Source organism: Ralstonia mojiangensis (assembly GCF_023955645.1).
Lineage (GTDB): Bacteria > Pseudomonadota > Gammaproteobacteria > Burkholderiales > Burkholderiaceae > Ralstonia > Ralstonia mojiangensis.
Window position 1 is genome coordinate 1 of sequence record NZ_JAMXHU010000004.1, and the last position, 55,308, is coordinate 55,308.

The 55,308-nt window shown below is 64.0% G+C and carries 54 protein-coding genes (1 of these 54 only partly in view); 22 read left to right on the plus strand and 32 right to left on the minus strand.

Features of this window, described 5'->3' with window-relative positions:
• The coding region (locus tag NG898_RS16620; RefSeq protein WP_252693476.1) for a hypothetical protein at positions 1-310 on the plus strand (310 nt) is incomplete at its 5' end.
• Positions 311-431: 121 nt separating this feature from the next.
• Here NG898_RS16620 and NG898_RS16625 read toward each other — a convergent pair.
• Positions 432-1,133: a hypothetical protein gene (locus NG898_RS16625; protein WP_252694153.1), complete on the minus strand. Its 702-nt coding sequence runs from the start codon at positions 1,131-1,133 to the stop codon at positions 432-434.
• A 125-nt stretch (positions 1,134-1,258) separates the two neighbouring features.
• Positions 1,259-1,831: a DUF4337 domain-containing protein gene (locus NG898_RS16630; protein ID WP_252693477.1), complete on the minus strand. Its 573-nt coding sequence runs from the start codon at positions 1,829-1,831 to the stop codon at positions 1,259-1,261.
• Between the two features lie 302 nt (positions 1,832-2,133).
• Between NG898_RS16630 and NG898_RS16635 the strand changes: the two genes are divergently transcribed.
• Together NG898_RS16635 and NG898_RS16640 are read left to right on the plus strand one after the other, a co-directional pair.
• Positions 2,134-3,339 (plus strand): sterol desaturase family protein, encoded by a 1,206-nt coding sequence (locus tag NG898_RS16635; protein ID WP_252693478.1) that lies wholly within the window; start codon positions 2,134-2,136, stop codon positions 3,337-3,339.
• A 17-nt stretch (positions 3,340-3,356) separates the two neighbouring features.
• Positions 3,357-3,875 carry a cupin domain-containing protein gene (locus NG898_RS16640; RefSeq protein WP_252693479.1) on the plus strand — a complete coding sequence of 173 codons (519 nt, stop codon included), beginning with the start codon at positions 3,357-3,359 and terminating at the stop codon, positions 3,873-3,875.
• Here NG898_RS16640 and NG898_RS26115 read toward each other — a convergent pair whose 3' ends face one another.
• On the minus strand, positions 3,876-4,007 hold the full coding sequence (locus tag NG898_RS26115) for a hypothetical protein (RefSeq protein ID WP_260773935.1): 132 nt from the start codon (positions 4,005-4,007) through the stop codon (positions 3,876-3,878). It lies immediately after the preceding gene.
• A gap of 295 nt (positions 4,008-4,302) precedes the next feature.
• On the opposite strand from NG898_RS26115, the gene NG898_RS16645 reads away from it, so the two are divergent.
• Positions 4,303-5,181 carry a 2-hydroxy-3-oxopropionate reductase gene (locus NG898_RS16645; protein WP_252693480.1) on the plus strand — a complete coding sequence of 293 codons (879 nt, stop codon included), beginning with the start codon at positions 4,303-4,305 and terminating at the stop codon, positions 5,179-5,181.
• 67 nt (positions 5,182-5,248) lie between these two features.
• Here NG898_RS16645 and NG898_RS16650 read toward each other — a convergent pair whose 3' ends face one another.
• From NG898_RS16650 to NG898_RS16715, 14 genes are all read right to left on the minus strand, one after another.
• Positions 5,249-6,652: an MFS transporter gene (locus NG898_RS16650; RefSeq protein ID WP_252693481.1), complete on the minus strand. Its 1,404-nt coding sequence runs from the start codon at positions 6,650-6,652 to the stop codon at positions 5,249-5,251.
• 71 nt (positions 6,653-6,723) lie between these two features.
• Positions 6,724-7,824 (minus strand): porin, encoded by a 1,101-nt coding sequence (locus NG898_RS16655; protein ID WP_252693482.1) that lies wholly within the window; start codon positions 7,822-7,824, stop codon positions 6,724-6,726.
• Positions 7,825-7,999: 175 nt separating this feature from the next.
• Positions 8,000-8,950 carry a PDR/VanB family oxidoreductase gene (locus NG898_RS16660; RefSeq protein ID WP_252693483.1) on the minus strand — a complete coding sequence of 317 codons (951 nt, stop codon included), beginning with the start codon at positions 8,948-8,950 and terminating at the stop codon, positions 8,000-8,002.
• A 21-nt stretch (positions 8,951-8,971) separates the two neighbouring features.
• Positions 8,972-9,934: a VOC family protein gene (locus NG898_RS16665; RefSeq protein WP_252693484.1), complete on the minus strand. Its 963-nt coding sequence runs from the start codon at positions 9,932-9,934 to the stop codon at positions 8,972-8,974.
• Between the two features lie 149 nt (positions 9,935-10,083).
• A complete protein-coding gene (locus tag NG898_RS16670; RefSeq protein WP_252693485.1) occupies positions 10,084-11,586 on the minus strand; it encodes an aldehyde dehydrogenase in 1,503 nt (500 codons plus the stop codon).
• Positions 11,587-11,602: 16 nt separating this feature from the next.
• Positions 11,603-12,406 carry an aspartate dehydrogenase gene (locus NG898_RS16675; protein ID WP_252693486.1) on the minus strand — a complete coding sequence of 268 codons (804 nt, stop codon included), beginning with the start codon at positions 12,404-12,406 and terminating at the stop codon, positions 11,603-11,605.
• A gap of 32 nt (positions 12,407-12,438) precedes the next feature.
• A complete protein-coding gene (locus NG898_RS16680) occupies positions 12,439-14,166 on the minus strand; it encodes a thiamine pyrophosphate-binding protein (protein WP_252693487.1) in 1,728 nt (575 codons plus the stop codon).
• Positions 14,159-14,962, minus strand: a complete 804-nt coding sequence (locus NG898_RS16685) for an SDR family oxidoreductase (protein ID WP_252693488.1) — start codon at positions 14,960-14,962, stop codon at positions 14,159-14,161. The genes NG898_RS16680 and NG898_RS16685 overlap by 8 nt, the downstream gene beginning before the upstream one ends.
• Before the next feature lie 2 nt (positions 14,963-14,964).
• Positions 14,965-15,792: an IclR family transcriptional regulator gene (locus NG898_RS16690; RefSeq protein ID WP_092971309.1), complete on the minus strand. Its 828-nt coding sequence runs from the start codon at positions 15,790-15,792 to the stop codon at positions 14,965-14,967.
• Positions 15,793-15,804: 12 nt separating this feature from the next.
• Complete coding sequence (locus NG898_RS16695) at positions 15,805-16,707, minus strand: alpha/beta fold hydrolase (protein WP_252693489.1); 903 nt, start codon at positions 16,705-16,707, stop codon at positions 15,805-15,807.
• A gap of 4 nt (positions 16,708-16,711) precedes the next feature.
• Positions 16,712-17,248, minus strand: a complete 537-nt coding sequence (locus NG898_RS16700) for a cupin domain-containing protein (RefSeq protein WP_252693490.1) — start codon at positions 17,246-17,248, stop codon at positions 16,712-16,714.
• Between the two features lie 32 nt (positions 17,249-17,280).
• Complete coding sequence (locus NG898_RS16705; RefSeq protein ID WP_252693491.1) at positions 17,281-18,054, minus strand: SDR family oxidoreductase; 774 nt, start codon at positions 18,052-18,054, stop codon at positions 17,281-17,283.
• Positions 18,047-19,114 carry an aromatic ring-hydroxylating dioxygenase subunit alpha gene (locus NG898_RS16710; RefSeq protein WP_252693492.1) on the minus strand — a complete coding sequence of 356 codons (1,068 nt, stop codon included), beginning with the start codon at positions 19,112-19,114 and terminating at the stop codon, positions 18,047-18,049. The genes NG898_RS16705 and NG898_RS16710 overlap by 8 nt, the downstream gene beginning before the upstream one ends.
• A gap of 79 nt (positions 19,115-19,193) precedes the next feature.
• Entirely contained in the window at positions 19,194-19,499 is a 306-nt protein-coding gene (locus NG898_RS16715) for a recombinase-like helix-turn-helix domain-containing protein (protein ID WP_252693493.1), read from the minus strand.
• Between the two features lie 247 nt (positions 19,500-19,746).
• On the opposite strand from NG898_RS16715, the gene NG898_RS16720 reads away from it, so the two are divergent.
• Positions 19,747-20,331: a hypothetical protein gene (locus tag NG898_RS16720; RefSeq protein ID WP_252693494.1), complete on the plus strand. Its 585-nt coding sequence runs from the start codon at positions 19,747-19,749 to the stop codon at positions 20,329-20,331.
• Between the two features lie 32 nt (positions 20,332-20,363).
• Here NG898_RS16720 and NG898_RS16725 read toward each other — a convergent pair whose 3' ends face one another.
• From NG898_RS16725 to NG898_RS16740, 4 genes are all read right to left on the minus strand, one after another.
• A complete protein-coding gene (locus NG898_RS16725) occupies positions 20,364-25,775 on the minus strand; it encodes a PIG-L family deacetylase (RefSeq protein WP_252693495.1) in 5,412 nt (1,803 codons plus the stop codon).
• 150 nt (positions 25,776-25,925) lie between these two features.
• The gene (locus tag NG898_RS16730; RefSeq protein ID WP_252693496.1) at positions 25,926-26,393 is read right to left on the minus strand and encodes a GNAT family N-acetyltransferase; all 468 of its coding nucleotides are present in this window, start codon (positions 26,391-26,393) and stop codon (positions 25,926-25,928) included.
• A 79-nt stretch (positions 26,394-26,472) separates the two neighbouring features.
• A complete protein-coding gene (locus tag NG898_RS16735; RefSeq protein ID WP_252693497.1) occupies positions 26,473-27,456 on the minus strand; it encodes a hypothetical protein in 984 nt (327 codons plus the stop codon).
• A 401-nt stretch (positions 27,457-27,857) separates the two neighbouring features.
• Positions 27,858-28,109, minus strand: a complete 252-nt coding sequence (locus NG898_RS16740) for a DUF2798 domain-containing protein (protein ID WP_252693498.1) — start codon at positions 28,107-28,109, stop codon at positions 27,858-27,860.
• Between the two features lie 106 nt (positions 28,110-28,215).
• Here NG898_RS16740 and NG898_RS16745 point away from each other — a divergent pair, with 106 nt between their 5' ends.
• The 3 genes from NG898_RS16745 to NG898_RS16755 all read left to right on the plus strand — a co-directional run bounded on the left by NG898_RS16745 (position 28,216) and on the right by NG898_RS16755 (position 30,569).
• Positions 28,216-29,136, plus strand: a complete 921-nt coding sequence (locus tag NG898_RS16745; protein ID WP_252693499.1) for a LysR family transcriptional regulator — start codon at positions 28,216-28,218, stop codon at positions 29,134-29,136.
• Positions 29,137-29,222: 86 nt separating this feature from the next.
• On the plus strand, positions 29,223-30,173 hold the full coding sequence (locus NG898_RS16750; protein ID WP_252693500.1) for an alpha/beta fold hydrolase: 951 nt from the start codon (positions 29,223-29,225) through the stop codon (positions 30,171-30,173).
• A 171-nt stretch (positions 30,174-30,344) separates the two neighbouring features.
• The gene (locus tag NG898_RS16755; protein WP_092971371.1) at positions 30,345-30,569 is read left to right on the plus strand and encodes a hypothetical protein; all 225 of its coding nucleotides are present in this window, start codon (positions 30,345-30,347) and stop codon (positions 30,567-30,569) included.
• 48 nt (positions 30,570-30,617) lie between these two features.
• Here NG898_RS16755 and NG898_RS16760 read toward each other — a convergent pair whose 3' ends face one another.
• Complete coding sequence (locus NG898_RS16760) at positions 30,618-31,172, minus strand: surface-adhesin E family protein (RefSeq protein ID WP_252693501.1); 555 nt, start codon at positions 31,170-31,172, stop codon at positions 30,618-30,620.
• Positions 31,173-31,237: 65 nt separating this feature from the next.
• Positions 31,238-32,110 (minus strand): D-amino-acid transaminase, encoded by an 873-nt coding sequence (locus NG898_RS16765; protein WP_252693502.1) that lies wholly within the window; start codon positions 32,108-32,110, stop codon positions 31,238-31,240.
• Between the two features lie 165 nt (positions 32,111-32,275).
• Between NG898_RS16765 and NG898_RS16770 the strand changes: the two genes are divergently transcribed.
• Positions 32,276-32,785: a GNAT family N-acetyltransferase gene (locus NG898_RS16770; RefSeq protein ID WP_252693503.1), complete on the plus strand. Its 510-nt coding sequence runs from the start codon at positions 32,276-32,278 to the stop codon at positions 32,783-32,785.
• A 104-nt stretch (positions 32,786-32,889) separates the two neighbouring features.
• Positions 32,890-33,231: a hypothetical protein gene (locus tag NG898_RS16775; RefSeq protein ID WP_252693504.1), complete on the plus strand. Its 342-nt coding sequence runs from the start codon at positions 32,890-32,892 to the stop codon at positions 33,229-33,231.
• Positions 33,232-33,249: 18 nt separating this feature from the next.
• Here NG898_RS16775 and NG898_RS16780 read toward each other — a convergent pair whose 3' ends face one another.
• From NG898_RS16780 to NG898_RS16795, 4 genes are all read right to left on the minus strand, one after another.
• Positions 33,250-33,993, minus strand: a complete 744-nt coding sequence (locus tag NG898_RS16780) for an ABC transporter ATP-binding protein (RefSeq protein WP_252693505.1) — start codon at positions 33,991-33,993, stop codon at positions 33,250-33,252.
• Between the two features lie 11 nt (positions 33,994-34,004).
• The gene (locus NG898_RS16785; protein ID WP_252693506.1) at positions 34,005-35,831 is read right to left on the minus strand and encodes a branched-chain amino acid ABC transporter ATP-binding protein/permease; all 1,827 of its coding nucleotides are present in this window, start codon (positions 35,829-35,831) and stop codon (positions 34,005-34,007) included.
• Positions 35,832-35,835: 4 nt separating this feature from the next.
• Positions 35,836-36,888: a branched-chain amino acid ABC transporter permease gene (locus NG898_RS16790; protein ID WP_045206519.1), complete on the minus strand. Its 1,053-nt coding sequence runs from the start codon at positions 36,886-36,888 to the stop codon at positions 35,836-35,838.
• 114 nt (positions 36,889-37,002) lie between these two features.
• Positions 37,003-37,887, minus strand: a complete 885-nt coding sequence (locus NG898_RS16795; RefSeq protein ID WP_252693507.1) for an IclR family transcriptional regulator — start codon at positions 37,885-37,887, stop codon at positions 37,003-37,005.
• Between the two features lie 277 nt (positions 37,888-38,164).
• Here NG898_RS16795 and NG898_RS16800 point away from each other — a divergent pair, with 277 nt between their 5' ends.
• From NG898_RS16800 to prfH, 5 genes are all read left to right on the plus strand, one after another.
• A complete protein-coding gene (locus tag NG898_RS16800) occupies positions 38,165-39,124 on the plus strand; it encodes an MBL fold metallo-hydrolase (RefSeq protein ID WP_252693508.1) in 960 nt (319 codons plus the stop codon).
• Positions 39,125-39,126: 2 nt separating this feature from the next.
• Positions 39,127-40,806: an FAD-dependent oxidoreductase gene (locus NG898_RS16805; RefSeq protein WP_252693509.1), complete on the plus strand. Its 1,680-nt coding sequence runs from the start codon at positions 39,127-39,129 to the stop codon at positions 40,804-40,806.
• Between the two features lie 17 nt (positions 40,807-40,823).
• Positions 40,824-41,033: a DUF2783 domain-containing protein gene (locus NG898_RS16810; RefSeq protein ID WP_045206515.1), complete on the plus strand. Its 210-nt coding sequence runs from the start codon at positions 40,824-40,826 to the stop codon at positions 41,031-41,033.
• 261 nt (positions 41,034-41,294) lie between these two features.
• Positions 41,295-42,422, plus strand: a complete 1,128-nt coding sequence (locus tag NG898_RS16815; RefSeq protein ID WP_252693510.1) for an RNA ligase RtcB family protein — start codon at positions 41,295-41,297, stop codon at positions 42,420-42,422.
• Positions 42,422-43,039: a peptide chain release factor H gene (prfH, locus tag NG898_RS16820; RefSeq protein WP_252693511.1), complete on the plus strand. Its 618-nt coding sequence runs from the start codon at positions 42,422-42,424 to the stop codon at positions 43,037-43,039. Before NG898_RS16815 ends, prfH begins: the two co-directional genes overlap by 1 nt.
• Here prfH and NG898_RS16825 read toward each other — a convergent pair.
• The 4 genes from NG898_RS16825 to kduI all read right to left on the minus strand — a co-directional run bounded on the left by NG898_RS16825 (position 43,036) and on the right by kduI (position 46,740).
• Positions 43,036-44,088 (minus strand): aldo/keto reductase, encoded by a 1,053-nt coding sequence (locus tag NG898_RS16825; RefSeq protein WP_252693512.1) that lies wholly within the window; start codon positions 44,086-44,088, stop codon positions 43,036-43,038. The two genes, prfH and NG898_RS16825, sit on opposite strands and share 4 nt — an antisense overlap.
• Before the next feature lie 102 nt (positions 44,089-44,190).
• Complete coding sequence (kdgR, locus tag NG898_RS16830; protein ID WP_252693513.1) at positions 44,191-45,030, minus strand: DNA-binding transcriptional regulator KdgR; 840 nt, start codon at positions 45,028-45,030, stop codon at positions 44,191-44,193.
• A gap of 83 nt (positions 45,031-45,113) precedes the next feature.
• Positions 45,114-45,899, minus strand: coding sequence for a 2-dehydro-3-deoxy-D-gluconate 5-dehydrogenase KduD (kduD, locus tag NG898_RS16835; protein ID WP_252693514.1), 786 nt, complete (start codon positions 45,897-45,899; stop codon positions 45,114-45,116).
• Between the two features lie 4 nt (positions 45,900-45,903).
• On the minus strand, positions 45,904-46,740 hold the full coding sequence (gene kduI / locus NG898_RS16840; RefSeq protein WP_252693515.1) for a 5-dehydro-4-deoxy-D-glucuronate isomerase: 837 nt from the start codon (positions 46,738-46,740) through the stop codon (positions 45,904-45,906).
• 279 nt (positions 46,741-47,019) lie between these two features.
• On the opposite strand from kduI, the gene kdgT reads away from it, so the two are divergent.
• The 4 genes from kdgT to NG898_RS16860 are packed head-to-tail and all read left to right on the plus strand — an operon-like array spanning position 47,020 to position 50,186.
• On the plus strand, positions 47,020-48,036 hold the full coding sequence (gene kdgT, locus NG898_RS16845; protein ID WP_252693516.1) for a 2-keto-3-deoxygluconate transporter: 1,017 nt from the start codon (positions 47,020-47,022) through the stop codon (positions 48,034-48,036).
• A gap of 46 nt (positions 48,037-48,082) precedes the next feature.
• Entirely contained in the window at positions 48,083-48,541 is a 459-nt protein-coding gene (locus NG898_RS16850) for a nuclear transport factor 2 family protein (protein ID WP_252693517.1), read from the plus strand.
• Positions 48,538-49,299, plus strand: a complete 762-nt coding sequence (locus NG898_RS16855) for an SDR family oxidoreductase (RefSeq protein WP_252693518.1) — start codon at positions 48,538-48,540, stop codon at positions 49,297-49,299. Before NG898_RS16850 ends, NG898_RS16855 begins: the two co-directional genes overlap by 4 nt.
• A 38-nt stretch (positions 49,300-49,337) precedes the next feature.
• Complete coding sequence (locus NG898_RS16860) at positions 49,338-50,186, plus strand: ureidoglycolate lyase (protein WP_252693519.1); 849 nt, start codon at positions 49,338-49,340, stop codon at positions 50,184-50,186.
• Positions 50,187-50,189: 3 nt separating this feature from the next.
• Here the strand turns inward: NG898_RS16860 and NG898_RS16865 are convergent, their stop codons facing one another.
• Positions 50,190-51,107: a LysR family transcriptional regulator gene (locus tag NG898_RS16865; protein ID WP_252693520.1), complete on the minus strand. Its 918-nt coding sequence runs from the start codon at positions 51,105-51,107 to the stop codon at positions 50,190-50,192.
• 133 nt (positions 51,108-51,240) lie between these two features.
• Between NG898_RS16865 and NG898_RS16870 the strand changes: the two genes are divergently transcribed.
• From NG898_RS16870 to fahA, 3 genes are all read left to right on the plus strand, one after another.
• The gene (locus NG898_RS16870) at positions 51,241-52,641 is read left to right on the plus strand and encodes an MFS transporter (RefSeq protein ID WP_252693521.1); all 1,401 of its coding nucleotides are present in this window, start codon (positions 51,241-51,243) and stop codon (positions 52,639-52,641) included.
• Between the two features lie 63 nt (positions 52,642-52,704).
• Entirely contained in the window at positions 52,705-54,051 is a 1,347-nt protein-coding gene (gene hmgA / locus NG898_RS16875) for a homogentisate 1,2-dioxygenase (RefSeq protein WP_252693522.1), read from the plus strand.
• A gap of 307 nt (positions 54,052-54,358) precedes the next feature.
• Positions 54,359-55,308: the 5' portion of a fumarylacetoacetase gene (fahA, locus tag NG898_RS16880; RefSeq protein WP_252693523.1), read on the plus strand. The gene runs 322 nt beyond the window's last position; only the first 950 of its 1,272 coding nucleotides appear in the window; the start codon lies at positions 54,359-54,361; the stop codon falls past the right edge of the window.

Here is a 55,308-nt window from a genome sequence, read left to right on the forward strand (position 1 = left end):
TGCGTTGTCTGCAGCAGAGAAACGAGATTATGCAGAGCTTTTTCGTCGCTGTCAACAACTCGTCGAAGAATTTTTATCATCAACTCGCCGCCAACTACTCCTGAATTTCCAGCCAATCGCCAACCACCCAATCGACCGCAAACCCGCTCCACACCTGCTTCTCTACCGCCAAACTCCATCGCCTCAACCTGCGTTTCGGCGCTGTGTTTTGCAGCGAGGGGCGAATACTAATGTGCGGATGCGCGGCTGGCAAGCTTTTTGTGAGGTGCTCGCAAAAAAACTTGTTGAGCACCCGCCTACTGCGCGATGAGGCCCTGTTACGTCGAGGTTCGAGCGGGGCTGCACGCCTCGCCCAGCCTGCCAGTGACAGGGATGCAGGCCATTGGTCCCGGAACGCCCTTTTACTTATAGAGAAAGAGAAACCATTGGCATCAATGCTTGATCGGCGCCTTGCACAGCCCCTGGTTGTAGAGAATCGCCTTGCTGGTCGATGCGTAGTTGTCAGCGTCGCACGGCGGCAGAAACAGTGATGCGTCCTTTTGTGCTTTGAGGGCAGTTGTCTCAGACAGCACAGCCAGGCACTGGGCGTTGTCACCGCGATGGTATTCAGTTACGGCAAGATCACTGCGGGCCTTGTCGCGCTCAATCCAATCCATGAACGGGTCGCAATCGGAGAGCAACGAACGCAGCGTTGTGCGGGCTGCATCGTAGTCCTTGGCGGCATATTGTTTGTGGGCCTGGCCGATGCGAGCCTGGCGCTGACGGTCTGTGCAGGCGGCCGGGGCACGGCGGTAGTCACCATCAAACATGGCGCGCATGCCGCAGAAACCTCGGCAGGCCTCCGCAGTGGCTGAGGAATCGAGCTTGAGCGCATCTCTATTACCCGACACGGCAATGCGGCACTTGCCCTCGTCTTTCTCGATGCCGACTCGGCCTTGGAACGTACCTTCAATCGCGCACGTGTGGCAGTTGCCGCCGATGGTGGAGATATTGAAGCTGCCGCCCTTGACCGTCATCGTGCCGCTCGCGCTGCCGCCCAGGATGTAGACGTACTCGCCCGGCTCGACGGCTGGGCCGGCCGCCATGGCGCACGCGCTAGCCAACAAGCCTGCAATCGTCAACGCGCGCCGCATCCACATTCCAAATGCCATGGTGTTTGCTCCAGATCCATGGAGGCGAATGCCTCCTGCAAGCGCGCCGTTCTGGCGGCTGGGTATATCGACACGCCACCGTCCTGACGGCCGGCGCCGTAGCGCAGTCAGATGTGAAACAGCGCCAGCACGGCCACGACACCGCCGACAGCGCCTACCCCGTACGAAAGCACCTGCATCCAGCGCCGGCGCGAGAGTAATGTAATGGCCGCCAGCGCGATCGACACCTGAATGGCGACGACCGCTTGCGCCCACCGGTGATGATGGTGCACGGCAAGCTCACTGGCGTCGTCGGCCTCTTTAGCCAGGCGCTCCTGGTCTTCAGCCTGACGGCGAATGTCTTCCTTCTCGGCGGCGTAACGCTGGGCTTCGCGCTTAGCGGCGGCCTGATCGGTGCCGGGCAGTTGGGCGGTCAGCTCGGCAATGGCTTGCTTCTGACCTTTGGCTTGGTAGTACGCCCAGCGGTTGGCGGCCTCGGTCTTGTGGATGGCGGCTTCGTTCTTGGCAAGTAGCGCAGCGTTTTGTGTAGCGCCGCCTTGGTAACCGAAGATGGCGCCGGCCGTCGAAAGAATCGCCGTCATGACGGCGATACGCCCGGCAAAGCTGTCGGCGTGGCCGCTTTCTGCTGCGTGCTCGAGCGCATGGTCATGCGCGCCGTGCACGTGAAATCCTTCTGACATGGTTGCTCCCCTTCTACTCTTATATCGTCGGTCGCCTTTCAGGCGCGGGCCTCACAATGCATGGCCTTGCGCGGAAAGGCAACGCCTTGCGGCGCACATCCAACGTGCAGATGCGGCTTGCTGACGCGGTCACACAATGGGCACGCGTGCGCAGCAATAGCAAATCATTTATACGCAAAAGAATTGCGCCGTTGAATACATGAAACCGGTCCGTATAATCGCGCAGCAATGCGAACCCGAACCAATATTCGGCTCGGCAACTGCATTGTTAATAAAACAAAACAATACTGCGAGTCACACCCATGGATGCGTCCCAAAAGCCTTTGGCGCCATTGCCCGAAGAGGAACACCACCCCGCCATCGTCCGCGTGGCCGACGCGACGATCCGCGATGCCAATGCGCTGCTGCACGCCAACGGCGGCCTGAAGTTCGGCCGGGGCATGATCGGCACCATCCTGGCGTTGGTGCTGGGCTTTCTGTGCTTGCTGGGCGTGCTGGCGTTTCACTTTCCGCAATATCTGACAACGCCCGAATTACGGCGTGCGTATTCGGTGGACGTAATTCGGCAGATTCTGTTTGTCTCTCTGTTGATCTCAGGCGGGTTATCGCTGGCGAATATCGTGCTGGATAACCGCCGTCGCCTGAACGGCCTGGCGTTCCTGTTTGTCGTGATTGCCGTTGCGCTGGGCGGCTCGCGCGTGCCGGTAGGCGATTTTCCGGATCACACGCCCTATATCGGCATGGATTGGTTCATTCTCGACCTGCTCGGCTCGACGGCGATTTTCGTGCTGCTAGAGAAGCTATTCCCGCTCTACAAGAAGCAGCCGGTGTTCCGGGCCGAATGGCAGACCGATATGGTGCACTTTGCGGTGAACCACTTCATCGTGGGGCTGGTGCTGCTGGTGGTGAACTTCGTGATCCACCGCGTGTTCGGATGGATGGTCCATGCGGACTTCCAGCAAATGATCCAGCACATCTGGTTCATTCCGCAGTTGCTGCTGTGCATGCTCGTGGCCGACCTGATGGAGTACGTCACGCACCGCGCTTATCACGAGGTGCCGTTCCTCTGGCGCTTCCATGCAGTGCATCACAGCGTGAAGACCATGGACTGGCTGGCCGGCTCGCGTCAGCACATTCTTGAACTGATCGTCACGCGAGTGGCAGTGCTGGGGCCGCTGTTCGTGCTGGGATTCGACAAAGCCGTGGTCGATGTCTACATCATCATCGTGGGCTTCCAGGCGGTGTTCAATCACGCCAATGTGCATTTGCCGTGGGGGCCGTTGAAGTACATCTTCGTGACGCCGGATTTCCATCATTGGCACCACTCGTCGGAAGACGAAGCGATCGACAAGAACTACGCTGCGCACTTCGCCTTCATCGATTACCTGTTCGGTACCGCAGTGAAATCGAAGAAGGCCTTCCCGGAGAAGTACGGCGTAGTGGGTGATTACATGCCCGACGGCTTCGTCAACCAGCAGCGCTTTCCGTTCCGACGTCAGCAGAACTGAGTCGAAGGTTTTTCATCATGCCGCCCACCGCCGCCGCTCAGCGCCTCATCGCCCGCCTGGGTCTCGAACCGCACCCGGAAGGCGGCTTCTATCGCGAAACCTATCGCAGTGAGGAACGCATCCAGCGAAGCATCCCGCCCGTCGAACGTGCGGCTGCCACCTCCATCTATTACCTCTTGGCGGATGATGCATATTCCGCCTGGCATCGGATCCAGTCGGACGAGTTGTGGCACTTCCATGCGGGGGACTCACTCAATGTGCATGTGTTGGAAAACGACGGTACGGTGAGCACGCATCGTCTGGGCCATGCGGCCGACGACGCGATGGCGGTGTACCAGGCGGTGGTTCCGGCGGGCTGCTGGTTTGCGGCCGAGCGCGTGCTGGGTGAACATGGCTATGCGCTGGTCGGCTGCACCGTTGCACCGGGGTTCGAGTTCAGCGAGTTCGAACTGGCCGACGATGGCGCGCTGCTGGCAAAGTACTCGGCACATGGCGATCTCATCCGAAGGTTGCTGCCCAGGCTTGCGGCGCGTTAGTCAGCACCACACCACGTTTTCATAGCCGACCGTGCGGCGGTAGACGCTTACACCCCGCCACGTGCTGTACTCCATGTACGCGCATGTCAGGACGACGATCCAGTTGGCTGCTGCGATGGCTGTGGTGGACATATTCCCTCCCTCTCTGCCTGCCCGATAGCTGTCTTATCGGCACGTTTTCAGTCTATGAGAGGGGGCTCCCAAACCATTGCACGAGCAATGACGCTTCTCGGCCCTTATTTCCGGATCTCGTCTCCGTATGGGCATCACGCGTCGCAAACGCCCGCGTGGCGAGGCTCCAATGCATCTTGGAACGCACAGCATGGCGGCGATCGCTAGTCTTCATCGGCGCCCCGATCTACGCTTGTGAGGCGCGCTGCGGCGTGACGCACGCTCCCCATCACACAAACGCCTTCGGAAAAACATCATGGCTACCCTCGGATTCATCGGCCTGGGCATCATGGGCGCCCACATGGCCCGCAACCTGCTCAAGGGCGACCACACACTGATCGTCAGCGGCAAGCATTCCGTGCCGGAAGATCTGCGTTCGCGCGCGACGGTGGTCGCCAACTCGGCGGCGGTAGCGCAAGCCGCGGACATCGTCATCGCTATGGTGCCGGACACGTCGGACGTGGCCGATGTGCTGTTTGGAGAAGAAGGGGTCGCGCAGGGCTTGGCTGCAGGCAAGCTCTTCATCGACATGAGCTCGATCTCCCCAATTGAAACGCAGGCCTTTGCCAAGCGCGTCGAAGCGCTGGGCGGGGATTACCTTGATGCGCCCGTTTCAGGCGGTGAAGTCGGTGCACGCGATGCGACGCTCACGATCATGGTTGGCGGCAAAGAAGCAGCGTTCGAGCGTGCCAAACCGCTGTTCGCCCTGATGGGCAAGAACATCACGCACGTGGGCGACACCGGTGCTGGACAAACCTGCAAGGTGGCCAACCAGATCATCGTGGCGCTGACCATCGAGGCCGTGGGCGAGGCGCTGCTGTTCGCATCGAAGGCCGGGGCCGATCCGGCACGGGTGCGCGAGGCGCTGATGGGCGGTTTTGCCTCCTCGCGCATTCTCGAAGTGCATGGCGAACGCATGATCAAGCGGACGTTTGACCCTGGCTTTCGCATCGAGCTGCACCAGAAAGATCTGAACCTGGCGTTGGAAGGCGCTCGCAAGCTCGGCATCGCCCTGCCGAATACCGCCGCTGCACAGCAGCTTTTCAACGTGTGCGCCGCCAATGGCGGCAAGGCATGGGACCACTCAGCCATGGTGCGCGCACTGGAATTGATGGCCGATCACACCATTGCCTGAACCAAAACGGGGTGCGTGCCCAGGCGAGCACCACCCGCCCCGTTTTACGACCGTCGACGGCGTCGACTTACAGCTCAAGTTGTTCCAGCACTTTCCCCTTGGTTTCGATGCCGAGGAAGTAGATGGTGATCGCGGCCAGTATGGGGACCAAGGCCAGCAGCAGGAACGCATTGCTGACGTTGCCCGAGCCGATGGTCGAACCGATCAGCATCGGTGAAAAGATGGCCGCAATCTTCAGCCACGCGCCGCCCATGCCGCAACCAATCGCGCGGATGTTGGTCGGGTAAAGCTCCGGCGTATAGACATATGCGGTGATGAAGCCGCACGCCATCAACCCCAGCGCCAACGAGCACAACCCTGCCACCACATAGAGCGACTGCTCGTGCAGCAGCCCGGCCAGCGCCAGCGAGACGCCGCACAGTACGAATGACACCACCATCACAGGCTTGCGGCCCACCTTGTCAACGATCATCGCGCAGATCAGTGAGCCGACCACTCCCAGCACCGAAGCCAGCGCCGCCAGGTTGAGCGCCAGTTGCAGCGGCGCGTGATAGATCGTCTTGTAGACCGTCGGCAGCCACGTCGACAGACCGTACTGGATGAAACCGCACGTGGCCCACAGCATGGCCACGACCACGGTGCGCTTGATGTACACGGGGCCGAACAGATCGCGCATACCGCGCTTCGGGTGGCGATGCGACATCTGCTCGAATGCCGAGGTATCGCCCAGCGGAGGCAGCGGCTCCTTGGCCTTGGCTTCAAAGCGTGCCTGCGCTGCGTCCGCCTCGGCCATCCGGCCATTCGTCGCCAGCCAGCGCGGGGACTCCGGCACGGCCTTGGGCAGCGTGAAGAACAGCACCAGCGGTATGCCGCCGAGGAAGTACATCACCTCCCAGCCGAAATGCGGTACCAGCCACGCACCCAGTGCGTTGGACACCAGCAGGCCGATCGGGAACACCACCTCGTAGAGCAGCACGAAGCGCCCGCGTCCATGTGCGCGCGTGACTTCGTTGATGTACGTAGCGGCCACGGGCAGCTCCCCGCCCAGGCCGATGCCTTGCACGATACGCAGTGCTGCAAACACGGCAAAACTGGGCGCCACGCCGCAAAGCAGGCTCATCAAGCCGATGATGCCCGCGCTATAGCCGATCATGCGCACGCGGCCAAATCGCTCGGCAAGCATGGGGAACACCAATGCACCGATCAACTGACCGATGCCGGGCGCGCCAATCACAAAAGCAATCTGTGCCGGCGTCAGGTGCCATTGCGCAATCAGCAGCGGCAGCGTCGCCGCGATGACGATCACGTCAAAACCATCGAAGAACGTCGCGAGCCCGATCAGCAGACGCGCGCGCACGTGCATGCCGTTACTCTTGAGCCGCTCGATGCGGGCAACGATCTTGCCCAGGCTCATCGCGCCCAGCGGCCCATCGTGGTCAATTCCGTTGTCAATCAAAACACCTGGCTTCATGTGAAGCTCCTTCCGGAGGAAGTTGATGCGCCACTGGGTCGCTGCCCAGCGGCGCGCGTTGGGTCAGGACGTCAGAACGAGTGATGCACCCCGGTGCTGACAACCAACTGGTTGCGCTGCGCCGCCACACCCACGCCGTTGATGGCGGCAGATCGCGCATCGCCGGACGCACGCTGATACGTGCCTTGTACATACACCTGCGTGCGCTTGGAGAACGCATATACGTTGCCCAGGCTGAACTGGTTCCAACGGGCACTCTCGTACTTGCTGAAGGTATAGCCCACGTTGAGCGTGTTGGCGGCGCTGTAATGCCACGCGGTGCCCAGGTCGACGTTTTGCGCGCGGGCGTTGGCGCCGCCCAGGGTGATACGCGTTTGTGTATAGACCGCGTTGATCTGGACCGGCACGCTGCTGAATTGATACAGCGCGCCGGTACCGAACGACTTGACCGAACTCATCGGCGTCATCACACCCGGCACCAGCGTCGTGCCCAGCGTGTTGGTGATGCCCAGGCGGCCAGCGATGTCCAGCGCGCGATCGTTCGATGCCGTATAGGCCGCGGCCGCACGGAAACCGCCGTTGGTGTAGTACGCCCCCAGGCTGTAGCTGCGGCTCTTCGACGGTGAACCGGGCACCTCGCCAAAACCGTACATGCCGCCCAACTGCAGCCCGCCGAAGACCGGCGAAACGTAGCGCACGGCGTTATCGATCTGGAACTGGTTGGCCAGATTGTCGAAGTTGCCCGGGTGGAACAGGTAGAAGTTGGTGAGCTGGAAGCCATTGCTCAGGCGGCCGAGGTAATCGAACATGAAGTCCGCCTGATGGCCGAGCTGGATGTTGCCCAGGCGATCATTGGTCAGGCCCACCCATGCCGTCCGGTTGAACAACTTACCGGCCACCACGCTGTTGCCGGTGTCGCCCAGAAAGCCCGACTCCAACTGGAAGATGGCCTGCGTACCGCCGCCAAGGTCTTCCGAACCGCGCAGGCCGAAGCGGTCAGGCTGCATGGTGCCCGGGTCCATGCGCAAAGCGGAGCCGCTGGCCGCACCGCTCTTGAGGCTGTTGATGTAGGCCACGCCTTCATCAATGCTGCCGTACAGCGTAACGTTGCTCTGGGCTGCCGCTGTGCCGGCCAGGCTCATCGCCGCAATGGCGAACAAGGTCGTTTTCATTTGCTGTTTCCTCCACTGGACAAGGTGTCCGCCCCGCCAGTTGTTATCGCCGTCTTGGTGGACGGGCTGGTTGTGGTTCTTGTTTTGTTCCGTATGCGAAACGTCGTTTAAAATAAAAACACTGCGAAAAAAAGAGCGCGCGGCTGGTCAGGCCGGCGCCTAAACCATCCTGCGCTTACAGATCAATCACGAGGCGCTTACCCTTGCAGCCGGATACGCAAACCATCATCGTCTGGTTGGATGCACGTTCGCTCTTGGACAGAACGCTGTCACGGTGGTCGGGCTCGCCTTCCAGCACGCGCGTTTCGCACGAACCACACACGCCTTCCTTGCAGCTGTGTTCCACCTCGACGCCAATCTCGAGCAGTGCGTCGAGCAGCGACTTGCCAGCCGGCACGCACAATTCAGCACCGTTGCGCGCGAGCTTGACCTGGTACTCCCCCTCCTGCACCGATTCCACACCGGGGTCGGCCGCAAAGCGTTCGATATGGACGTTGGTGTAGCCCAGCGCTTCGCAGGCCGCCTCGAATGCCCGCAGCATCGGGCCGGGGCCGCAGCAATAGAAATGCGTATCGGCCGGATGCCCTGCAAGCAGCGCTTTCAGATCGGGGGGGCCACCGGCTTCTGTGTCCAGGTGAAAACGCACCGCTTCGCCATGGGCGGCAAGCTCATCGGCAAAGGCCGCTTCGGCGCGCGAGCGTGCGCAGTACAGCATCGAGAACGCCTTGCCTTGCTCGGCCAGGCGACGCGCCATGCAGACGATGGGCGTCACGCCGATGCCACCTGCAACCAGCACGGTGCGCGGCGCGGTTTCGTCCAGTTCGAAGTGATTGCGCGGGCCGCCGATCTTAAGCGTCGAACCCACGCGCAACTCCTCGTGCACGTATCGCGAGCCGCCGCGGCTGTTGCGGTCGAGCAGCACGCCGACCACGTAGCGATCACGCACCTCCGGCGCACCGCACAGCGAATAACTGCGCACCAGCCCGTTGCCAAGATGCAGTTCGATATGCGCGCCGGGTGCGTACTCGGGCAAGGTCTTGCCGTCGACATCGCGCAGCTCCACGCTCACGATGCCTTGGGCTTCGTAGCGCATGGCATGCACGCGCAGGTTGAGGGGGGGATTCATAGCACGTCTCTCTGCAACGTTTCAGCGCTTTTCCGTCAGGAACTTGCCTTCCGGGCCGACGACGTTCTTCTGCCGGCGTGTGTTGCCGTCAATGCCGCCATCGATGGCCCATTCGGCGAACACGGTCGGGCCGGGCTCGAAATCGCGCGGCTGCCAGTCGGCGTCGAGCTGGTCTTCATCGGCGTAATACTCGATCAGGCCGCCGGCGGGGTTCTTGAAGTACCAGAAGTACGCCGACGAAATCGGGTGTCGCCCCGGGCCCAGTTGCGTGTCCCATCCACAGCGCGACACATGCATGCCGCCGCCGAACACTTCATGGATGTCGCGCACGGTAAATGCGACGTGGTTGAGCCCGCTCTTGGCCTGCGGCGTTTGCAGCAGGAACAGATCGTGGTGACCGCCTTCCGGCTCGCAGCGCAAGAACGCGCCCCGACCCGGGTAGTGGTCGGACGGCACAAAGCCGAGCTTCTCGATGTAAAAGCGCTCGGTGGCCGCCACGTCCTTGACGAAGAAGACCACGTGGCCGACTTCGATGGGCGTGGCACGCTCGTAGATCGGGCTGGGTTGATTGCGGCGCGGTTTGTCCATCCACGTGTTCATGGCAGCGCATTGCACGTCGACATCGCGCTTGGTGCTCAGTTGCACGCGCACTGCCAGGCCGTTCGGGTCGGTGCAACCGACGCGGCCATCGGCGTGCACGTAGCCGGGCTGGTCGGCCAGCTTGTCGACCAGGCGATCGAGCACAGCTTGCGAGTCAGCACCCCAGATCACCTCGCGCAGCGTCGGGCCGGCCTCCATGGCCGGCGGCAGCGTCACATCGTCGCTGCGCTTGACGCGCACGCGGCAGCCGTTGAGTGTTTCGAACAGCAGGCCACTGGCGTCTTCCGATTGCAGGGCGAGGCCCCAATCCAGGAAGAACTGCTTGCAGGCGGCGAGGTCGTCGGCACCGTAGACGATTTCGTCGATGCCTCGAATCGTGTTCATCTTGATCTCCTGTGGTCTGGGTGTTTGCTTCGGCGTTAGAGCCGCTAACAAGACCCAGCGAAGCGGTCCTGGCTAGGCGCGGCGCCGCAGACAGTACTTGAGTACGGCAAGGCGGCACAACGACGCCAGGAGGGTTTTGTTAGCGGCGCTTAGTTGACGTTGGCCCAGGCCAGCGGTTGTTCGTTCAAGCCCCAGTAGAGGCTCTTCTGCTCCATGTACTGCAGGATGCCGAGGCGGCCTTTCTCGCGGCCCAGGCCGCTGTCACGCCAGCCGCCAAACGGCGTCGAAATCGAGAACTGCTTGTATGTGTTGATCCACACGTTGCCGGCCTGCACCGCGCGGCCGATGCGCCATGCGCGCTTGTAGTCGCGCGTCCAGATGCCTGCTGCCAATGCGTAGACGCTGTCGTTGGCTTGCTCGATCAATTCGTCTTCATCGTCAAACGACATGGCGACGAGCACCGGGCCGAAGATTTCTTCCTGGCAAATGCGCGCGCTGTTGGTCAGGCCTTCGATGATGGTCGGCGTGTAGAAATAGCCCGACTCGCAGCCTGAGATTGCGGGGCGCAAACCGCCCGTGCGCAGATGACCACCCTCTTCCACGCCTATCGCGACGTACGACTCGATGGTCTCGCGGTGGCGATCGGTGATTAGAGGGCCCATCTGCGTGGATTCATCGGCCGGATTGCCGACACGCAGACGAGCTGCGGCAGCGGCCAGACGATCCATGAACGGCTCGTACAGCGAACGCGCCACAAACAAGCGCGAACCAGCGATGCACGACTCGCCCGACGAGCTGAAGATGCCGTACAACACGCCATTGACAGCGTGGTCAAGGTCGGCATCTTCAAACACCATCGTCGGAGACTTTCCGCCGAGTTCGAGCGACACGGGCATCATCTTGTCGGCTGCAATGTGCGCGATATGGCGGCCCGTGTTCGTGCCACCCGTGAACGACACACGACGCACCAGCGGATGCTTCGTGATCGCATCGCCAATGACAGAGCCCTTGCCGGGCAGCACGCTGATCATGCCCTTGGGCACGCCCGCCTCTTCGCAAATGGCGGCCAGCTCCAGCGCCATCAGCGGCGTGACTTCCGCCGGTTTGACGACGACGGCGTTGCCCGCGGCCAGCGCGGGCGCCATCTTTTGCGCTTCGCTGGCAATCGGCGAATTCCACGGCGTGATGGCGGCCACCACGCCCATGGGTTCATGCACGCTCATCGTCAGGCAATCACCACGCGCAGGCGTGAGCGACTCTTCCAGCGTCTCGCATGCGGCGCCGAAGAACTGGAACGTGGCCGCAGCGCTTGCCACCAGCGCGCGCGTCTCGTTGATCGGCTTGCCGTTATCCAGGCGCTGGCGTTGTGCCAACGCTTCACTGCGCGAGCGGATCAGCTCAGCTACGCGGTACAGAACGGCCGCACGCTCGTGCGGCTTGCGCTGCGCCCAACCGCTGGACAGGAAGGCGCGGTAGGCGCCCGCCACAGCCTCTTCCACATCGGCGACGCTGGCAGCGTTGAGTTCAGCCACCACCTCGCCCGTGGCGGGGTAGCGCGTGACATAGCGCTCACCAGTGCCGAGGCGCCATTCGCCAGCGATGCAGATGGGGAGCAAGGACGTTGCGGTTGCGTTAAGGGTAGAGACAATCATGGCGCAATGGCCTCGCTCAAATCGAAACGGCGTGCGCGCGGTTGCCCAGCGCACGCACCACGCTGAACACCGTCAGCGCAGAAGTCTTGGGATTGGCCGCAAGCGGCTTGCCGCGCATCGTCAGTTCGAAGCCGCCAAAGGCGCCACGCGCCTCAACGTGATGGATGTTCTCGTCCACCGTCGGATCGGCCAGCAGCTTGACGTGTGTGTGTTCCAGCCCCAAGCCCGCCAACGACAACGTGGCAGCCACGTTGGCATTCTTCGGGAACAGGCGAGCAGCTTCGCGGGCGTTGCCTTCGAAGATCACGGTCGGCTCGCGCAGCGCATCCAGGTCAAACTGCTGCTCGGCCGGCGTGTCCTTCCAGGCGCGCGGCGGCTTGCGGCCGGTGTAGGTCACGGCATCCAGCCCGCCGACACGCGCGGCGGCCAGCGCATCGATGGCACCGATGGCACCCGACAGCAACTGCACCTGCGCGTTGCCACGCCGTGCCGCTGCCTCCAGCCGTTCAGCCACGCCCGGTTCGGACAGCGCACCCACCGATACCACCAGGCAATCAATGCCCTGCTCCAACGCCGGCAACACATGCTCTTCCAGCGCGTCGTGGCCAGCGCATTCGACCAGTAGATCAGGATGCGCGTCGGCCGACAGACGCGTCGTGACACGCGCATGCGGCGCGAACGGGGCGATGGCCTCGCGCGCCTTGTCCATCGCGTGCTCGGGCACGATCACGGCGTCAAAGCACACATCCGGATCGCTCTTGAGCAGCTCCAGCACGCCCTGCCCGATCGCTCCGCACCCGACCATCGATACATGCAGCATGTCCGACTCCTTGAATTGGCTCGATTGCAGGTTCACGCCACCACCGTCGTGCGCTCGGCTGCGCGCTCGCCCTGGCCGTCCTTGGTCTGCTGGTTGACCGGCGGGCCTGCAAAGATCGTCTTGAAGCTGCCGATGGAGAGCATGTCGATCTCCATCAGGAACGGGCCCTCGCCGCTGGTGGCTTCCTTCAATGCGCTGCCCACGTCGGCCAGATCCGACACGCGGCGATGGCGCAACTGCAGCGACTGCGCGAGTGCCGCGTAGTCCGGCGTGTGCAGATCCACATAGTGGCGGCGGCCGCCGTACTGCGCGTCCTGGATGTTCTTGATGACGCCGTAGCCCTTGTCGTTCATCAGCACGATGACGAGGTTGGCGCGCTCCTGCACAGCGGTCGCCAGTTCACCCAGGTTCAGGATGAAGCCGCCATCACCAGCCAGGCAGAACGTGGTCTTGCCCGAGCCGGTGGCAGCGGAGGCGATGGCCGCGCCAATGCCCATCGCCAAACCTTGTCCGATGCCACCACCCAGCGCATGGACGCCAGCACGCGAATCAAAAATACGCAGTTGACGATTGCCCCACGTGCTGTTCGACACCGTCACATCGCGCACCCAGTTGAACTCGCGGCCCACCGCGGCTTGCAGCGCTTCCACCAGCTTTGCGTACGGACCGAGGCCATCGATCAGGCCGCGCACCGCCGTCTCGTGTGCGGCGCGCAGGTCGGTGGCGAATGCCGCATCGATCTGCATCTTCTTTTCGAGCCGATCCGCCAGGCCATCCAGCGCGAGGGCCGAATCGCCGCATACGAAATAGTCGCTGGCGTAGCAACGGCCTTCTGCTGATGCATCTGCGTCAATGCGGTACAGCGGGCGCGGCAGCTTCAGTTCGTACTTGAGCGTTTCATTGCCGCGCAGGCGTGAGCCGACCACGACCATTGCATCGCACGTCTGGTAGAACGCTTCGACCGGCTTGTGCAGGTTGAAGGCACCCAGCGAACGCGGGTCATCCTCCGGCACGATGCCGCGGCCCTGCGTGCTGGTGACCACGCCAAAGCCCAGATCCATCAGGCGCTTGACCTGCTTCGCAGCGTGGCGGGCGCCACCGCCCAGCCACAGCATCGGACGGCGTGCGCGCGACAGGCGCTCAGCGAGCTCGTCCAGCGCGTGGGACGACGGCACATGCTGCGGCACCTGCAGCGGGCGAAGGTCGTCCGGCATGGGGATCAGCGCGGCTTGAATGTCGATGGGGATCTCCACGCTCACCGGGCCGGCCGGGGCAGTCAGTGCGGTCTGCACAGCCAGCTTCATCGTGCTGATGGCGGTGTCGGCACTGCGCACGCGGAAGGCCGCCTTGGAAACGGCCTTGAGCATGGTGAGCTGATCCGGCGCTTCGTGGATGTACGCGAGGCTCTGGTCAAGGTAAGGCGTTTCGATCTGACCCGTGATGTGCAGCAGCGGCGTGCCGGCGGTCAGGGCTTCGACCATTGCGCCCGCCGCGTTGCCGGCCGCGGTGCCGGTGCTGGTCAGGCAGACGCCCAGGCCGCCCGTGGTCCGGGCATAGGCGTCGGCCATGTTGGCGCCGCCGGCTTCACCGCGCGCCATGACGAAGCGGATCTTGCCGCGCTCGCCCATCGCATCGAGGATGGGCATGTTGTGGATCGAGATAACGCCAAAGGCCGCCTTGACCTCGCAGGCCTCCAGGAAGGCTGCAATCGCGTGGCCCACCGTGACCAGTTGTTGTTCCTGTTGTTGTCTATTAAGCATGACGGGAGTGTCCTCCGGAGATATCGATGTGGCTGCCCGTGGTGTACGAAGACAACGGCGAGGCAAGGAACAGAATGGCGCGGGCTGCTTCTTCGGGCAGACCCAAGCGTCCAAGGGGAATATGTTTTTGCGCGGCCAGGCGGCGCGTCCACGCTGCCCAGTCGAGATGGCGATCTTCTTCAGAGCGTGCCTCGAAGCGACGGCGCCATTGGCCGGACTCCACCAGCCCGATCAGGATGCCGTTGACGCGCACGCCCTTCGGTGCAAACTCAGTCGCCATCGAGCGCACCAGGTTGAGCACACCCGCACGCGCAGCCGAGGTGGCCACCATATGCGGCTCGGGCTGCTGCGCCAGCAGCGAATTCACGCAGACGATCGCGCCGTGCTCCGAGCGTTCCAGTTGCGGCATGAAAGCGCGCGTGGGGTGAATCACGGAGAAGAACTTGAGATGCAGTTCCTGCGTCCACGCGGCATCGTCGGTATCGGCAAACGTCGAGACGCGGCCCTGGCCGGCGTTGTTGACGAGCATATCGACGGGGCCAAGGGCTTGCTCCACGGCGTCGGCAAAGGCTGCCATCTGCGCGGCGTCGAGCACGTCGCACGTTGCGGCAAACAGCCTGGCGTTCGGGAAGCGGCTGCGCAGACCTTGTTCGGCTTGCGCGAGACGTTCGGCATTGCGGCCGCACAGCGCCACGGCGGCACCGGCTTCCAGCAGCAGTTCAACGGTGGCCAGGCCGATGCCGGAGGAGCCTCCGGTCACGACAGCCGTCTTGCCGGTCAGATCGATCATCGGCATGGTCATTCCCGGAACAGGTTGACGACCTTGCCGCTGGCGGGGCGGTAGTCCAGCAGGTAAGACAGCTCACCGGCAGCGGCGCGCACCTTGTCGATCATCAGGTCGAGCTGCGCGGGCTCGATGCGCGGCGACGGAATGGTCGTGCCGAGCGCCGCCACCACCTTGCCTGCGCGGTCCAGCACCGGCGCAGCAATCGTCGAGATGTTGGCTTCAAAGAAGCCTTCCTGCAGCACGTAGCCATGTTCGCGGTCGCGCTGGACCATCTCGAACAGTTCTTCCACCGTGCGCGGCGTGTTGGCGGAGAACACCTCCAGTTGCGGCTCCGGATAAAGCTGGCGCAATTCCGCCAGCGACAGGTCAGCCAGCAGCACACGACCCAGCACCGTGGCATGTGCCGGCAGGCGCGTGCCGACATTTACCGAGCTGGTGAACGGCGTGGGAGCAACCGACTTCGCCACATAAACGATCGAGCGACCATCGCGCACGACGAGGTTGCATGGGTAATGAATGTCGTCGCGCAGGCGATCGAGCAGCGGACGGCCCAACTCGGTCAGTTCCAGCGAGGCGAGATACTCAAAGCCCAGGCGCAGCACCGCCATGCCGAGTCGAAAATCGCGGCCGCCGTCTACGCGTTCTATGAAGCCCATCACTTCAAGTGTGGTCAGCAGGCGGAACACCGTGGAGCGCGGCACCTTCAGGCGGCGCGCCAGTTCCGGCGCCGACAGAACGCGGTCTTTGTGGCTGAATTCGCACAAGAGGCGCAGGCCGCGTTCGAGGCCCGGCACGATGTACTTTTCCTGCACGTCTTCTGAAATGAGGTCGTTGCTCATACGTCTTGGCGCTTAGGCGTTTTGAGATTGGGAGAGAACGGCGTGTTCGATCCAGCCCGCGATAGCGTCAGGCGCATCGATATAGGAGGCATGCCCGGCTGACGGCACAAGCGCAAATGGCAGACCGAACGTCCTGGCCAGCGCTTCGCAGCCCTGTGGCGGCGTGATGCCGTCCACATCGCCGCAAGCGACTTGTGCCGGCGTCGATGCGGGGCGTTTGCGCAGATAGGCGCCGATGTCGTCGCCGCTGAGCATCGCCACGGCCTGGCGGTAACCGCCATCGTTGAGACGCTTCATATTCCAGCGCACCCAGGCGCGTTCTTCGTCGGTCGCGTTCGGACGCAACAGGTGGGCGTGGCGCGACTCCGCCATGCCGTCGATGCCGAGCTGGTCCAGCGTTGCGAGACGCTGCGCTTGCACGGTCAGCGACTTATCTTCCTGCCCCGGCTGGCCGTAGCCCTGCGCGGGGTTCAGAAGCAGCAGGCACTTGGGCTGCATCGCGGCTGGCGCGGCGGCCACAAACGCTGATGCCATCAATGCACCCAACGAGTGGCCGACGATCGCATCCGGTGCCACATGCAAGGCCTCCAGCCATGCCCGCAACCGCACCGCATAGTCGGCGGCGCGCGGTGCAGCCTGTTCGAGCGGCGTGGAATTGCCGTAGCCCGGCGCATCCCATGCCAGCACGCGCATGTTGTGCGAAAGAACCTGCGCGCAAGGCAGCCATGACGCGGCGCTGGAGCTGATGCCGTGCAACAGCACCACCACCGGCCCGCGCTCGCCCCATTGCCGATAGCCGATGCGATCGCCGCGCGCGTTGATGGCGACGGTGCGTTCGGCAAACCCGGCGCCCAGCGCAGCAAGCGCGTCGGCAACACGGAACGGGTGGGAAGACATGACAGCCTGCACGCTCATGGCATCAACGCTTGATCTTGGCGAGCGGATGCTCGGGCGGATACGTCGGCGTGATCGGCTTCTTGGCGCCGAGCATCACGCACATCAGCGCGTCTTCATCGCCGATGTTGATTTCTTCGCGGTACACGCCGGGCGGCACCGAGACGAGGTCGCGATCGGTCAGGATGGTTTCGTAGCGCTCGCCGTCCTTCTCCAGCACCAGCTTGAGCTTGCCGCGAATGATGAAGAACACCTCTTCCACATCGGTGTGGAGGTGCGACGGGCCTTCGTGACCCGCCGGAATGACCATCGTCGAAAACGTGAAGTGCTCCGCCGGCACCGTGTTGGTGTCAGCGGCCACGCCCGTGCCGCCGGTGCCGAGGTAGCGCATTTGCGCACGGCGGTATTTCGGGTCGAAGTCGGCCTGGAACTTGAGGGCGTCCCAGTCATAGCGGCGGGTGGCAAAACGCGCCACGCGGCTGTTCATCCAGTCTTCAAACGACGCGCCTTCCGGGCGGTCCCACGTGCGTTGCACTTGCTGTTGTTCGGAGAGATCGCTCATTGAATACCTCTTCTGAATGGTGTGTGGATGCATTACTGCATGACGAAACCGCCGTTGACGGCCAGCGTCTGGCCCGTCACGAATCGGGAAAGATCGGACAGCGCGAACAGCACGGCGCCGCACACGTCGTCGGGCACCTGATCGCGCGAGATGGCGCGCTGGTCGCGGTACAGCGCATGGCGGTGCGCCGGCACGTACTCGGTGGCTTCCACCAGCGTCAGGCCCGGTGCGATGGCGTTGACGGTGATGCCGTCTGCGCCGCATTCGCGCGCCAGAGACTTGGTCATGCCGATGACGGCGCTCTTGCTCGCCACGTAAGCCAGCAGGTTCGGCGCGCCCCACAGCGGGGTGTCGGACGACAGATTGACGATCGCGCCTCGGCCCGATGCCTTGAGTGCAGGCAGGCAGGCTGTCGTCATCAGCCAAGTGCCGCGCACGTTGACGTTCATCACGCGGTCCCAGGTGTCAACGTCGATCGACGATGCGTCACGCCCGCCCGAGTTGGTAATGGCCGCGTTGTTGACGAGGCCGTCGAGCCCGCCCAGTGCCTGCGCAGCCGCAGCAGCGCATGCCTGAATGGAAACCGGATCGCCAAGATCAAGCGCGAAGCCGTGCGCATCAAAGCCTGCTGCACGCAGCGCTGCGGCCTCTTCCTGCACGCGCTCGCCAAGAATGTCAGCCAGCACAACTGCGCCACCCGCTTCGGCAATCGACTTGGCAAAGGCCAGACCGAGACCGCGCGCAGCGCCCGTCACGAGCACCTTGCGGCCAGCCAGCAGCCCGGCAGTTGGATGGCGCTCAGGCATGTTGAGCTTCCGTGGGAACGGGCTTGAGCATGGCGACCGGCGCATCGGCCAATTCGGTGGCGGCGCGGCGTGCCAGCACGCGGCGGATACGCGTGATGCCGATGTCGTGCTGATACAGCGTCTCGTGCTCGCGCGCTTCGGGTGCCATCGACTCCAGCACGACACGGTCCTGCTCCAGCACATCCCAGTGCAGGCCTTCGAGGCGATTGCGATACAGGAAGCGCCACACGTCGCGCTGCCAACCCTGCACGTGGCGCGTACGCCAGAAGTAGACGATGCAGTGCTCCTCATCCACCGGCGTCACGATGCCGATGATGGTGAACGGGCCGCCCGGGCCGACCTTCGGTTGATACGGAATCGACAGGCGCAGCCACATCGTGCCGGTCTCGCCAAACTCAGTCCAATCGAAGTTCACGCCGCGCTGGCCGGTCTTCTGGAACATGATCCCGTGGTCGGTTTCAACCACTTCCATCACGGCTTTCTTCTCGCCGCTGGCCATCGAGTGCGACACGGCGTGCAGGTAGGCGCCGTGCATCGGATCCATGACGTTGTCGATGGCATAGCGGTAGTTGACGTTCCAATGCGCGAAGCAGAGGAAGTGGCTGTGCTCGTCGCTGGTCAGCTCTTCAGGCAAGCGCAGCGTGCCCACCGCGTCGTCGAACTCGGACGGAGCCTTGTCGCCAAACCACAGGAAGATGGCGCCGGCGCGTTCCTGCACCGGGTAGCTGCGCACGCAGGTCTTGCCTTCCATGGGGCAAGCGTCGACAGCCGGTACGCTGGTCACCGTACCCTGGCCGTTCACTTCAACGCCGTGGTACCAGCAAGCCACGTGGTCGCCCAGGTTCCAACCCATCGACAGGCGCGCACCGCGATGCGGGCAGCGGTCTTCCAGCGCATGCACCTGGCCGGCGGTATCGCGCCACAGGACGATGTTCTGGCTCAAACGCGTGATGCCCACCGGTGCGTTCTTCACATTCCACGACGCCGCGACCGGATACCAGTAGTTGCGCAGACCGGTGTTGATGCGCGCTTCCTTCTGCGCTTCCTTGTTGCCTTCCATTGCTTGCCTCTTCTGATGGGTTGAGCCGTTCGCCTCTGCGGGCAATGCGGCGTCGAATCGTGTTGGAACCGGCCTCGTCTCAGGCGCCCAGGCGGCGCATCTCGGCCAGGAAGGTGTCTTCCGTCCAGGCCTCTCCGCCTGCGGCATTGCGCGGGCCGCGCTCATTCAGCACGGCCACGATGTCGGCCGGCGTTTGTGCGCCACCCAGGAATGCCGCCTCCAGCGAATCGGCCAACTGGTTTTCATAGGCTGTCGGCTCGGACGCGCGCGTCTGCCACACCAGATTGGCGACATGACCGGGGCGCTCGACACGGCCCTTGCCAGCGACGTTGTTCGGAGAAATCGGCTCCCACGGAGCGAGGTCGGGGTTGTATTGCGATTGCATTTCTGTCGACTCCATCACGTTTCGCTTGTTTTACCTATGAAACGTCTGTTAATATCTGGAACACAGGTGCAACTATAGACCGCGTCTTCGAAATCGCAGATGCGGGATTACCCTATGGCTTGCGGAAAAATGCGGCGGCGGTGGACGGCGCCTCCGCGGGATCGCGCACTGGACAACGGTCTTGGTACCGCGCCCGCGATGCGGTGCGCCGGCTGACTTACGAAGCTGCGTGGCCTCTGTCGCGGCAATGACGTCTTACGATCGACGTTCCTTCAACCCGCACCTGTCGATCATCATGAGCGTGAACCTCTCTGTCTGCGCGCTGCCGCCGACCAACTTCTACGTCGCATACAGCAACGGCCGCGAGCCCATCAACGCCCCCACCCTGGCCAACCAGGCCACGATGGAAGTGAGAACGGATCAAGCCCAGAAGATTGCCGTCATTCAGCAGGACGGCCACCACATCAAGGTCGACAAGGTCGGACCTGACGGCCAGCAGACCACCCTGGCCGACTTGGACATCGGCGGTGTTCAAGACGCCCTCAAGGTCGTGGGCGGCACGCATTCCAACGACTTGAAGATCGATTCCCACGCTACCTGGTTCGACGTTCTTGGACACGGTACGTCCACCTCGCTGGACCTCGGCGACGGCTATTCCGTCAAGATCGACAAGACCATCGACGAACATCAGTTCCTGTCGATGTTCGGCAACAATCCGCCAACGTACACGACCAGCGTCGAGCTTCAGGGTCCGAACGATGAGCACATCAGCTACGGCGCCGAAGGCGGTAGCGATTGGAACCACTTCGACGTGCCGAAATTCGATTGTTGAGGCGACCTCCCTTTGCAGGCGGGGCGCGACCGCTAGCCATTGCCATCCGTCCACGGCGCCAGCAGCCCGAGCAGCGCCCGCGCGCCAATGCCGACGCCCAGCACGAGCGCCGGCTGGAACGTCGAAAGCCCGCCCTTGTCGAGTAGAAAGTCGTCCGCTGCAGGCACGTTCGGCCCCTTGACCGCACCGCCGACCGGCATGCGCCACCACGGCAGCAAGCTGTTGTGGCGCACGACCCGGCCAAGATCACGCCGGGCGCGGTAGGCATCAACATGCATCTGCTGAAACGCGCGGAAGAACCACCAGTCTGCCGATACCTTTCCAAGTTCCACGAGTGCCGACGACCAATGGCTGCCGCCGGCTGCCAACAGCAGATGGGCGGCGTCGGCGCCGGTAAATGGCAAGACGCCGAGCGTGGCCAGCTTGTTGGACCACTCCTGCAGCAACGTCACAGGCACCGGCTTGCTGGTAGGCGTGCCCACCTCCGGCAGGAACGGATACACGATCAACGGGCGATGCCCGAGGGCGACCAGCCATTGCAGTGGCCGGGGCAGATGCTCTGTTCCGCCGAACATCGAGGGCAGCCTGGCGCCTGCCGGCCGCACGGTCGGGTCCTGCTGCAGCCGATCCGCCCGCAGGCTCAGCGTGCGGCCCAGCCGGGCACTGGCGCTGGCCATCGGGTGCACAGCAGAAAAGACCAGCGTCGCCAGGTTTGACAGCGTATCGCCCGCCGCCTGCAACGATGCGAACGACGGGTCGAAGAAGCCCGGATGCATCAGGTGCAACAGGTTGGAAACATCGTTCGGGCCATAGCTCCACATGCGGATGGTCTCAAGCAGCCAGCCAAGCTCGCTGCGGGCCGACAAAACCTGCCCGGGCGCGGCGTCCACCTGCCGCAGGGCATCGCTGTCGTGCGGATTCACCTTGAGCAACATGCCGAGCGTGCGGTAGCGGTCCCGATCGGCTTTCGATACGCCGCGCAACGTGCCGCGCCAGCCGGTCATGAGGCGCCACGTAGAAGCCGGCGAGGCATCGGCCTGACGCGCGATGCGCACGCGCACGCCATCCGACACCATCCCCAGCGTCGACCGCAGGCCAAGCATGCCGAGCCCCAAAGCGTTCCAATCCGCCAGCGTGAAAGTCGGTAGACCGTAGCGCACGCCGGCGTAGGTGGCGGACGCGATCGTGGCCGTCGACGCCAACGCGCGGAACACCGGACCACGGATCTTCATGCCGCCGGAAACGGTCGGCGGCGTGTAGGGCTCACCGGGCTTGGGGCCGTAGGCGTTGCGCGGGTTCGGAATGCTCTCGTGATGGCGCCGGCTGTTGGCGTCTACCGTCACGATGCCCCCCTGCGGCGACTCGGGCGGCAGCCAGCCCACCTTGAGCATGCGACCCAGATCGCGCGCGCCCATCACGACGGGGTACGTAAACCGCACGCCTCGCCCGCCCGGAGCCTGCGCGATCTGGCGCGTCGCATCGTCGCGCGCCGCCGTGATCGACGACCACACCTGCGTATCGGAAGCGTCCAGCGCCAGGCCGATGCCCTGCTCGCCAAAAACAGTTTGCGGCGGCCGCGAGGTTGTCACGAATACCGCGGTCTCGGGCTGGCGGGACGCCCAGAAACGCCCTGGCTCGTTCGAGAAGCCATTCAGAAGACGGCGCCAAAGCGGCTGCCACTCCGGCGGACGCGGCTGAAGGTTGCTCAAGAACATGCGCCACGCTTCCTGCTCGTCGGAAATGTGCTCGGGGTCCACGCCCTCGCCGCGCAACGCAAATGCAGTGGCGCGCTCGACGGCGGCATCGGCATCGACGGACGGATTGGGCAGCGCCGGCTTGAGTAGCGGCAACGGCGGTTCGACGGTTTCCACGCGCGCGAAACCCCAGTCCTTTCGGTATCGCAAAGGCGGCGTGGTCACGGTTTCGAAGGCGGGAGATGTTCCTGGCGCGGCATCACGATCGGCCGCTCGACGCAGGAAATACCGTTGAATGCCGATCCGCGCCTGGGCCGGTGTTCCAGCGGCAAAGGTGAATTGTTCGTAAGGCCGCTCGTTGCCGAAGTGGTGGGCATGTGCGGGCGGCTGCGAGGCATAGGCAGCGATGGCATCGGCCTTGAGCCTGCGCTCCGCATCGTTCAACTGCAGCGTCCAGGTCCGCCCGCGCAGATTCAGCACGGAAGTCGGATACCAGCCGATCTCGTTGGCCCACATCAAGGGCAGTGCCTGGCCTGTGGAACGTTGGTACGCACGCGCGGCTTGGCGCATCAGGCGGCTGCCTTCGGCGTGGGCCGGATGCACGTTGCGGTTGATGCGCAGCCCGACGGCCAGATCGTATTGCTCCGTGCGCATGCGTTCGGCCAGGTAGCGGACGATGAAGGGCATGTTCCATCTGGCAACGATGCTGTAGCGCAGGACGCGCTCGCCGGGCCGGCGCCACGGGTTGATGTCGGCATTGCCATGCAGCACCGTCACCTTCACGCGCGCGCCGCCACCCAGCCGTGCATAGAACGCGCGCAGTTCCTCTTCGCGCAGTTGGCCCAGTGCGCCGGGTTCGGCAAATTCCGCACCGTCCCCGCCGTACACGGGCAGTGGAATGCCGGACTCCGTGCTGAAGATCGTCCCGCCGTTGCCACGCGTGATGTACACCACGTGGATCTCTGTGCCTGCCGCGATGGCACGCCGCAGCATGCCGGCCATGATGGTGTCGTCGTCGGGGTGCGCCAGCACCACCAGCATCTTGTTCACACCGGACGACTGCGTCTCCGCACGCTGGCGCTTGATACGCGGCATGCCGCCTGCGCGCCACTCGGCCGCTGTCATCGCCACGGCCATTTCCGTGACGCCGGTCCCGCTGCGCGGCACGCGCGTCGTCCCAAAATCCGGATGCAACCACGCTGCCGGCGTCGTGCGCTCCGCCGGCGCCACGTAGTCGACTGCATGCGTCAGCAGCATGGTCGCCACGTCCGGAACGAGCTGTGCCCACAAATCGTCGCGATCGTGCTCGCTCATCTCGTCGAAATGCGGCAAGGCTTCGGCCACGCCATCCGCCAGGTTGACGCCACCCGCCACGCCCGCGGCCCTGCCGAGCGCCCGGGCCACGGTAGTCGTACGGGTAAGCGACGTGTTCGGCGCCGATGCGGCCGACACCTCCAGTTCCGCACCCTCCGCCAACGCCCGCGCACCGAGCACGAGCGCGCGACCGAGCGCAACCGTCGCGGCGCCACCAATGCCTTCGGCCAGCACGGTGCCCCACACCTGACGCGCGTGGCCGCTCGTCAGCGGGTTGAGGTCTTCGTCGTGCGAGATCATCTGAGGCAGATCCGAGCGTGCGGCGCCGTACACAAGGCCCGCCGCACCGGCCAGCAACGGCACGATGCCGTCGGTCAGCACACCCGCAGCCAACAATCCGCCCGCCAGCACGGCGTCCAGATGGAAGGTACGGTTCGCCGCTTCGAACACACTCTCGATGCGCGCCTCGCCCATGAACAGACGCAGTTGCCCATCGGCATCGAAGCGATCGGCGCCTTGCGCATCGCAGTCCGGCGCCACCATCAATGCGGCCTCACCGCCGACGGGCAGGTCGCATGCGTGGCGGAAGTCGTCGAGCGAATCGTAGGTGCGGTTGGCGCCGGCATCCACCCAGCCGGTCGTGCCATCAGCGCGCGTGAACTGCATCAGCGCGCCGTCCTGGATCACGCTGTCGGCGGGCGTCAGCTCCGAGCTTGGCTTGATGGCCGTGACAAAGGGCAGAAAGTTCACCTGCAGCGGCCGCGTGCGATCGGCATCGCCATAGACGCGGTCAACGATCCGCTGAAGCTGGGCCCGCACATCGGCCGGTGCCGCGGCAAACCAGCGCCCCTGCCGGGCAGCCTCGACAAGTGCCTGCGGCGTGGGCGCATCCAGAGCGGTCACGGGCAGGATGCCGAACGCCAGGCCCGCGAGATTCATCAATTGATCGGCCGACGACACCGTGATGGCCTGATCGCCAAACTGGAGGAAAAACTGCTGGAGATACGGTCGGGCCAACTCCTGGCCGTGCGTTCGGAACAGCTCGAAACGGGCGTCCGCGTCGTCCTGCTGGGCTGGTGACAGCGCAGCAAGCAGATCCTGTGCGTGCGCTCTGGCCTCGTCGGTCTGGCTTTGCAAACGCGCGCGGGTGGCGTCTTGCGTGCCTTGCCGGGCACTGTCGACTTTCGCGCGCAGTCCGGCAAGCGTCTTCGCATCGGCGCCGGTGGCTTGAGCCATGCGCAAGTCCTGCTCGGCGCCATGCAGCGTGCGCTGTGCAGTCAGCCGCGTCAGCTCCGCCTGCGCACGGTCGGCTGACGCCTGGGAATGCGCAGCCTGTCGCTGCGCGTCGCCCGCCAACTTGCCGGTGAGCGTCTTGGCGTTGTCGGCCGCCAGGAAGGCCGCCGTCCACGTCGGCACGGCATCCTGGCGCGCCTGCGCAAGCGCCGCCGTAGTGGGCAACGCCTGCGTGCGGGGCTGGCACTGCAGAATCTGCTGCTGCCGCGCTTGTTGATCGGCGTACTGTGCGTCGGCAACGCGCTGCTCTGGAGCGATGTCGGCTTGCGCCTTGACAAGCGCATCGTCGCCGGCCTGCTGAAGGTTCTGCGCTTCGCCGTCGGGGATGGCGCCGCTGGCGCGGCCGGCGACCACGGCATCGTGGTACGTCTGCCAGTCGCCGCGATTGGCGGCGTCAGAAAGCATGGCCAATGCGTCGGCATGCACCGCGTCGTGCGTGTGGTTAAGGACGAGCGTGGCATTGCTGGCCGCCGCCTGAGCGTCACTCCATTGCGTGCGCGCATCCAAGGTGGCCTGGGAGGGTTCGTCGGGCAGGTTGCGCGCCGGCTGCCGCGCTGCGCGGTCACTGGCCTCGGCCGAATCCAGCACTTGCCGCGCATCGTCGAGCTGGCGCTCCGCCATGTCCTCGGCAACGCGCGCGTCGGCCTCGTCCGCCTGTGCCCGTGCAAGCACCAGCGCGGGCACCGCAGCCTCCTGACGCTGCTTCTGCTGCACCGTCATCACCGTCTGAACATGGCTGCCGGGCTGCGCCGCAGCCATTGCAGCAGCCTGCAGATGCGCTCGGGCGGCAGCGGCCATATCGTTCGCCAGTTGCCCATTGCGTTGCGCCTGTTGCCGCGCGGCTTGGGCGGCCGCTTCTTCGGCGTGTTGCCCACGCGACTGCGCGATCAATGCCGCACGCTCGGCCTGCAGCTCCTGCAAGGCAAACTGCGCCGCCAGGTAGGCCGCTTGCACCAGTTGCCGTGCGGGGTCGGTCGTCTCTGGGTCGATCGGCTGAGCAGGCTGCGCCGCTGTCACCGCGCACTGTGCGTCGCGAATCTGTGTGGCGATGTCGCGCAGACGCGCCTGCTGATCCGAGGAGGAAACGGAAGAAGAAGAAGACGCAGTGGACGCGTCCACCAACGCAGGCAAGGTGACAGGCATACAGCAGCACATAAGCTCAGATGCCGCGACCTTACGTGCCGCCCGCACATGCGGTGTTCCGGATTTTGCTAATGCAGCGAGCACATATGCCAGTTGCGCGCGGGCCGGTGCCGCACGCGCACTTCAGGCCTTACTGGATGCCGTAGCCGCTCAGAACAATTTGCGATAAACCACGAAGCCCGACTTGTCCGCCAACGTGTCATACAACCGCATGGCGGTCGCGTTGCTTTCGTGCGTCTGCCAATAGACGCGCGGCAAGCCATCGGCCTGCGCGCGACGGTAGACCGCCTCGATCAAGGCCCGGCCCACGCCCTGCCCGCGCGCGGTCTGCGCCGTAAACAGATCCTGCAAATAGCAGCTCATGCCGATTTGCGTGGTGCTGCGGTGGTAGAGGAAATGCACGATGCCGAGCAGCTCGCCGCCACGCTCGGCCACCAACGCGTAGACAGGCTCCGCTTCGTCGAAGAAGCGCTGCCATGTCGTCTGCGTGACGATGTCGGGCAGGGCCGTCTCGTCCGCGCGGCCATAGAAGGCGTTGTAGCCATCCCAGAGGGGTTTCCAGGCGGCAAAGTCGTCTTGGTGGATGGGGCGGATCAGCAGGTCGTCGGGCGTAGGCATGGTGGGCTGAATGGGTGGCAACGCTCCGGCATTCTGCCAGCCGGCTGCTCCACATGCAGCCGGCTTTCCTACTGATGGCTTAGCGCGGGCCGAGCGCCGACAGGTCGACCCCGTCTTGCACCAACTCGTCCTGGACCTTGTGCTGGGCCGCGTCGTTCGGCGAGCCGTACCCGAAGACGGTGTGAAGCCCCGGCGGTATGTGTTGCTGCACAAACTCCTGCGTGTGCTTGTCCGCTGTGTCCAACACTCTGGTCTTGTACAAGTAAGAGAAATCACGGTCGCCGTTGAGCAGTGCCGTCGACGTGTCGTTGGCGGCGTCTAGAACGCGTGCGGCATCACTGACGCGGTTCATGCCGCCGACCAGCTCCGTCTGCAGTTGTTGCGCATTCGCCTGTCTCTGCGGCGCATTGACCGGTAAGCCAGCCTCGCGCAGCGCCTGTGCCGCGGCGGCGGCATCGATGAACTGCCCGGTCACAACGCTGATTGTCTGTGCAGCACGGTCAGCGTCCAATCCGGGGTTGCCGCCCCGGTCAAACGCTTGCTTAACCGGATCGGCAATTTTCTCCGCCGCAGCCGCCTCGCTCTGGTGGTACTCCAGATACTGGCCCCAGTCGGTCCGAGAAGAGTCGCCCGAGTACACCTCAATATTGGCCCTCTGTACCGTGCGGCTGGTAGCGCCGATCTTCGTCGTGACGGCATCCACGAGAACTTTGACGCCACTCTTTCCAACATCACCCAGCGCACCGTCCTCGAGATACGAGTCAAGGTTACGTAGCGCGACCGTGGCGTCCTGCTCGTCGACCATCGCGTGGCCCACTCGCGTGCGAGCTGCATCAATATCGGTGTCGCTCGGATCAGCCGGCAGATTAAGGCGATCCCGATCCCACCATTGCGCATTGCTGTCTTTGGTGGCCCGGCTGGCCACGACCAGATCCTGCACGCTCACCGTTGGCGAAGCTGCTTCATTCACAAACTTCTTCAGCGTCTCCAGGCAATCCGGGATGCTGGGCCGCATTTGCACCGCCTGATACCCAGGGCCGTGGCCGTCGATCATCATCGTCATGCTGTTTCCTTAGCGTTGAGAATCAGATCAGCGTAAAGGCACGGCGCGCTGATGTTGACTACGCCAACTCGTGCCTGCACGCCTTGTCGGCTGCCATGTGCGGCCCACGCCATTGGAACGTCCATGCGCGCTCACACCCTAGGGATTGTCCGCAGAAGAACCGCCGAGGAAAGAAAGTTTGATGAAAGCATCGACCCTCTACAGTGCGCTCCATGGCCCGGTCACGACCCGGTATCGGGCAGTGCGATCTCCACGCACATCAGCGTCACCACGATAAGGGTCGGGTGTTGTACCAGCCATATCGCCGGACCCAACGGGATGTCAGTCCGGCGTCCGCTTCAATCGGTCTTTCCTGCTGTCAACCTTGCGGCCCACCGTCCTCCCGGTGGGCTGTTTTCTTTTCAGGGTTGCGCGGGGGTCGGCAACACCAGGCGCTGCGTCAACCGCTGCACCGTCGGCGCGGCGATCAATACGATGGTGAAGGCAGCCGGCCAGGCCAGCACGAAGGCATGTGCCCAGCGGGCGAGAAAGTCAGAGCTGATACCGGCGTTGATCCAGCCGATCCAACCAGTCATGAGCAGCGACATCAGGCCGGACATCAGCCACGCAAAAATGACACGAAGACGTGTGGGAGTAGAGACGGGCATCGACATGGCGGTTCTCCTTGCAAGCCATCAAATGTGATTGACGGTATGCTAGACAACCGCGCTTCAAGAAACTATAGACGTTTATTGAAACTTAAATTCCGAAAATGGAATCATGCTCGACGATTTGGCCCTCTTTGTTTCCATCGTGGACCACGGCAGCCTGCAAGCCGCGGCCCGTCACGCCAACTTGCCGCCCGCCACGCTGACACGGCGTCTGCAGAAGCTCGAAACCTCGCTCGGTTGCCAGCTTCTGCTGCGCAGCGCCCGCAGCCTGAAGCCGACGCCGGAAGGCCAGCTTTACTACGAGCAATGCCGCCCGCTGCTGACCGCGCTTGCGCAAACCACGGCCACGCTTGACGACGATCTCAATCAGGTGAAGGGCACCCTGCGCGTGCTGGCGCCACTGAATCTGTCGCGCGGGCTGCTCGCACCTGCGTACGCAAGCTTCATGGCGACGTGGCCCGAGATTCGCCTGGAGCTGTCGCTCAGCAACCGCAATGAAGACGTGTGGCGACATGGCGCCGATCTTGCCATCCGCGTCGGCCAGCAGGACGACCCGAAGTTGCGGCAGCGCCGGCTGGGTGTCATCGGGATGGTGCTGGTGGCGTCGCCCGCGTACGTGGCCGAGCATGGCGCGCCGACACATCCGCATGAGCTTCAGGCGCACCAGTTGTTGGTGTCGTCGCCACTCTCGACATGGCGCTTCACCTCACCCGACGGTGAGGAAACCATCGAACTGCAGCCTCGTGGACGCTGCGACCTGAACGACATCGAACTTGGCGTGACGCTGGCCGAAACAGGCCTCGGCCTGCTGTACTGTCCGCACACGCTCTGCCATCCGGCGCTGAAGGCAGGCAGGCTGGTGCGCCTGCTGCCCGAATGGCGCACGCCGCAGCGACCCATCTACGCGGTGTGGCCGCAGCAGCAGTTGCCACGCAAGGTGCGTACGTTGCTGGAGCATCTGGCGGCCTTCGCAGCGGCCACGCCCTTGCTGCAGGCAGATGCCGTGCCGAGTGCTTCCCACACTGTTTGAAACGGGTAAAAACACGCGTTGCCGCATCGCCCGATCACCCCGTAGGCTGCAGGGAATTCCACCACGCCATTTTCACTGGAGACCCGATGCACAGCAGCCACGTGGTGCGCTCCGGCGACATTCGTCTACATGCCCGCATGACGCAGCCGGCCGACGGTTCGGCGCGGCACCGCCCTGCCGTGATTCTCGTGCATGGCTATCCGGACGACAGCTCGGTCTGGCACGGCGTGCGCGATACCCTGGCGCGCGATCGCCGCGTGCTCACCTTCGACGTGCGCGGTGCCGGGCTCTCAGACGCCCCGGCAGATACCACCAGTTACCGCATCCCCCAATTCGTCGACGACCTTGCCGCCGTGGCTGATGCGCTGCTGCCCGGCGAGCGCTTCCATCTGGTCGGTCACGACTGGGGCTCCATCCATAGCTGGGAATCGGTAACGACCGATCGGCTGCGCGGGCGCATCGCGTCGTACACGTCGATCTCGGGCCCGTGCCTGGACCACGTCGGCCACTGGATGCGCACGCAGCTCGATGCCGGCAGCTGGACGGCCAAGCGCGCGGTCTGGAAGCAGCGGCTGCAATCCTGGTATGTGGGCTATTTCCACTTGCCACTGGTGCCGGAATGGTCGTGGCGGCTGTGGGTGGCGCGCGCTTGGCCGTGGTGGCTGCACAAGACGGAAGGCATACGCATCGAAGCGCCGCGGCCGACGCTTGTGCGCGATGCCTGCAATGGCGTGCGCATGTATCGCGCAAATTTTCGGGACCGCCTCGCCCGCCCGCAGGCGCGTGCACCGCATGCGCCCGTGCAGCTCATCGTGCCAACGCGCGACCGGTACGTCAGCCCCGCCGTTACGCGCGCTGTAGAGGCCTGGGTGCCCCACTACTGGCGCCACGAGGTCGATGCCGGCCATTGGCTGCCTCTGCGTCGCCCCGACTGGGTGGCGGACTGCATCCGCTGCTTTGCCGACTATGTCGAATCAGGCCACGAGCCCGCCGAATTGCGGCAGGCCCGCGTGGCCGGCACGCTCGCACCCACCTGACGCAACTAGAGCATTGTGCCCAACGCAAACGTTGACGCGCGTGTAACACACTGTAATCATCGTCCGCCACAACGCTGACGGTGCGCCATGACCTGGCGCCCGGACGGCTCGAGCCGCCGCTTCGCGCAAACCGCGTCGCCGGCCATCGATACAAGAAACAGGGACAAGACGATGAAAAGCAAGGTCGTGGTGTACGGCCCGCTCTACGGGAAGTGGTACGCAATCCTGGTCAACGACGGTGTGGCCGCTGAATCCAACCAGTTTGGCTCGTACGAAGCCGCCATGGGTTTCGCGTCACGCCGGTATCCGGAGCTTGAGCAGGAGCGGCAGCCCTACGCGCGGGGCCGCGAAGAAAGCGAGGACGGCAGCGACAGCCGGGAAGCCGCGCCCATCTGAACGGGAACGCGTCGGGCGGCATTTGCGCCGCCCGTGCCGGCCACAGCGTCAGTGGCCCGCGCCGCAAAAGCGGCCGGCGATCCACTCGAAGACGCTGCCTTCACGCAGCGAGCGGCTCTGTGCCTCGTCGCCGTAGTGGATCTGGTAAAGCGGCTTGCCGCCGGCATTGCGCGCACGATAGAGCGTTTGCGCAATCACCGTGTAGCTATGCCGCGCGCAATCGAGCACCACTTGTTTGACCGACGAGCGGATCGGCTGTCCATCGGCCGTTTTGATCGTGAAGTCGGGCAGCACGTTGCGCAACAGCCGGAAGTGCACGGTGTGCGAATCGGCATCCGCCTCGGCGCCGGGCTGCGGCTTGACCGATTGCCGGTCGATATACGACACGATGCCGTTGATGCTCTCGAACCGGCGCCAGCGGGAATCCGCACTGGCCGATTCAAGCGCGGGTGCCGCACCGCCCGAAACGGCTTGCGCGGACGCTGTCGGCACAGCGGCCGACGCAGATACGGTTTGTGCGGATACGGGCATCGCTGCCCACTGCGCGGCAACCAGAGCGGTCGCCGCGATGGCGCTTTGCCAGCGCCAGCCTCCTGTTTTCATGGGATGTCTCGCCTCGCTACAAAAACTTAGCGGGCGATTCTACCGCGCTGGCGCAGCCGCTTACATCACATCTGGCCGACGGGCTCGGCAACGTCCACGCCGGCAAAACGCAGATACAGCGTGCGCAGCGCCTGCGTGAGGGGGCCGGGCTGGCCGTTGCCGATCTGTACGCCGTCAATGGACACCACCGGCATCACAAACGTCGACGCGCTCGTATAGAACACTTCGGCGGCTTGCTGGGCTTCGGCCACGGTGAAGGTGCGCTCCTCCAGCGTCAGGCCATGTTTGCGCGCCAGCGCCAGGATCGACACGCGCGTGATGCCCGGCAGCACGGCGTTCGACAGCGGACGCGTGATCAGGCGCTTATCGGCGGTGATGATGAATGCGGTGGACGACGCGCCTTCGGTCACGCGGTCGCCATCGGTCATCCAGGCTTCATGCGCGCCAGCGCGGGCAGCGATCTGCTTGGCCATCACCTGCGGCAATAGGCCCACGCTCTTGATATCGCAACGCTTCCAGCGCAGGTCGGGCACCGTCACCACGGCTGCGCCCTTCTTTGCGAGCGGGCTGTTGACGATGGACTTGACCTGCGTGAACGCCACGGCCGTCGGCGTGATGTCAGCCGGGATGCCGAAATCGCGCTCGGCCACGCCGCGCGTGACCTGCATGTAGACCACGCCCTCGTCCAGCCCGTTGCGCGCCACCAGCTCTTCGCACACGCGCGTCCATTCGGCGGCTGTGTACGGGTTATCGATGCCGATCTCGGACAGCGAGCGGGTCAGGCGGGCGAGGTGCGCGTCGTTGTCGACGAGCTTGCCGCGCGCAACGGCGGTCACTTCATAGATGCCATCGGCAAAGGTAAAGCCACGGTCCATGACAGAGACGGTGGCTTCGGCGGCCGGCACGTATTGGCCGTTCAGGAAGATGATTCGGGACATGCTGTGAGAAGGAATTCAGGCGCGGGCGGGACTGCCCTGCCAACGAATCTACAGGATACGTGCGCCATGCCGCGAATACCGATGCGTGCCCACATTATGCGAAAACAGCATGATGCGCGGGACACGTCCGGTAAACTCTGCCGTTTCTCGGCCAGTCGCGCGCCCATGCCCGAACTCACCATCCGTCCGATCGTTGCAGACGACCTGCCCGGCATCCTCGCCGTGCAGCAGGCGTGCTACGGCGGCGGGTTCCTGGAACCGGGCGATGCGCTTGCCAGCCGCTGGGCGCGCAGCCCGGCCATGTGCCTGGTCGCACTGCGTGGGTCTGAAGTGGTCGGGTACCTGCTCTCGCATGCTTGGCACGCATGGACGCCGCCCAAATTGCACGCGCCGCTGCCCGCCGCGGACGCGGTGGATGTTCTCTGGTTTGTGCACGACATGGCCATCGCACCCGGGGGCCGTGGCCAGCGTTTGGGCGAGCGGCTTTACGCCCTTGCATCCGTCAGCGCCCAGGCACAGGGCCTCCGGCAATCCCGGCTTGTGGCGGTGCAAGGCGCGGATGTCTTCTGGCGCCGCCTTCGTTATCAATCCATCGACATGGATAGTGCAGCGGCGGCAGCCCTGCGCGCCGTCTACGGCGAAGACGCTGAATTGATGGAACGCGCATTGCCGTGAGCGGCCATCGCGTCACTCCGTTACAATTTGCAACACCCGTATATCTTCTGTAAGACTGCGCGCGCCCCGTTCAACTACAGTGCGTCGTCTTGAGGAATTTCCACATGCATAAGAACTTCGCGCTGTACGTGCTGGCAGCCGTAGCGGCGCTGTCGTCGCAGGCGGCCCTCGCCCGCGTCAATGTCGACATTGGAATCGGCGTGCCTGTCGCGCCCGTTTATGTCGAGCCGGCGCCGGTCTATGCCCCCGCTCCCGTGTACGCACCGCCCCCGCCGCCGGCCTACTACGCGCCGCCACCGGTCTATGTCGCGCCGCAGCCGGTTATCGTGGCGCCTGGCTACTACGACGATGGCCGCGGCCGCGAATGGCAGGAACGCCAATGGCGCGAACAACGCTGGCGCGAGCGTGAGTGGCGCAAGCACCATCGTCACGACTACGACGATTGATCCTGCGCACGGCCGCGCTCAGGCGGCCTTCTTCGCCAACCCCAGGTAGGTCTCGATCACGCGCGGGTTGACGGCCAGCTCTTGCGCCGGCCCCTCGAGCGTCATGTCGCCCGTTTCCAGCACGTAACCGTAGTCGGCCACCTGCAGCGCGGCGCGTGCGTTCTGCTCGATCAGCAACGTCGCCACGCCGGTTTTGCGCAGGTCGCTGATGATGTGGAAGATCTCTTTGACGATGAGCGGCGCGAGACCAAGGCTCGGCTCATCCAGCATCAGCAACTGGGGCTTGGCCATCAAAGCGCGGCCCACGGCAAGCATCTGGCGCTCGCCGCCGGAGAGCGTGCCGGCTTCCTGCACACGACGCTCTTTCAGGCGCGGGAACAGGTCGTACACCACTTCCATCTGATCGAGATAGTTGCGCTCGCCCGCCCGCTTACGGCGGTACGCGCCGAGCACGAGGTTGTCTTCCACACTCATGGTGGCAAACAGCTCGCGCTTTTCCGGAACGAGGCAAATGCCGCGTGCCACGCGCTTTTCCACCGGCAGACCGGTCAGGTTGTGACCGAGGTACGAGACCACGCCGCTGGCCGACCCGATGGTCGGCAGTGCGCCCATGATGGCGCCGAGCATGGTCGATTTGCCCGCGCCGTTCGGGCCGATGACGGTCACGATCTGGCCCGCGCCCACCTTCAGGTTGGCGCCATGCAGCGCCTCTACCTTGCCGTAGCGGACGTGCAGGTCCTTCACTTCCAGGATGATCGACATGCGCGTTCTCCTTATTCCACGCCGCCCAGGTAGGCTTCCAGCACCGCGGGGTTCTGCTGCACTTCTTGCGGCAGCCCTTCGGCAATCTTGGTGCCGAATTCCATGACGACTAGCCGATCGGTGAGGTTCATGACGAAGTCCATGTCGTGCTCGACCAGCAGCACGCTCATGCCTTCGGCCTTGAGCTTGGTGAGCAGCGCAGCCAGCGCCTGCTTTTCCTTGTAACGCAGGCCGGCGGCCGGCTCATCGAGCAGCAGCAGCGCCGGGTCGCAACACAGCGCACGGGCAATTTCCAGAATGCGCTGCTGGCCCAGTGCCAGGCTGCCGGCTTCCTGGTACATGCAATCGGCCAAGCCCACGCGTTCCAGTTGGCGGCGCGCTTCAAACAGCAGCTTCTGCTCTTCGGCTTGGTTCATGCGCACCACGCTGGCAAGCACGCCGCCCTGCGCCGCGAAGTCGCCGCGCAGGTGGGCGCCGAGCGCTACGTTTTCCAGGACGGTCATGCCCGACAGCAATTGCACATGCTGGAAGGTACGGCCGATGCCGCGTTTGACGATCTCGCGCGACGGCTTGCCGCTGATGTGCTCGCCACGGTAGAGCACCTCACCACGCGTGACTGGCAGCACGCCTGTCACGAGGTTGAAGGTGGTCGACTTGCCCGCGCCATTGGGGCCGATCAGGCCGATGATTTCGCCAGCTTTCACTTGAAAGCTGACGTCGTTCACGGCAACAAGGCCGCCAAACTCCTTGCGTGCGGAGCGTACGTCGAGGATCAGCTCGCCAGCTTGCGGCTTCTCGCGCTGCTTGAGTGCCGGTGCTTCGTCGGGTGCACACGCCGTGGGTGCCGATGGAAACAGCTTGCGAATGAACGGCCAGACACCATCGCGCGCGTACTGCAGCAACAGCACCAGCAGCACGCCGAACACGATGATCTCGAAGTTGCCGTTGGAGCCCAACAGCTTCGGCAGGACGCTCTGCAGGCTGTCTTTCAGGATGGTCAGCAAACCCGCGCCAAGCACCGCGCCCCACACGTGGCCCACGCCACCGACCACCGCCATGAACAGGTATTCGATGCCGTAGTTCAGACCGAACGGCGTGGGGTTCACCGCGCGCTGCAGATGCGCATAGAGAAAGCCCGAAATGCACGCCAGCACCGCCGCAAACACGAAGATCACCACCTTCATCCACGCGGTGTTCACCCCCATCGCCTCGGCCATCGTGCCGCCGCCCTTGAGCGCGCGGATGGCGCGGCCTGGGCGCGAATTCAGCAGGTTCTGCACGGCCAGCACAGCCACGACGACGACGGCCCAGATCAGGTAGAACATCTCGCGCCCGGTCTGCAGCGATTTACCGAGCACGTTCAGCACGGGAATGCCGTTCAGCCCGTCGTATTTGCCCAGAAATTCAAGGTTGCCAAACAGGAAGAACAACGAGAGGCCCCACGCAATCGTCGCCAGAGGCAGGTAGTGGCCCGACATGCGCATCGTGATCAGGCCGATCACATATGCACTGACCACCGTAATCACCAGCCCCGCCAGCAAGCCGATCCACGGCGAGACGCCATACTGCGTCGTCAGATACGCGGTGCTGTACGCACCCAGCCCAACGAACGCCGCTTGCCCGAACGAGGTCAGCCCGCCCACCCCCGTCAGCAGCACCAGCCCCAGCGCGACGAGGCTATAGAGTCCGATGTAGTTCAGCAGCGTGATCCAGAACTCGGGCGTGGGCACGATGGGGATCAACGCAAGCACAATCACAAACAAGGCGGTCAGCACGCGGTTGCGCGAAAGCCAGCCGCGCTGCGCTGCGCCTTCGGAAGATTTGGTCAGCGTGTTCATCGGCTTATTCCTCTTCCTCGACATGCTTGGTGGTGAGCGATCGCCACAGCAGTACGGGAATGATGAGCGTGAACACGATCACCTCCTTGAACGCCGACGCCCAGAACGACGAATACGACTCCAGCAACCCCACCAGCAGCGCACCCAGCGCCGCCACCGGATAGCTCACGAGCCCGCCCACGATCGCGCCCACAAACCCCTTCAGACCGATCAGGAAACCGGACTCGTAGTAGACCGTGGTGAGCGGCGCAATCAGGATGCCGCACAGTGCGCCCAACGCCGCTGCCAGCGTGAAAGCCAGACGCCCCGCCTGCGTGGTCCCGATGCCGACCAGCCGCGCACCCAGGCGGTTCACCGCCGTCGCACGCAGCGCCTTGCCCGACACCGTACGACCAAAGTAGAAGTACAGCGCCACGATCATCAGCACCGATACAGCCACCACCCACAAGCTCTGGCCTGACACGGTGAGCGCACCCAGATCAAAGCGCGCATCGGAAAACGCATCCGTGCGCGAGCCCTCCGCGCCGAACATCACAAGACCAAGGCCCACCATCGCAAAGTGCACGCCCACCGAAACGATCAGCAGCACGAGCGTGCTGGCTTCGGCCAATGGCTCGTAGGCCAGTCGGTAGATCATCGGGCCCATCGGAATGACGATCAGCAGTGTCAACGCGACCTGCGCAAGCATGGGCAACGTCATCGGTGCAAGCATGCTGGCGGCGATGTACACCGCAATCGGAAAGACCAGGTATTTGACCGCATAGATGGCACCCGTGCGTAGCGCATGCAGGCGCAGCTCGGGCTGCAGCAGCGTGCGGCCCATCTCGACGAGGAACGTCAGCACGCCCAGCGCAACCAGCATGCTGGCCGAGAGCGGCGCCTTGTTGGCCTGGATGGCCGCCAGCGTGAGCGCGCCGTACGCCACGAATTCGCCCTGCGGGATGAAGATCACGCGCGTGACAGAAAACACCAGCACGAGCGCCAGTGCCAGCAGCGCGTAGATCGCGCCCGATGTCACGCCGTCTTGCGCCAGGATGGCGGCAATCGACAAGTCCATGAAGCTCCTCGTTCTTGTAGTCGTGGAGTTCGCGCCGGATGTGAACCGGGCGAGGGGGCGCCACGAGTTACGAGATAGTAAATTTCTTACGACAGGATGAAATTGGCGACAACCCTAACGCGTCGCTCTGCTCCGCCGGTTGCTGGCCTTGGCAGGGCTGACCGCGGGCGACTGCAACATGGCAGACAGGCGCATCACGAACGTGCGCAGCGTGTGCTCCAGCTCGCCACCGCGCTGCGCGTGAAACAGCGGTTGCAGATTCAGTGCAATCAACACCAGCACAAGCTGCCCGCGCGCACCGAACACCGGCAGCGATAGTGCGTTCACCCCCGGCAGCAGGCTACCCGTGACCCACGATGCGCCTTCGGTCCGGACGTCTTCACACAAACGGTAGTAATCGGTAAGCGAACGCGGCAGGCCGGGCAGGTCGTCGCTGGCACGCTCGTGCAGCTCGCGTTCCACCAGAGGCAGCGTCTGCTCCATCGGCTGATAGGCGCCGAACAGACGGCCGGTGGCGGAATTGAGCATCGGCAAGACATCGCCGATGCGCAGGTTCACGCCAGGCGCGCCACCGGCCTTCTCCCAATGCACAACGGTCGGGCCACGATCGCTCCAGACGGCAATGCCAATCGTGTGACCGGTCTGGTCTCGCAAGCCGGCAAGCAACGGCCGCGTGCGGACAATGGCATCGGAGCGGTTGAGGCTGGCCAGACCCAGGCGCAGCGCAAACGGGCCGAGTTCGTAACGCCCGGTCAGCGGGTCTTGAGAGACCGCGCCCACGCGCTGCAGGCTCACCAGATAGCGATGCGCCTTGGACGGATGCATGCCCGCCGCACGCGCCAGATCGCCCAGCGCCATCGCCCGCATGGCACGCGTCAGCGCCACCAGTAATTGAGAGCCGACTTCGATGGATTGAATGCCCGAGCGGTCACGGCTTGCACGCGCGTCTTCTGCATCGCCATCGGGTGGCAGGTCGTCTTCGACTTCCGGAGTCTCCATGTCTTGGGGGCGCATTGGCTGGGGCTGAGCCGACAAAGTGCTGCGAGCGTAGCACGCAGCTTCGCCTCGACGGCCAGTTTTTGATTTTTATGCATTGTATAAATAATGCTTCTAATCATAATTCACGTATACCCTAAGCGCATTCCCAGACCCTGCGGTCTATGATTGCCAGCGTCCGGCATGGCTTGGTATCGGCACGCCCCAACCCAAGCTTTCGGCCTGAACACGCTCAATAAAAATTTCCCCAACCGTAATTCACTACACCAGGAGTGACAGAATGGCCAAAGCCTTCGCCTCGCAAGCCGACCTCGAGGCCAAACAAGTCACCTTCACCCAGCTCTCCCCCAACGCTTACGCCTATACCGCCGAGGGCGACCCCAACTCGGGCGTCATCATCGGCGACGACTCGGTGTTGATCGTCGACACCACCGCCACGCCGGCGATGGCGCAAGACCTGATCGCACGCATCCGCGCCATCACCGACAAGCCGATCAAGCACGTGGTGCTTTCGCACTATCACGCCGTGCGCGTGCTCGGCGCGTCGGCGTACTTCGCCGAAGGCGCGCAGAACATCATTGCCAGCCGCGGCACGTACGAGATGATCGTCGAGCGCGGTGAGGCCGATATGAAATCGGAAATCGAACGCTTCCCGCGCCTGTTTGCCGGCGTGGAAACCGTGCCGGGCCTGACTTGGCCGACGCTGGTGTTCGAGCGCGAGTTGACGCTCTTCCTCGGCAAGCTGGAAGTGAAGATCCTGCACCTCGGCCCCGGCCACACGAAGGGCGACACGGTGGTGTGGATCCCGTCGCAGAAGGTGCTCTTCTCCGGCGATCTCGTCGAATACGACGCCGCCTGCTACTGCGGTGACGCACAGCTTGAGGAATGGCCCGCCACGCTCGATGCGCTACGCACGCTCGGCGCCGACAAGCTTGTGCCGGGGCGTGGCCCCGCGTTGCTCAATCCGGCCGAGGTCGACAAGGGGCTCGCCTATACGCGGGATTTCGTGTCCACGCTGCTGCAACGTGGCAAGGAAGCCGTCGCGCAGAAGATGGACCTGAAGGCCGCCATGGCGCACACCCGCGCGGCCATGGACCCGAAGTTCGGCAGCGTCTTCATTTACGAGCACTGCCTGCCGTTTGACGTGACGCGCGCCTTCGACGAGGCCAGCGGCATCAAGCACCCGCGCATCTGGACCGCCGAGCGCGACAAGGAAATGTGGGCCGCCCTGCAAGGCTGAACATGAATCCCGACTTCCAGAATCGCGTCTTCGCGTATGCGCCGTGCGCCGAGCAGCAACCCGGAGCGGCAACTGAAGCTCGCCCCGTCGTTATCGTCGGCGCAGGGCCGGTGGGGTTGGCCACAGCCATCGATCTCGCGCAGCAGGGTGTGGCCGTGGTCGTTGTCGACGACGATTGCACGCTGTCTACCGGCTCGCGCGCGATCTGCTTCTCCAAGCGTTCGTTGGAGATTTTTGATCGACTCGGCTGCGGCGATTGCATGGTCGACAAAGGCGTGAGCTGGAACGTCGGCAAGGTCTACCTGAAGAACGAACTGCTCTACAGCTTTGACCTGCTGCCCGAAACCGGACACCGCCGGCCGGCGTTCATCAACCTGCAGCAGTACTACGTCGAAGGCTTTCTCGTTGAACGCGCGCAAGCCTTGCCGAACATCGAGCTGCGCTGGAAGAACAAGGTGACGGGCCTCTCACAGGATGCCGATGGCGTGACGCTCACCATCGAGACGCCCGACGGCACGTACGAGCAGCGCGCGCAATACGTTGTGGCCGCCGACGGCTCGCGCAGCCCGGTACGACACATGATGGGCCTCGAAGCGCGTGGCCAGACGTTCAAAGACCGCTTTCTGATCGCCGACGTTCGCATGGATGCGCCCTTCCCCAGCGAGCGTTGGTTCTGGTTTGACCCGCCGTTCCATCCGAATCAGTCAGTACTGCTGCACCACCAGCCCGACAACGTCTGGCGCATCGATTTCCAGCTCGGCTGGGACGCCGACCCCGTGGCCGAGAAGCAACCGGAGCGCGTCATCCCGCGCGTGCGCGCGCTGCTGGGGGAACGCGTCGATTTCGAGCTGGAATGGGTCAGCGTCTATACGTTCTCGTGCGAACGCATGGACCGCTTCCGCCACGGCCGCGTGCTCTTTATCGGCGATGCGGCACATCGGGTGTCGCCGTTCGGCGCACGCGGCGCCAACAGCGGCTTGCAGGATGCCGAGAACCTCGCGTGGAAGTTGCGCATGGTGCTCGACGGCGATGCGCCCGACGCGCTGCTCGACACCTACGCGAGCGAGCGCGAGTTCGCCGCCGACGACAACATCCGTCACTCCACCCGCTCGACCGACTTCATCACACCCAAGAGCGCAGTGAGCCGGCTTTTTCGCGATGCCACGCTGCGCTTGGCCAAGCACTATCCGTTTGCGCGGACGCTGGTCAACAGCGGTCGGCTGTCCATGCCGACCGTGCTGGAAGGCTCTGCATTGCAAACAGAAGATGAAGCGCCCTTCGCCTGCGCACTCGTGCCCGGCGCGGTCGCACTTGACGCGCCGGTGCGCAATGCCGATGGCCGCGCCGATTGGCTCCTCAGTCATCTGCACGGCGGCTTCATGGCGCTACGTTTCTGCGGTGCGGGAGAACACGTCGATGCGCTGCCGCTGCCCACGCTGGCAATCTTCCCGGTTGGCGGCATGGGCACGGTCTCTGCCAACGTGACCGCGCTGGAAGACATCGACGGCCTGGTCGCGCAACGCTATGACGCGCGCCCCGGCACGACCTACCTGATCCGCCCAGACCAGCACGTCTGCGCACGCTGGCGCGCGCTTGAGCCTGCCAAGCTGGCCGCTGCGTTGCTTCGTGCCACCGGGCAAACCGCGCCTGCGGAAACGCCGCACGCCACTGTCTCCGCCTGAGCTGAATACCGACCGCCATGCCGCTGAACACGCAACCCAATCTGCCACGCCCCGATGATTTTTACGAAGCGCTGATCGACGCGCATCGCAACCTGGACGACGAGCACAGCGCGATGCTCAATGCACAGCTCATCCTGCTGCTCGCAAACCATATCGGCGACATGGCGGTATTGCGTGAAGCGCTGGCGGCGGCGCGACTTGCATTGCCGGCGGCAACAGCAACCTGAGCGCCATCGCGTTTCAACAATCCAACACTTACGCTTGATCGTACTTGCGACTGCGCAAAGTGCGGTGCTAGTATCCGCCCCGCTTACCGATCAACCATTTTGCATAGGAGGAAAAAACATCATGCGTCACCTTGCTTTCCCCTTTGCAGGCCCTTGCCTGGGTTGATCGAATCTCCCGCGCTGTAGTTCACAGCGTCTTCGCATTGCCCCGGCCTACGGCCTGCCACATCAGTTTTTTTTCAGACCTGATATGGACCATTCATGGGCAATTGCATCTTGCATTTGTTCGACGGCGTCTCCCTGATCGCCTCGGACGACACCTGGATCGAAGGCGACGCGATCCGACAACTTCAAACCACCAAAGCACTCGACGGCATGCGCCATGTGGCCGGCATGCCTGATCTGCATCCCGGTCGCGGTTACCCCGTTGGCGCAGCGTTTTTCTCGGTCGGCCGGTTGTATCCGGCATTGATCGGCAACGACATCGGCTGCGGCATGGCGCTGTGGGCCACCGATCTCGACGCCAACAAGGTCAGCCTGGACAAGCTTGAAAAGCGTCTCGGCAACATCGATACGCCACTCGACGAAAGCTGGAGCGAGCGTGTCGCAGCATTGGCGCCGGCTGGTACCGGCTTCGATGCCGCACTCGGCACCATCGGCGGCGGCAACCACTTTGCTGAGCTACAGCGCGTCGACGAGATTTACGACGCAGAGGAACTGCCGCTGGACCCACGCCAGCTTCTGCTGCTAGTGCACAGCGGCTCGCGAGGGCTCGGCCAGGCCATCCTAGATGAGCACGTGCGCACGTATGGCCACGCCGGGCTCGCACAGGACGATGCGGTGTGCGCCGCCTATCTGGCGCGCAACGACACGGCGCTGTACTTTGCCAAGGCCAACCGCGAACTCATCGCGCGCCGCATGCTCGACCGACTGCACGCTGAGGGCAAAGCGCTGCTCGACGTGCATCACAACTTTGTCGCGCCGGCCACGATATTCGGTGAGCGCGGCTGGCTGCATCGCAAGGGCGCAACGCCATCAGATGCCGGCGTGGTCGTCATCCCAGGCTCGCGTGGGGACTACAGCTACCTCGTCGCGCCACGCCCGAGCGAGCACGGCTTGTTTTCGCTCGCCCACGGCGCGGGCCGCAAGTGGATGCGCAGCGAGTGCAAGGATCGCCTCATCCGCCGCTTCACGCCAGCGCAGCTCAATCGCACCAAGCTTGGTGGCCATGTCATCTGCGAAGACAAGCAGTTGATCTACGAAGAAGCGCCCGAGGCCTACAAGCCGATCGAGAGCGTCATCGCGCCGCTGGTGGACGCCGGCCTGGTGAAAGTGCTCGCGCGTCTGCGCCCGGTGTTGACGTACAAGACGCGCGGGGAGTGCTGCTGATGGTGTTACTGCAACTCTCTTCCGCCCAAGGCCCGGCCGAATGCGAGCTGGCTGTGGTGAAAGCGCTCGCGCGGCTGCAACGCGAAGCCGCAGCCGCCGGCGTCCAACTCGAACTGCTGGAACAGGAGGATGGGGAGCGCGCCGGCACGCTGCGCTCCGCCTTGATCAGCCTGGAAGGCGACTCCGAGAACGCCGTGGCTCATGCATGGGAAGGCACGATCCAGTGGACATGCCCGAGCCCGTATCGGCCACGGCACGCGCGCAAGAACTGGTTCCTTGGGGTGGCGCGCTGTGCGGCACCGTCGGCAACGCTGCCCAGCGAGATCCGCTTCGAGACCACGCGTTCGTCAGGACCCGGCGGGCAGCATGTCAACAAGACGGAATCGGCCGTGCGGGCCACGCATATCGCCACGGGCATCAGCGTGAAGGTGCAGACCGAGCGCAGCCAGCACGCCAACAAGCGGCTGGCCGTGCTGCTGCTCGCACACAAGCTGGCGGACCACGATGCGGCTGCCGATGCGGCACAGCGTGCGCAGCGGCGCGCGCTCCATCACCAGGTGGAGCGCGGCAACCCGCACCGCGCGTTCAAAGGCGAACGATTTGAGCCGGCAGATTAGCGTCCGGCCTGCCGCGTTCCGGCAAGCTGGCCGCGCCGGTACTCACCTTGCCGCTCCAGCATCCAGCCCGGGTATTCGGCCGGGAGTTTGCTCAGCTCATCAAGCTGCGCCAGTTCTTCCGCCGTCAGTTCAACCTTGGTGGCCGCGATGTTGTCGTCGAGCTGCTCAATCTTCTTGGCACCGACGATCACGGTAGTCACTGCGCGTTGGTGCAGCAGCCACGCGAGTGCAATCTGCGCGACCGACACGCTGCGCGCATTGGCCATGACGCGCATGGCATCGACGCAGGTGTAGGCACGCGCCTGGTCCACCGGCGGGAAGTCGAACTTGTTGCGGCGGCTGTCGTGTTCGCCGTGCTGCTCGCGCGTGTATTTTCCGCTGAGCAGCCCGCCGGCCAGCGGGCTCCAGACCATCAGACCCAGGCCTTCGCTTTTAAGCATCGGCACCAGCTCGCGCTCCAGATCACGGCCGGCCACGGTGTAATACGCCTGCAGGCTTTCGAAGCGCGCACAGCCGAGGCGTTCCGCAATCCCCAGCGCCTTGACGATCTGCCACGCCGCCCAATTCGATACGCCCACATAGCGCACATGACCGTGTTGGACGAGCGTGTCGAGCGCACGCACGGTTTCCTCAATGGGCGTGGCGGGGTCGAAACCATGGATCTGATAAAGATCGATATGGTCGAGCTGCAGCCGCTTCAAGCTCGCCTTGATGCCATCCATGATGTGGAAACGCGAAGCGCCGCGCGCGTTCACGCTCTCACCGGTCTGGCCGAACACCTTGGTGGCGACGACCACGCTGTCGCGCGACACCTTCAAGCTCTTGAGCGCCTGCCCTGTCATCTGTTCAGCGACACCGTTGGCGTACACATCAGCCGTGTCGATGAAATTGATGCCGGCGTCGAGCGCCCGCCCGATCAGGCGCTCGGCATCGGCTTGCTGTAAATCGCCAATGTGCTGCCAGATGCCGTCGTTGCCGCCGAAGGTCATCGTGCCGAGGCACAGCTCCGAAACGAACAGGCCGGTCCGGCCCAGTTGGTTGTAACGCATGTGATCGACTCCAATACGGTGGGAATGGAATGCTGAGCGCACAGGCTCAGATGCGGGAAACAACGCAGAGGATAGGACGGACTGGCTGATCCTGCAGAGCGCTCAGTCGGACGCAGGGTGATGGCCCAGGCGCGAAGAGATGGCCGCCCCTGCCTGCTGCAGCAGCGCAACGTAATGCGCCTTGGTATCGGCGCCGCAACGCATGGTCGGGAACGAGATCGACAACCCGGCAATCACACGGTCAAAGCGATCGAACACCGGCACGGCAATGCACAGCAACCCGTCTTCCTGCTCTTCGTTGTCTTCGCCAAAACCTTGCTGGCGCACGCGCGGCAGGATGCTCAGCACGGCCTCGGCAGAGGCGAGCGTCTTCTGCGTGGACTTCTTGAACTCGACCTTCGACAGCACCTCGCGCGCTTCTTCCGGCGGCATGTACGCCAGCAGCACCTTGCCGATGGCCGTGCTGTGCAGCGGATTGCGCCGGCCGATGCGCGACTGCATGCGCAAGCCGTAATCGGCATCGATCTTGTGGATGTAGATGATGGCGTCTTCGTCAAACGCGCCGAGGTGGACGGCCTCGCGCGTGAGTTGACCGATGCGGCGCATTTCGGTGTCGGCCTCGCGGACGAGGTCGACGTTTTCCAGCGCTTTCGCGCCAAGCTCGAACAGGCGGATGGTCAGCCGGTATCGATCGGTGTCACCTTCCTGCGCCACATAGCCGAGGCTTTTGAGCGACTGCAGGAAGCGGTGAACCGTCGTCTTGGACATACCAAGGCGCTGCGACAGTTCGCTCGGGCCAACGGCGCCAAGCTCGCCCATCGCGGCCAGGATGGTGAACACCTTGTCGACCGCCGAGACCGATTCGGCTTTATCGGCAACGGTATCAAGGGGTTCGTTGGCAGACGGGGCTTCCGGCTTGCGTTGCCGGGACGTGGCTTTCATCTCTCGTGGTTCCGTGATTTCAAAATCTGGAGAGAGCATAACCGGTCTCATACCGCGTTCCATCCATCCCCCCGCCGATTTGCCTATCGCGCCAGCCACCCGCCATCCACCGCGAGCGTGTGGCCGTGCACGTAATCCGATGCCGCCGAAGCCAGAAACACCACCGCGCCCGCCAAGTCGTCCGGCACGCCCCAGCGCCCGGCCGGAATACGCGCGAGGATCTCTTCGCTGCGCTGCCGGTCTTCGCGCAATTGCGCCGTGTTGTCGGTTTCCATGTAACCGGGTGCGATGGCGTTGACGTTGATGCCCCGCCCCGCCCACTCGTTGGCCAGCAACCGGGTGAGACCCAGCACGCCGCTCTTCGACGCCGTGTAAGACGGCACGCGAATGCCGCCCTGGAACGACAGCATCGACGCCACGTTGATGATCTTGCCGCGCCCGCCTTGCTGCACGAATTGCCGCGCCACTGCCTGCGAGAGAAAGAACACGCCCTTGAGATTGACGTCGATGACGGCATCCCAATCGGCTTCGGAAAATTCCAGTGCGTCGCAGCGGCGAATGATGCCGGCATTGTTGACGAGGATGTCGACGCGGCCGAAGGTGTCCATCGCGGCTTCCACAATGCTGCCGATCGGCTCCAGCGAAGACAGATCGGCGCGCACGTCGACGAACTGGCGGCCGGCCGCTTCCACGCGCGCGGCCGTCTCCGCTGGGTCGGAGCGGTTGGCGCCGACGATGTCGCAACCAGCCGCCGCGAGCGCCGTCGCCATGCCCGCGCCCAACCCCGTGTTGCTGCCGGTGACGATGGCCACCTTGCCGGTCAAGTCGAACAGGCTTGCGCTCTGGAGATAGGGATTCTCGAGCCGCATCGTGTCAGCGCAGGTCGGCAATGGCGATGTGGTCCATGTCGTGGAACACCTGGTTCTCGCCGACCATGCCCCAGATGAAGGTGTACGCCTGCGTGCCCACGCCCGAGTGGATCGACCAGCTTGGCGAGATCACGGCCTGCTCGTTGTGGACGAGGATGTGGCGCGTCTCCTGCGGCTCGCCGAGCATGTGGAACACGGCGGCGTTGTCCGGCAGGTTGAAATAGAAATAGACCTCCATGCGGCGCTCGTGCGTGTGGCACGGCATGGTGTTCCACAGGCTGCCGGGCTCCAGCTTGGTCATGCCCATCGAGAGCTGGCAGGTGGGCAGCACGTCCGGCACGATGAACTTGTAGATCGTGCGCCGGTTGCTGGTGGCCGGGTCGCCCAGCGTTTCGGGCGACGCCTGCGCCAGCGTGATCGTGCGCGTCGGATAGGCCGTATGAGCCGGCGCGCAGTTGATGTAGAACTTGGCGGGCCGCGCCGCATCGTCGCTGCCGAAGACAACGTTCTGGCCGCCCTGGCCGATGTAGATCGCCTCTTCGTTGCCGACGGCGTGCCGGGTGCCATCCACTTCCACCCAGCCCGGACCGCCAATGTTGATCGCGCCCAGCTCGCGGCGCTCCAGCAGATGGCTCACGCCCATCGACTTGGCGAGCGATGCCGGCACCTCCACCGGCCGCGTTGCCGGCCACGCGCCGCCAACGATGATCCGGTCGATGTGGCTGTACGTGAGCTGGAGCGCATCGCGCTCGAACACCTGCTCCACCAGAAACTGGCGACGCAGCCCGGCCGTATCGAGGGTTTTTGCGTGTTCGCTGTGGATTCCTTGCCGCACTTCCATGCCATTTCTCCGTCGGGATGCGCCGGCATCCGCGTGTGCTGCCGGCTGTTTGGGTTGGATTGAAGCACAAAAACCAACAATACGGAACGTCGATCCATATTTTTGATGAGACACCAAGATGCAGCGAAATAGCGCTGCACCGCACACATTTGCGCACTCGGGTAAACGATAAATCGGCCACGATGAAAAATATGGAACATCGTTCCAAATCATCCGCTATAGTCACTCCACGATGTTGGACCCCAACCAACCGAGCACATAGAGGCTCACGGAGGAGACGTGAAGATCAAGAAGGCGATTGACCGCATTCCGGGCGGGCTGATGCTCGTGCCGCTGCTCCTGGGCGCATGCGCGCATACGTTCGCACCCGATGCCGGGAAGTACTTCGGCTCGTTCACCAACGGCCTGATCACCGGCACGGTGCCGATCCTGGCGGTGTGGTTCTTCTGCATGGGCGCGACCATCGACCTGCATGCCACCGGCGTGGTGCTGCGCAAGTCGGGCACCCTGCTCGTCACGAAGATTGCCGTGGCGTGGCTGGCGACGCTGGTGGCTGCGCAGTTCATTCCGGACGAAGGCATCAAGACCGGCATCCTTGCCGGACTGTCGGTGCTTGCGATCACCACGTCGATGGATATGACCAACGGCGGACTCTACGCCGCCGTCATGCAGCAGTACGGCACCAAGGAAGAAGCCGGCGCATTCGTGCTGATGTCGATCGAATCGGGGCCGCTGGTCAGCATGTTCATCCTGGGCGCAACAGGCATTGCCGTGTTTGAGCCACGGCTGTTCGTGGGCGCGGTGCTGCCGTTCCTGATCGGCTTTACGCTAGGCAATCTCGACAGTGAACTGCGCGAGCTGTTCGGCCGCTGCGTGCATCCGCTCATTCCGTTCTTCGGCTTTGCGCTGGGCAACGGCATCGATCTGCACGTGATTGCCAAGAGCGGCCTCCCGGGCCTGCTGCTCGGCCTGACGGTGATCATCATCACCGGCGTGCCGCTCATCCTCTCCGACAAATTCATCGCCGGCGGCAATGGCGCTGCTGGGTTGGCGGCATCGTCCACGGCCGGCGCGGCGGTTGCCAACCCGGCCATCATTGGCGAGATGATTCCCAAGTTCAAACCCATGGTGCCGGCTGCCACGGCGCTGGTGGCCACGGCGTGTCTCGTCACGGCGATTCTCGTGCCGATCCTGACCGCGATGTGGGTGCGGCGTGTGGGCCGTGCGGCGCCGTTACCCGAGCCGGAAGCCGCGGGCCTGCCGCCGCAGGCTGCGCACCGCGAAGCCCATTTCTGACCACGCCTGCGATGCACCGCACACCAGACCAGAGAGGAGATTGCCCATGCCGTTGCACACGTTTGTCCGCCGCATTGCGAGCGTTGCCATGACCGTCGCCCTTGCGGCCGGCGGCGCCCTCGCCCATGCCGCCACCGATGCCGATACGGTTGCGCAGGCCGTGGAACACATGCGCGTCGCCATGGTTGCCAGCGACGGCGCCACGCTCACCAAGCTGATCGAGAACGATCTGACCTACGGCCACTCGTCGGGCAAGCTGGAAGACCACGCAGCCTTTCTCAAGGCGCTGGACGGCACGAATTCATTCAAGTCGATTGCGCTGACCAACCAGACCGTGCAGATCAACGGCGACAACGCGTGGGTGCGCCACGTGTTCGACTCCGTCAACAACCTGCCCGACGGCAAGACCAGCACCGCGCATATCGGCGTGCTGCAGGTATGGAAGAAGCATCCGGACGGCTGGCGCCTGTTTGCGCGCCAAGCCTATCTGCTGCCAAAAGAATGAGCGGCGCCGCTTTCCCAGGGCGCCGCCTGGCGGGCAAGACCGCGCTTGTGACAGCCGCTGCGCAAGGCATCGGCCGTGCCTGCGCAGAGCGCTTCGCCCGCGAAGGCGCCCGCGTGATCGCCTCCGACCTGCGCATCGATGCGTTGAACGATGTGCCGTTCGACGTCCGCCGACTCGACGTGCGCGATTCCCAGCAGGTCAATGCGCTCGCTGCCGAGCTTGGCGGCATCGACATCCTATTCAACTGCGCAGGCTTCGTGCACGCCGGCTCGGTGCTGGAGTGCGATGAGGATGCGTGGGATTTCTCGTTCGACCTGAACGTCAAGTCGATGTACCGCACCATCCGCGCGTTTCTGCCGGGCATGCTGGAACGCGGTGGCGGCAGTGTCATCAACATGTCGTCCGCCGCGTCGAGCATCAAGGGCGTTCCGAACCGCTTTGTGTATGGCGCATCGAAGGCCGCGGTGATCGGATTGACCAAATCCGTGGCGGCAGACTTTGTGTCGCGTGGTATCCGCTGCAATGCGATCTGCCCCGGCACGGTGATGTCGCCATCGCTCGCGCAGCGCATCGACGAACAAGCTCGCGTGCAGGGCAAACCACGCGCGGAAGTCGAAGCTGCGTTTGTCGCACGTCAGCCGATGGGGCGCCTCGGACAACCGGAAGAAATTGCCGCGCTGGCCGCCTATCTGGCTTCCGACGAAGCCGCCTTTACGACCGGGCAAGTCCACCTGATCGACGGCGGCTGGTCAAATTGATACCTTGATGCCCTTCCCCCAACCGATTTGAGCCTTTCATGAAACTGCTGCGCTTCGGCCCTAACGGCCAAGAGAAACCGGGCCTGCTCGATGCAACCGGCACCCTCCGCGATCTGTCGGGCATCGTCGACGACATTGCTGGCAACGTGCTGTCGGACGCATTCCTTGCCAAGCTGCGCGAGGTGGACCCCACCACGCTGCCGGCCGTCAGCGGGCAACCCCGCATAGGCCCGTGCGTCGGACGCGTCGGCAAGTTTGTCTGCATCGGGCTGAACTACGCCGACCACGCTGCGGAATCCGGCCTGCCGGTGCCTGCCGAGCCGGTCGTCTTCAACAAATGGACCAGCGCCATCTGCGGCCCGAACGACGACATCGAAATCCCGCGCGGCTCCGTCAAGACCGACTGGGAGGTTGAACTGGGCGTGGTGATCGGCAAAGCCGCCAAGTACGTCGACGAAGCCAACGCGCTCGACTACGTGGCGGGCTATTGCATCGTCAACGACGTTTCCGAGCGCGAATGGCAAATCGAGCGCGGCGGCCAGTGGGACAAGGGCAAGGGCTTCGACACGTTCGGCCCGCTTGGCCCATGGCTGGTCACCCGTGACGAGGTGCCCGACCCGCAGGCGCTGGACCTCTGGCTGGAAGTGGACGGCCACCGCTACCAGAACGGCAATACACGGACGATGGTGTTTGGCGTGGCGCAACTCGTGGCGTATCTGAGCCGCTGCATGAGCCTGCAGCCGGGCGATGTCATCTCGACGGGCACGCCACCGGGCGTGGGGCTGGGCATCAAACCCAGCCCGGTCTATCTCAAGCCGGGGCAGACCGTGCGATTGGGCATTGCCGGCCTGGGCGAACAATTGCAGCGCACGGTCTCGGCAGACTGAGGCCTAGCTCTCCAGCTCTGCAAAGCGCTGCGCGACCACGTTGCGCAGCCACTGGTTGCCGGCGTCCTGATGGAAGCGCCGGTGCCAGAACACATTGGTCTGCAACGCCGGCAGCTTGAGCGGCGGTGCAACGAACTCCAGCCCAAACGGCGGCGCCGCGCGCTCGGCCAGCTTGCGCGGCACCGTCACCACCAGATCGGTCGTGCTGACGATATACGGTACCGCCACGAAGTGCGGCACGGAAAAACGCGCCGATTGCGTGATCCCCGCCTTGTCCAGCAGCGGCCCGATGGCGTTGTAAGGGCTGGCCGAACTCGCCACCACGAGGTGCGACGCAGCGCGAAAGCGCTCAAGCGTGAGCTTGCCCTCCGACAGCGCATGGCCGCGCCGGAACATCGTCACGTAATCCTGCTGGAACAGGCGGCGCTGGAAGATGCTCTCGCCGGAAAGATCATCGAACGCGCCGATGGCCAAATCGACGGCGCCTGCCTCCATCCCCGCCTTCATATCGAAGCCGCCGGCCCGCATGGTGTCGATGCGCACGCCGGGCGCCTGCTCGGCGCACAACTGCGCCAGCACCGGCATGAAATACACCTCGCCGACGTCGCTCATGGCAACAGTGAAGGTGCGCGTGGAAGTGGCGGCTTCAAAGTGCGTGCGCTGGCCGAAGGCGCGTTGCAGCGTGTCGAGCGCCGTGGCAACCGGTTCTGCCAGTTGCTCGGCAAGTGCGGTCGGCATCATGCCGCGCGGCGTGCGCACGAAGAGTTCGTCGTCGAAGGTCTGGCGCAGGCGCGAGAGCGCGTTGCTCACTGCCGGCTGCGACAAGCCAAGCCGCTCGGCCACGACGGAAATGCGCTTTTCGCGCAGGATTTCCTGAAACAGGACCAGCAGGTTTAGATCGACATCCCGCAGGTTCAGCATGGCGGTGTCTCAACATTCATAAAATCAATAGCATGCATTCTCGCATTGATATTCCAAATTTTCATCCAATCCGGACAATACGCGCATACCAAAAATCCAGAACAGAGCGGCAACGCCGCCACCGGAGACCACCATGCGCCCTGCCCCCGCCGCTCATGAAGCGCCATCCACGCCCATCGACCTCGCCCGCCTGATCGACCAGGGCAAGGTTGGCGGCTTCCAGATCCTGTTGCTCGCCATCTGCGGGCTGTGCCTGATCATCGACGGCTTTGACGTGCAGGCCATGGGTTATGTGGCGCCGGCCATCATCAAGGATTGGGGTATCACCAAGGCGAGCCTCGGGCCGGTATTCGGCGCGGGGCTGTTCGGCATGCTGGTCGGCTCGCTGGTGTTTGGCGTGCTGGGCGACCGCTTCGGGCGGCGGCCGGTGCTGATCGTCGCCACGTTCTTCTTTGCGGCCTGCATGCTGGCCACCACGCAGGTGGCAACGGTGGAGGCTCTACTCGTCTTGCGTTTCATCACAGGCCTGGGGCTGGGTTGCATCATGCCCAACGCGATGGCGCTGGCCGGCGAGTTCAGCCCCGCACGCACTCGAGTGACCTGGATGATGCTGGTGTCGTGCGGCTTTACCGTCGGCGCGGCACTGGGCGGCTTTGTGAGCGCAGCGCTGCTTTCACGCTTCGGCTGGCAGTCGGTGTTTCTGGTGGGCGGCCTCGTACCCCTCGCCATTGGCGTGATGATGGTGCTGTGGCTGCCGGAATCCTTGCAATACCTCGTACTCAAGGGTGATTCGCAAACGCGCCATCAACGCCTGGCTCACTGGCTGGGCAAGCTCGCCCCGCAACTGCAGGTGAACGCACAAACGCAATTCGTGGTGCCCGAGGCGCCGGCGCGGGGCATGCCGGTCTCGGCGCTCTTCACGGAAGGCCGCGCCAAGGTCACGCTCGTGCTGTGGGTCATCAACTTCATGAACCTGATCGACCTGTACTTCCTGTCGAACTGGCTGCCGACGCTGATTCGCGATGCCGGTTACCCGACGGATACCGCTGTGCTGGTCGCCACCGCGCTGCAGGTGGGCGGCGTGATCGGCACGCTCACGCTGGGCCGGCTGATCGATCGCCTGGGCTTTGTGCGCGTGCTGGCCGTGTGCTTCCTGATCGCCTGCGTCACCGTCGGGCTGATCGGCCATGTGGCGGCAGCGCTGCCCATGCTGGTGGCAGTGGTGTTCGTGGCCGGCTTCTGCATCGTCGGCGGGCAGCCTGCGGTGAATGCGCTGGCCGCCACGTATTACCCCACCACGCTGCGCGCGACCGGCATTGGCTGGAGCCTTGGCGTGGGCCGCATCGGCTCCGTCATCGGCCCGGTGATCGGCGGGCAACTGATTGCCATGCAATGGAGCAGCCCGGCGTTGTTCTCGGCCGCGGCGGTGCCAGCGCTGGTGTCGTTCGGCATGGTGCTGGTGCTTACGCTGGCCGCCAGTGGCGCGGACGCCGCACGCCTTGCTTCAGGTCGCGCAACCAGCAAGCCCGCCTGATAGCTTTCTAACGACTACGCTTTCCCTGAAGACGCTCCTGATTTTTTCTCCAAGGACTTCACCATGAACATGCTCGCCCCGACGGCCAAGAACGCATTCACCCCCGCGTCGCTGGACCGGCCCGCTTACCAAAGTGGCTTCGGCAACGAGTTCGCCACCGAAGCGCTGCCCGGCGCGCTGCCCCACGGCCAGAACTCGCCGCAGAAGGCGCCGTATGGCCTGTATGCGGAACAGATCTCTGGCACGGCATTCACCGCTCCGCGTGCGCACAACCGCCGCTCGTGGCTGTATCGCATTCGCCCGGGTGCCGTGCACCTGCCGTTCGAAGCCATGGCGCAAAGCGGCTTCCACAGCAACTTCAACGAGGTACCGCCCTCGCCCAACCAGTTGCGCTGGGACCCGCTGCCCGCACCGGCGGCCGGGACCGATTTCATCGACGGCATCGTCACCTTCGCCGGCAACGGCGGACCGGACGCGCAAACCGGCTGCGGCATCCACCTGTACGCCACCAACGCATCGATGACCGACCGCTTCTTCTACAACGCCGACGGCGAGCTGCTGATCGTCCCGCAGCAAGGTAGCCTGCGCCTGTTGACGGAGATGGGCGTGGTCGATGTGGAGCCGCTGGAGATTGCGGTCATCCCGCGCGGCGTGCGCTTCCGTGTCGAATTGCCCGACGGTGACGCGCGCGGCTACATCTGCGAGAACTTCGGCGCGATGTTCCGGCTGCCCGACCTGGGCGTGATCGGCTCGAACGGCCTGGCCAACCCGCGCGACTTCCTCACACCGCACGCCTGGTATGAAGACCGCGAAGGCGACTTCGAACTCGTCGCAAAATTCCAAGGCAGCCTGTGGACCGCGAAGATCGGCCACTCGCCGCTGGACGTCGTTGCCTGGCACGGCAACCTCGCGCCGTACAAGTACGACCTGCGCCTGTTCAACACCATCGGCTCGATCAGCTACGACCATCCGGACCCGTCGATCTTCCTGGTGCTGCAGAGCCCCTCCGACACGCCGGGCGTAGACACGATCGATTTCGTGATCTTCCCGCCGCGCTGGCTGGCCGCCGAAAACACGTTCCGCCCGCCCTGGTTCCACCGCAACGTTGCAAGCGAATTCATGGGCCTGATCCAGGGCGTCTACGACGCCAAGGCCGAAGGCTTCGTGCCCGGCGGCGCCAGCCTGCACAACTGCATGAGCGGCCACGGCCCCGATGCCGACACGTTCGAGAAAGCCAGCAACGGCGACACCACCAAGCCGCACAAGGTCGACGCAACGATGGCCTTCATGTTCGAGACGCCGGCGGTCATTCGCCCAACGCGCTTCGCGGCGGAATCTGCACAACTGCAAGCCAAGTACTTCGAATGCTGGCAGGGCCTGAAGAAACATTTCGACCCGGCCAAGCCCTAAGAACTTCGCCTTGGCGCCAACGCGAGCATCCAGAAGGTGTGGCCGTACCCTGCCCTAGATGGCGCCTTGAATTTCTGTTGCAGGGAGGAAAAAGGAAGGAGCCCTGTCTGAGCGTAGCGAGTTTGGCTCCTTCCCCTCCCTGCGACATAAATTCAAGGGGAAGTCGCCATCTCGGGCGCGCCTTTCTTTGCTTACTTTCTTTGGCAAGACAAAGAAAGTGAGTCGCCCCCGGCAGGGGGTGAAACAAGGGATGCACCAGCAACGTCAAGAGACAACCGACTCAACAAACAAAACCATCGCCCCCATCATGACCACCCGACAACTAAGCTGGCTGGAATCCGCCAACACCCCCGACACCCACTTCCCCCTGGAAAACCTGCCCTTCGGCATCTTCTCCACCAAGGAAAACCCGTCGCCACGCGCCGGCGTTGCGCTGGGCGATCAGGTCATCGATCTCGGCGTGCTGGATGACGCCGGGCTGCTGCCTGCAGCAACACGCGGTACGTTCCGCACCGGCAAGCTCAACACCTTCATCGCCCTCGGCAAGCCCGTCTGGGCGGAAACGCGCAAGAAGCTGCAAACGCTGTTCAGCGTGGCCGACACCCATGTGCGTGACAACGCCACGCTGCACGCCCGCGCGCTGGTGCCGCAGGCGCATGCCGTGATGCACCTGCCCATCGACATCCCGGGCTATACCGATTTCTATTCGTCTCGCGAACACGCCACCAACGTCGGCCGCATGTTCCGCGATCCCGAGAACGCACTGCTGCCCAACTGGCTGGAAATCCCGATCGGCTACAACGGGCGCGCAAGCTCCGTCGTGGTGAGCGGCACACCGCTGCACCGCCCGATGGGCCAGATCAAGCTGCCCGATCAGCCGCGCCCGATCTTCACTGCCTGCCGCAAGCTGGACTACGAATTGGAGATGGCCTTTGTGGTCGGCAAGCCCAGTGCGCTGGGTGAGCCGGTTTCCGTGGACGCAGCGCCGGACCATATGTTCGGCGTCGTGCTTCTCAACGACTGGAGCGCGCGCGACATCCAGCAATGGGAATACGTGCCGCTCGGCCCGTTCAACTCGAAGGGCTTTGGCACATCGATCTCGCCGTGGATCGTGACGATGGACGCGCTCGAGCCGTTCCGCGTGGCCAACCCGGCGCAATCGCCCGAGCCGCTGGAATACCTGCGCCAGAGCCGCCCTAACGCTTACGACATCGCCCTCGAAACTGCGCTGCGGCCCCACGGCGGCGAGCGCACCAC

What these genes read in the sequence shown, in the direction of transcription:
- NG898_RS26115 (WP_260773935.1), bottom strand. Translation starts at nt 4,007, where the DNA reads ATGTCCACCACAGCCATCGCAGCAGCCAACTGGATCGTCGTCCTGACA.
- NG898_RS16670 (WP_252693485.1), bottom strand. Translation starts at nt 11,586, where the DNA reads ATGATTGTCTCTACCCTTAACGCAACCGCAACGTCCTTGCTCCCCATC.
- NG898_RS16630 (WP_252693477.1), bottom strand. Translation starts at nt 1,831, where the DNA reads ATGTCAGAAGGATTTCACGTGCACGGCGCGCATGACCATGCGCTCGAG.
- NG898_RS16700 (WP_252693490.1), bottom strand. Translation starts at nt 17,248, where the DNA reads ATGAGCGATCTCTCCGAACAACAGCAAGTGCAACGCACGTGGGACCGC.
- NG898_RS16745 (WP_252693499.1), top strand. Translation starts at nt 28,216, where the DNA reads ATGCTCGACGATTTGGCCCTCTTTGTTTCCATCGTGGACCACGGCAGC.
- NG898_RS16800 (WP_252693508.1), top strand. Translation starts at nt 38,165, where the DNA reads ATGGCCAAAGCCTTCGCCTCGCAAGCCGACCTCGAGGCCAAACAAGTC.
- NG898_RS16625 (WP_252694153.1), bottom strand. Translation starts at nt 1,133, where the DNA reads ATGCGGCGCGCGTTGACGATTGCAGGCTTGTTGGCTAGCGCGTGCGCC.
- NG898_RS16855 (WP_252693518.1), top strand. Translation starts at nt 48,538, where the DNA reads ATGAGCGGCGCCGCTTTCCCAGGGCGCCGCCTGGCGGGCAAGACCGCG.
- NG898_RS16685 (WP_252693488.1), bottom strand. Translation starts at nt 14,962, where the DNA reads ATGCCGATGATCGATCTGACCGGCAAGACGGCTGTCGTGACCGGAGGC.
- NG898_RS16815 (WP_252693510.1), top strand. Translation starts at nt 41,295, where the DNA reads ATGGGCAATTGCATCTTGCATTTGTTCGACGGCGTCTCCCTGATCGCC.
- kduI (WP_252693515.1), bottom strand. Translation starts at nt 46,740, where the DNA reads ATGGAAGTGCGGCAAGGAATCCACAGCGAACACGCAAAAACCCTCGAT.
- NG898_RS16775 (WP_252693504.1), top strand. Translation starts at nt 32,890, where the DNA reads ATGCATAAGAACTTCGCGCTGTACGTGCTGGCAGCCGTAGCGGCGCTG.
- NG898_RS16735 (WP_252693497.1), bottom strand. Translation starts at nt 27,456, where the DNA reads ATGACGATGATGATCGACGGCCACGGCCCTGGGTATCAGGCGGTGCAA.
- NG898_RS16770 (WP_252693503.1), top strand. Translation starts at nt 32,276, where the DNA reads ATGCCCGAACTCACCATCCGTCCGATCGTTGCAGACGACCTGCCCGGC.
- NG898_RS16795 (WP_252693507.1), bottom strand. Translation starts at nt 37,887, where the DNA reads ATGGAGACTCCGGAAGTCGAAGACGACCTGCCACCCGATGGCGATGCA.
- hmgA (WP_252693522.1), top strand. Translation starts at nt 52,705, where the DNA reads ATGAACATGCTCGCCCCGACGGCCAAGAACGCATTCACCCCCGCGTCG.
- NG898_RS16760 (WP_252693501.1), bottom strand. Translation starts at nt 31,172, where the DNA reads ATGAAAACAGGAGGCTGGCGCTGGCAAAGCGCCATCGCGGCGACCGCT.
- NG898_RS16785 (WP_252693506.1), bottom strand. Translation starts at nt 35,831, where the DNA reads ATGAACACGCTGACCAAATCTTCCGAAGGCGCAGCGCAGCGCGGCTGG.
- NG898_RS16725 (WP_252693495.1), bottom strand. Translation starts at nt 25,775, where the DNA reads ATGCCTGTCACCTTGCCTGCGTTGGTGGACGCGTCCACTGCGTCTTCT.
- NG898_RS16635 (WP_252693478.1), top strand. Translation starts at nt 2,134, where the DNA reads ATGGATGCGTCCCAAAAGCCTTTGGCGCCATTGCCCGAAGAGGAACAC.
- kdgR (WP_252693513.1), bottom strand. Translation starts at nt 45,030, where the DNA reads ATGAAAGCCACGTCCCGGCAACGCAAGCCGGAAGCCCCGTCTGCCAAC.
- NG898_RS16675 (WP_252693486.1), bottom strand. Translation starts at nt 12,406, where the DNA reads ATGCTGCATGTATCGATGGTCGGGTGCGGAGCGATCGGGCAGGGCGTG.
- NG898_RS16860 (WP_252693519.1), top strand. Translation starts at nt 49,338, where the DNA reads ATGAAACTGCTGCGCTTCGGCCCTAACGGCCAAGAGAAACCGGGCCTG.
- NG898_RS16750 (WP_252693500.1), top strand. Translation starts at nt 29,223, where the DNA reads ATGCACAGCAGCCACGTGGTGCGCTCCGGCGACATTCGTCTACATGCC.
- NG898_RS16805 (WP_252693509.1), top strand. Translation starts at nt 39,127, where the DNA reads ATGAATCCCGACTTCCAGAATCGCGTCTTCGCGTATGCGCCGTGCGCC.
- NG898_RS16640 (WP_252693479.1), top strand. Translation starts at nt 3,357, where the DNA reads ATGCCGCCCACCGCCGCCGCTCAGCGCCTCATCGCCCGCCTGGGTCTC.
- NG898_RS16660 (WP_252693483.1), bottom strand. Translation starts at nt 8,950, where the DNA reads ATGAATCCCCCCCTCAACCTGCGCGTGCATGCCATGCGCTACGAAGCC.
- NG898_RS16665 (WP_252693484.1), bottom strand. Translation starts at nt 9,934, where the DNA reads ATGAACACGATTCGAGGCATCGACGAAATCGTCTACGGTGCCGACGAC.
- NG898_RS16710 (WP_252693492.1), bottom strand. Translation starts at nt 19,114, where the DNA reads ATGGAAGGCAACAAGGAAGCGCAGAAGGAAGCGCGCATCAACACCGGT.
- NG898_RS16755 (WP_092971371.1), top strand. Translation starts at nt 30,345, where the DNA reads ATGAAAAGCAAGGTCGTGGTGTACGGCCCGCTCTACGGGAAGTGGTAC.
- NG898_RS16705 (WP_252693491.1), bottom strand. Translation starts at nt 18,054, where the DNA reads ATGCCTGAGCGCCATCCAACTGCCGGGCTGCTGGCTGGCCGCAAGGTG.
- NG898_RS16825 (WP_252693512.1), bottom strand. Translation starts at nt 44,088, where the DNA reads ATGCGTTACAACCAACTGGGCCGGACCGGCCTGTTCGTTTCGGAGCTG.
- NG898_RS16765 (WP_252693502.1), bottom strand. Translation starts at nt 32,110, where the DNA reads ATGTCCCGAATCATCTTCCTGAACGGCCAATACGTGCCGGCCGCCGAA.
- NG898_RS16870 (WP_252693521.1), top strand. Translation starts at nt 51,241, where the DNA reads ATGCGCCCTGCCCCCGCCGCTCATGAAGCGCCATCCACGCCCATCGAC.
- NG898_RS16730 (WP_252693496.1), bottom strand. Translation starts at nt 26,393, where the DNA reads ATGCCTACGCCCGACGACCTGCTGATCCGCCCCATCCACCAAGACGAC.
- NG898_RS16740 (WP_252693498.1), bottom strand. Translation starts at nt 28,109, where the DNA reads ATGTCGATGCCCGTCTCTACTCCCACACGTCTTCGTGTCATTTTTGCG.
- NG898_RS16790 (WP_045206519.1), bottom strand. Translation starts at nt 36,888, where the DNA reads ATGGACTTGTCGATTGCCGCCATCCTGGCGCAAGACGGCGTGACATCG.
- NG898_RS16780 (WP_252693505.1), bottom strand. Translation starts at nt 33,993, where the DNA reads ATGTCGATCATCCTGGAAGTGAAGGACCTGCACGTCCGCTACGGCAAG.
- NG898_RS16715 (WP_252693493.1), bottom strand. Translation starts at nt 19,499, where the DNA reads ATGCAATCGCAATACAACCCCGACCTCGCTCCGTGGGAGCCGATTTCT.
- NG898_RS16650 (WP_252693481.1), bottom strand. Translation starts at nt 6,652, where the DNA reads ATGAAGCCAGGTGTTTTGATTGACAACGGAATTGACCACGATGGGCCG.
- NG898_RS16690 (WP_092971309.1), bottom strand. Translation starts at nt 15,792, where the DNA reads ATGAGCAACGACCTCATTTCAGAAGACGTGCAGGAAAAGTACATCGTG.
- NG898_RS16720 (WP_252693494.1), top strand. Translation starts at nt 19,747, where the DNA reads ATGACGTCTTACGATCGACGTTCCTTCAACCCGCACCTGTCGATCATC.
- NG898_RS16680 (WP_252693487.1), bottom strand. Translation starts at nt 14,166, where the DNA reads ATGCTTAATAGACAACAACAGGAACAACAACTGGTCACGGTGGGCCAC.
- NG898_RS16810 (WP_045206515.1), top strand. Translation starts at nt 40,824, where the DNA reads ATGCCGCTGAACACGCAACCCAATCTGCCACGCCCCGATGATTTTTAC.
- prfH (WP_252693511.1), top strand. Translation starts at nt 42,422, where the DNA reads ATGGTGTTACTGCAACTCTCTTCCGCCCAAGGCCCGGCCGAATGCGAG.
- NG898_RS16850 (WP_252693517.1), top strand. Translation starts at nt 48,083, where the DNA reads ATGCCGTTGCACACGTTTGTCCGCCGCATTGCGAGCGTTGCCATGACC.
- NG898_RS16695 (WP_252693489.1), bottom strand. Translation starts at nt 16,707, where the DNA reads ATGAGCGTGCAGGCTGTCATGTCTTCCCACCCGTTCCGTGTTGCCGAC.
- NG898_RS16865 (WP_252693520.1), bottom strand. Translation starts at nt 51,107, where the DNA reads ATGCTGAACCTGCGGGATGTCGATCTAAACCTGCTGGTCCTGTTTCAG.
- NG898_RS16645 (WP_252693480.1), top strand. Translation starts at nt 4,303, where the DNA reads ATGGCTACCCTCGGATTCATCGGCCTGGGCATCATGGGCGCCCACATG.
- NG898_RS16655 (WP_252693482.1), bottom strand. Translation starts at nt 7,824, where the DNA reads ATGAAAACGACCTTGTTCGCCATTGCGGCGATGAGCCTGGCCGGCACA.
- kduD (WP_252693514.1), bottom strand. Translation starts at nt 45,899, where the DNA reads ATGCGGCTCGAGAATCCCTATCTCCAGAGCGCAAGCCTGTTCGACTTG.